The sequence below is a fragment of the Rhizobium mongolense USDA 1844 genome (assembly GCF_000419765.1).
Lineage (GTDB): Bacteria > Pseudomonadota > Alphaproteobacteria > Rhizobiales > Rhizobiaceae > Rhizobium > Rhizobium mongolense.
This window is the reverse complement of the sequence record NZ_ATTQ01000020.1, coordinates 1-57671: the sequence shown is the minus strand read 5'-3', so window position 1 is coordinate 57671 and position 57671 is coordinate 1. Positions and strand designations below refer to the sequence as shown.

The 57671-nt window shown below is 56.3% G+C and carries 44 protein-coding genes and 2 pseudogenes (1 of these 46 running past the window's edge); 23 read left to right on the top strand and 23 right to left on the bottom strand.

The genetic code is table 11. The features are described from left to right. Together A3C3_RS39515 and A3C3_RS0128760 are read right to left on the bottom strand one after the other, a co-directional pair. Positions 1–568, bottom strand: partial view of a GntR family transcriptional regulator gene (locus tag A3C3_RS39515; protein ID WP_233450666.1) — the 5' portion only. Its footprint begins 437 nt before the window's first position; 568 of the gene's 1005 nt are visible here — the first part of the coding sequence; its start codon is at positions 566–568; its stop codon lies off the left edge, out of view. A gap of 27 nt (positions 569–595) precedes the next feature. After that, the gene (locus A3C3_RS0128760; protein WP_022718036.1) at positions 596–1339 is read right to left on the bottom strand and encodes a transporter substrate-binding domain-containing protein; all 744 of its coding nucleotides are present in this window, start codon (positions 1337–1339) and stop codon (positions 596–598) included. A gap of 91 nt (positions 1340–1430) precedes the next feature. On the opposite strand from A3C3_RS0128760, the gene tam reads away from it, so the two are divergent. From tam to A3C3_RS0128715, 10 genes and pseudogenes are all read left to right on the top strand, one after another. Beyond that, entirely contained in the window at positions 1431–2204 is a 774-nt protein-coding gene (gene tam / locus A3C3_RS0128755) for a trans-aconitate 2-methyltransferase (protein ID WP_022718035.1), read from the top strand. A 118-nt stretch (positions 2205–2322) separates the two neighbouring features. Continuing rightward, a complete protein-coding gene (gene acnA, locus A3C3_RS0128750; RefSeq protein WP_022718034.1) occupies positions 2323–4929 on the top strand; it encodes an aconitate hydratase AcnA in 2607 nt (868 codons plus the stop codon). A 142-nt stretch (positions 4930–5071) separates the two neighbouring features. Further along, entirely contained in the window at positions 5072–6385 is a 1314-nt protein-coding gene (gene dctA, locus A3C3_RS39510; protein WP_022718033.1) for a C4-dicarboxylate transporter DctA, read from the top strand. Next, on the top strand, positions 6382–7434 hold the full coding sequence (locus A3C3_RS0128740; RefSeq protein WP_022718032.1) for a lactonase family protein: 1053 nt from the start codon (positions 6382–6384) through the stop codon (positions 7432–7434). The genes dctA and A3C3_RS0128740 overlap by 4 nt, the downstream gene beginning before the upstream one ends. A gap of 295 nt (positions 7435–7729) precedes the next feature. Beyond that, the gene (locus tag A3C3_RS0128735; RefSeq protein ID WP_145611957.1) at positions 7730–8209 is read left to right on the top strand and encodes a hypothetical protein; all 480 of its coding nucleotides are present in this window, start codon (positions 7730–7732) and stop codon (positions 8207–8209) included. Between the two features lie 993 nt (positions 8210–9202). Continuing rightward, positions 9203–10891: an RNA-directed DNA polymerase gene (locus tag A3C3_RS39505; RefSeq protein WP_022718030.1), complete on the top strand. Its 1689-nt coding sequence runs from the start codon at positions 9203–9205 to the stop codon at positions 10889–10891. Positions 10892–10900: 9 nt separating this feature from the next. Beyond that, positions 10901–11572: an SLATT domain-containing protein gene (locus A3C3_RS0128725; RefSeq protein ID WP_022718029.1), complete on the top strand. Its 672-nt coding sequence runs from the start codon at positions 10901–10903 to the stop codon at positions 11570–11572. Between the two features lie 29 nt (positions 11573–11601). Then, positions 11602–11857: pseudogene (locus A3C3_RS45545) on the top strand (IS66 family transposase); the annotation flags it as partial. 213 nt (positions 11858–12070) lie between these two features. Continuing rightward, entirely contained in the window at positions 12071–13858 is a 1788-nt protein-coding gene (locus A3C3_RS0128720) for an ATP-dependent nuclease (RefSeq protein ID WP_028740087.1), read from the top strand. After that, positions 13855–15618, top strand: a complete 1764-nt coding sequence (locus A3C3_RS0128715) for an ATP-dependent helicase (protein ID WP_022718027.1) — start codon at positions 13855–13857, stop codon at positions 15616–15618. Before A3C3_RS0128720 ends, A3C3_RS0128715 begins: the two co-directional genes overlap by 4 nt. A 254-nt stretch (positions 15619–15872) precedes the next feature. On the opposite strand, the gene A3C3_RS0128710 is transcribed toward A3C3_RS0128715, so the two are convergent. The 3 genes from A3C3_RS0128710 to A3C3_RS0128700 are packed head-to-tail and all read right to left on the bottom strand — an operon-like array spanning position 15873 to position 19371. Then, positions 15873–17837, bottom strand: a complete 1965-nt coding sequence (locus A3C3_RS0128710; protein WP_022718026.1) for a DUF3732 domain-containing protein — start codon at positions 17835–17837, stop codon at positions 15873–15875. 2 nt (positions 17838–17839) lie between these two features. Further along, entirely contained in the window at positions 17840–18328 is a 489-nt protein-coding gene (locus tag A3C3_RS39500; protein WP_022718025.1) for a three component ABC system middle component, read from the bottom strand. Next, positions 18325–19371 (bottom strand): ABC-three component system protein, encoded by a 1047-nt coding sequence (locus tag A3C3_RS0128700; protein ID WP_145611955.1) that lies wholly within the window; start codon positions 19369–19371, stop codon positions 18325–18327. The genes A3C3_RS39500 and A3C3_RS0128700 overlap by 4 nt, the downstream gene beginning before the upstream one ends. 378 nt (positions 19372–19749) lie before the next feature. Between A3C3_RS0128700 and A3C3_RS42760 the strand changes: the two genes are divergently transcribed. Further along, positions 19750–20670, top strand: a complete 921-nt coding sequence (locus A3C3_RS42760) for a HEPN domain-containing protein (RefSeq protein ID WP_156890800.1) — start codon at positions 19750–19752, stop codon at positions 20668–20670. 45 nt (positions 20671–20715) lie between these two features. Here A3C3_RS42760 and A3C3_RS0128690 read toward each other — a convergent pair whose 3' ends face one another. Together A3C3_RS0128690 and A3C3_RS0128685 are read right to left on the bottom strand one after the other, a co-directional pair. Further along, positions 20716–21372 (bottom strand): hypothetical protein, encoded by a 657-nt coding sequence (locus A3C3_RS0128690; protein ID WP_022718022.1) that lies wholly within the window; start codon positions 21370–21372, stop codon positions 20716–20718. 43 nt (positions 21373–21415) lie between these two features. Beyond that, positions 21416–22135, bottom strand: a complete 720-nt coding sequence (locus A3C3_RS0128685; RefSeq protein ID WP_022718021.1) for an HNH endonuclease — start codon at positions 22133–22135, stop codon at positions 21416–21418. A 364-nt stretch (positions 22136–22499) separates the two neighbouring features. On the opposite strand from A3C3_RS0128685, the gene A3C3_RS0128680 reads away from it, so the two are divergent. Continuing rightward, the gene (locus tag A3C3_RS0128680; RefSeq protein ID WP_022718020.1) at positions 22500–23390 is read left to right on the top strand and encodes a bacteriophage abortive infection AbiH family protein; all 891 of its coding nucleotides are present in this window, start codon (positions 22500–22502) and stop codon (positions 23388–23390) included. 28 nt (positions 23391–23418) lie between these two features. Here A3C3_RS0128680 and A3C3_RS48985 read toward each other — a convergent pair whose 3' ends face one another. The 3 genes from A3C3_RS48985 to A3C3_RS39485 all read right to left on the bottom strand — a co-directional run bounded on the left by A3C3_RS48985 (position 23419) and on the right by A3C3_RS39485 (position 24713). Next, positions 23419–23673: a nucleotidyltransferase-like protein gene (locus tag A3C3_RS48985; protein ID WP_483414373.1), complete on the bottom strand. Its 255-nt coding sequence runs from the start codon at positions 23671–23673 to the stop codon at positions 23419–23421. After that, complete coding sequence (locus A3C3_RS48980) at positions 23573–23812, bottom strand: nucleotidyltransferase-like protein (RefSeq protein WP_483414372.1); 240 nt, start codon at positions 23810–23812, stop codon at positions 23573–23575. Before A3C3_RS48980 ends, A3C3_RS48985 begins: the two co-directional genes overlap by 101 nt. Positions 23813–24320: 508 nt before the next feature. Then, positions 24321–24713 (bottom strand): patatin-like phospholipase domain-containing protein, encoded by a 393-nt coding sequence (locus A3C3_RS39485; protein ID WP_022718017.1) that lies wholly within the window; start codon positions 24711–24713, stop codon positions 24321–24323. Between the two features lie 153 nt (positions 24714–24866). On the opposite strand from A3C3_RS39485, the gene A3C3_RS0128660 reads away from it, so the two are divergent. Together A3C3_RS0128660 and A3C3_RS0128655 are read left to right on the top strand one after the other, a co-directional pair. Beyond that, positions 24867–25550 (top strand): ParA family protein, encoded by a 684-nt coding sequence (locus tag A3C3_RS0128660; protein ID WP_022718016.1) that lies wholly within the window; start codon positions 24867–24869, stop codon positions 25548–25550. Beyond that, positions 25550–25852 (top strand): hypothetical protein, encoded by a 303-nt coding sequence (locus A3C3_RS0128655; RefSeq protein ID WP_022718015.1) that lies wholly within the window; start codon positions 25550–25552, stop codon positions 25850–25852. Before A3C3_RS0128660 ends, A3C3_RS0128655 begins: the two co-directional genes overlap by 1 nt. 70 nt (positions 25853–25922) lie before the next feature. Here A3C3_RS0128655 and A3C3_RS45540 read toward each other — a convergent pair. Beyond that, positions 25923–26047, bottom strand: a pseudogene (locus A3C3_RS45540) (ATP dependent DNA ligase); the annotation flags it as partial. A 139-nt stretch (positions 26048–26186) separates the two neighbouring features. Between A3C3_RS45540 and A3C3_RS0128645 the strand changes: the two are divergent. Beyond that, the gene (locus A3C3_RS0128645; protein WP_022718013.1) at positions 26187–27053 is read left to right on the top strand and encodes a hypothetical protein; all 867 of its coding nucleotides are present in this window, start codon (positions 26187–26189) and stop codon (positions 27051–27053) included. Between the two features lie 123 nt (positions 27054–27176). On the opposite strand, the gene A3C3_RS39480 is transcribed toward A3C3_RS0128645, so the two are convergent. Together A3C3_RS39480 and A3C3_RS0128635 are read right to left on the bottom strand one after the other, a co-directional pair. Then, positions 27177–29030, bottom strand: a complete 1854-nt coding sequence (locus tag A3C3_RS39480) for an AAA family ATPase (protein WP_167521954.1) — start codon at positions 29028–29030, stop codon at positions 27177–27179. Positions 29031–29124: 94 nt separating this feature from the next. Beyond that, a complete protein-coding gene (locus A3C3_RS0128635; protein WP_312866216.1) occupies positions 29125–29910 on the bottom strand; it encodes a metallophosphoesterase in 786 nt (261 codons plus the stop codon). A gap of 147 nt (positions 29911–30057) precedes the next feature. On the opposite strand from A3C3_RS0128635, the gene A3C3_RS45535 reads away from it, so the two are divergent. From A3C3_RS45535 to A3C3_RS0128610, 4 genes are all read left to right on the top strand, one after another. Beyond that, entirely contained in the window at positions 30058–30528 is a 471-nt protein-coding gene (locus A3C3_RS45535; RefSeq protein WP_145611948.1) for a hypothetical protein, read from the top strand. 1264 nt (positions 30529–31792) lie between these two features. Continuing rightward, positions 31793–33187: a hypothetical protein gene (locus A3C3_RS0128620; RefSeq protein WP_156890799.1), complete on the top strand. Its 1395-nt coding sequence runs from the start codon at positions 31793–31795 to the stop codon at positions 33185–33187. Beyond that, a complete protein-coding gene (locus A3C3_RS0128615; protein WP_022718007.1) occupies positions 33178–36123 on the top strand; it encodes a VPA1269 family protein in 2946 nt (981 codons plus the stop codon). Before A3C3_RS0128620 ends, A3C3_RS0128615 begins: the two co-directional genes overlap by 10 nt. Continuing rightward, positions 36116–36799, top strand: coding sequence for a hypothetical protein (locus A3C3_RS0128610; RefSeq protein ID WP_022718006.1), 684 nt, complete (start codon positions 36116–36118; stop codon positions 36797–36799). Before A3C3_RS0128615 ends, A3C3_RS0128610 begins: the two co-directional genes overlap by 8 nt. 487 nt (positions 36800–37286) lie before the next feature. Here A3C3_RS0128610 and A3C3_RS0128605 read toward each other — a convergent pair whose 3' ends face one another. The 6 genes from A3C3_RS0128605 to A3C3_RS0128575 form a co-directional block, all read right to left on the bottom strand. After that, positions 37287–38837: a SpoVR family protein gene (locus tag A3C3_RS0128605; RefSeq protein ID WP_022718005.1), complete on the bottom strand. Its 1551-nt coding sequence runs from the start codon at positions 38835–38837 to the stop codon at positions 37287–37289. After that, a complete protein-coding gene (locus tag A3C3_RS0128600; protein WP_022718004.1) occupies positions 38834–40105 on the bottom strand; it encodes a YeaH/YhbH family protein in 1272 nt (423 codons plus the stop codon). Before A3C3_RS0128600 ends, A3C3_RS0128605 begins: the two co-directional genes overlap by 4 nt. Before the next feature lie 19 nt (positions 40106–40124). After that, on the bottom strand, positions 40125–42068 hold the full coding sequence (locus tag A3C3_RS0128595; RefSeq protein ID WP_022718003.1) for a PrkA family serine protein kinase: 1944 nt from the start codon (positions 42066–42068) through the stop codon (positions 40125–40127). 482 nt (positions 42069–42550) lie between these two features. Further along, positions 42551–43066, bottom strand: a complete 516-nt coding sequence (locus A3C3_RS39475; RefSeq protein ID WP_033419860.1) for a DUF992 domain-containing protein — start codon at positions 43064–43066, stop codon at positions 42551–42553. Positions 43067–43657: 591 nt separating this feature from the next. Then, entirely contained in the window at positions 43658–43924 is a 267-nt protein-coding gene (locus A3C3_RS0128585) for a BON domain-containing protein (protein ID WP_022718001.1), read from the bottom strand. A gap of 75 nt (positions 43925–43999) precedes the next feature. Further along, positions 44000–44647, bottom strand: a complete 648-nt coding sequence (locus A3C3_RS0128575; RefSeq protein WP_051154530.1) for a hypothetical protein — start codon at positions 44645–44647, stop codon at positions 44000–44002. Positions 44648–44958: 311 nt separating this feature from the next. Between A3C3_RS0128575 and dxr the strand changes: the two genes are divergently transcribed. Next, positions 44959–46152 carry a 1-deoxy-D-xylulose-5-phosphate reductoisomerase gene (dxr, locus tag A3C3_RS0128570; RefSeq protein ID WP_022717998.1) on the top strand — a complete coding sequence of 398 codons (1194 nt, stop codon included), beginning with the start codon at positions 44959–44961 and terminating at the stop codon, positions 46150–46152. A gap of 376 nt (positions 46153–46528) precedes the next feature. Here the strand turns inward: dxr and hemA are convergent, their stop codons facing one another. The 4 genes from hemA to A3C3_RS0128545 all read right to left on the bottom strand — a co-directional run bounded on the left by hemA (position 46529) and on the right by A3C3_RS0128545 (position 51673). Further along, positions 46529–47743, bottom strand: coding sequence for a 5-aminolevulinate synthase (gene hemA / locus A3C3_RS0128560; RefSeq protein WP_022717996.1), 1215 nt, complete (start codon positions 47741–47743; stop codon positions 46529–46531). A gap of 198 nt (positions 47744–47941) precedes the next feature. Next, complete coding sequence (locus A3C3_RS0128555) at positions 47942–48739, bottom strand: FAD binding domain-containing protein (protein WP_022717995.1); 798 nt, start codon at positions 48737–48739, stop codon at positions 47942–47944. Positions 48740–48751: 12 nt separating this feature from the next. Continuing rightward, positions 48752–51097: a xanthine dehydrogenase family protein molybdopterin-binding subunit gene (locus tag A3C3_RS0128550; protein WP_022717994.1), complete on the bottom strand. Its 2346-nt coding sequence runs from the start codon at positions 51095–51097 to the stop codon at positions 48752–48754. Between the two features lie 84 nt (positions 51098–51181). Beyond that, entirely contained in the window at positions 51182–51673 is a 492-nt protein-coding gene (locus A3C3_RS0128545; protein ID WP_022717993.1) for a (2Fe-2S)-binding protein, read from the bottom strand. Between the two features lie 271 nt (positions 51674–51944). Here A3C3_RS0128545 and A3C3_RS0128540 point away from each other — a divergent pair, with 271 nt between their 5' ends. The 3 genes from A3C3_RS0128540 to A3C3_RS0128530 form a co-directional block, all read left to right on the top strand. Beyond that, positions 51945–52199, top strand: coding sequence for a glycine zipper domain-containing protein (locus A3C3_RS0128540; RefSeq protein ID WP_022717992.1), 255 nt, complete (start codon positions 51945–51947; stop codon positions 52197–52199). Between the two features lie 157 nt (positions 52200–52356). Beyond that, on the top strand, positions 52357–54279 hold the full coding sequence (locus tag A3C3_RS0128535) for an autotransporter assembly complex protein TamA (protein ID WP_028740086.1): 1923 nt from the start codon (positions 52357–52359) through the stop codon (positions 54277–54279). Positions 54280–54340: 61 nt separating this feature from the next. Beyond that, positions 54341–57671: filamentous hemagglutinin adherence factor (locus tag A3C3_RS0128530; protein ID WP_022717990.1), on the top strand; the 3331-nt coding region annotated here is incomplete at its 3' end.

Here is a 57671-nt window from a genome sequence, read left to right as displayed (position 1 = left end):
GCTCAATCAGCATGCGGAAGCGATAGACCTGTTCGAAAGCCTCGGCGGTTTTCGCGACCGGCAGAAAGCGCCAGCCGTAACCTTGCTTTCGTTCTGCCCACCCCTCTCTGGCAGCACGCATCAGGATGTCGCTCACCTGGGCTTTGGTAAAGCCGTAGCGGTCTCGGAGCATCTGTTCGGTCACATCGGCAGGAATGCGGTCAGTAAGCCAATCTTCCGAAAGACGATGATAATCGCTCATCGTCTCTTGCAATTGGTCGCTCGGAGCCTCGACCGGCTCATCGACGACCTTTGTCGATACAAAGAACCCGCGGTTCGGCTTTTGCTCAAGCAAGCCCTGCTCGAAGAGGACCTGCATGGCCTCGCGCACGGGCGAACGCGAGACGCCAAATTTGTCGGCCAGACCCTGAGTGCTCAGATGATCGTCTGGTTTTAGATCGCCGGATCGGATCAGTTGGCTGATCTCTTTCGCAATGTTTGCGGTCAACTGACTACTGTTTCGCATCCTGGCGCACTCTGTCTCTGAATCGTCTTTATCTAAGTTAAGGCCTGATTGAGCGGAACGCAAAGGTGACGCCATTCGCCCCGGCGAGAATCACGGGGCCACATCAGCGTGGCTCATCTGGTTTTGGTCGTATGCGGCTCGCATGGAACCATTTGACTTCATTTCATCCATTATGCGAACGGCAGCTTGCAGGGCTTGGACATTCTTTTGTGGCACCACAATCGCCGTACCGGCCTCGTGGAAATGACCGTCGACGGCATGGCAACCTTCCAGCCCGGGAAGCATGCTGATAATCGACTCTTTGCCTAGAGCAATCGCGTCCAATTCGCCGCTACGGAACTTTGCCATGGCCTCGTCGAGTGACCCGTATCCGTCGATGCTGGTATTCTTGAGCGTTCTTTCGGCGCTTCGCAGCGTTGCCGTTCCTGCAACCCCCGCAACCCGTACACCTGCCTGATCGACGTCCTGTAGTGTTTTGAATGCCTCTTTTCGAGCGAGATAGGTGCTCACCCCGAGATAGTAGTTAGGACCCACGCCCAGCACCTGACGGCGTTGATCGTCTACCGGGACAAAGGAAAGGGTCCATAATCCGCTGTCTGCATTGGAAACAATGTCGCCCGAGCTGGAAAACTCGACGAGTTCCAGTGGGAGACCCGTACGCAGCGCAATCTCTTTCGCAAGGGTTATCGTGACCCCGCGTGCTTCACCAGACGCCTCGTCGCGAACACACCACACCGCCGACGCAGCGGGTCCAACCGCCACCGCGGCTTTGATTACGCCCGCTGGAGCGAGTTCAGCTTTCTCGTCTGCCGAGAGTTCAAATGCATTAGGCATCGGATCATACCATCAGGTGTTTCTGCGGCCCTTAGTATTGCATTTTTACGATTGAAAATGCAAATATGAACTGCAATTAAAGGAGCCGCTTATGTCCGCAACTTGGTCCCCATCTCAGTATCTGAAGTTCGAAGATCATCGGACGCGCCCGGCGATTGACCTTTTGGCCCGGGTCGTGGCCGATACCGTGGAAGCTGCGACCGATATCGGCTGCGGGCCGGGCAATTCCACCGAGCTGCTCGCGGATCGTTTCGGATCGACCGCGGTTTCAGGCATGGACTCTTCTCCCAAGATGGTCGAGGCTGCCAGGAAGCGCCTGCCTGACTGTAAGTTCGAGTTGGGCGATATCGCTCACTGGCAGCCTGACGCCAAACAAGACCTGCTTTTTGCAAATGCTGTCCTGCAATGGGTTCCGAACCACGATGAGCTTTTCCCGAAACTGCTTTCATTCCTGAAGCCTGGCGGAACGCTGGCGATGCAGATGCCGGACAACCTCGACCAACCGACACATATTGGTATGCGAACGATGGCGAAGGATGAGCGTTGGTCTGACGCACTGAAGGATGCCGATGCCGAGCGAACGTCGATCCTGTCGCCTTCGGACTACTGGTCTATCTTGAAACCGCATGCGTCGAACATTGACATATGGCGGACGACCTACAACCACCCGCTCAAGGGATTGAGCGGTATCGTCGAGTGGTTCAAGGGGACAGGCCTGCTGCCCTACCTCAGCCGGCTGAGCGAAGCGCAACAAGCAGAATACCTTACGACATATGAAGAGCTGCTTTCGCAGCAATATTCCGTGATGGACGACGGCACTGTTTTGCTGCCGTTCCCACGTCTTTTCATTGTTGCTCGACGCTGATTGGACCGATGTTCGCGACGTTGAGCGCCCCAGCGCTCGACAAACAGCAACCCGTCAAAATCCTAATTGCATTTTATTATCATAAAATGGAATACAGTGCACCACTGGAGTTTAAGCCATGTCTGATGCTCTCGCGCCTTCGATCGAAGTAGACGGGGCGACTCTCCCGATAATCGATCTCGTTATCGAAGCTGAGGGGCAACTGCAGCGTCTTCCTCAAATTCATCGAATTCTGCTTGAGAACGTATTGCGCACCGCGGGCGAAGATGCCGGGCGAGCGAAGGCTGCGATCTTGAATTGGTTGGATACGGGATCGAGCGAAGAAGAAATCCCGTTTCTGCCAAACAGGGTTCTCATGCACGATACGACGTGCGGTCCCGCGCTCGTAGATATCGCTGGCATGCGATCCGCGCTCGCGGAAGCGGGCGGCGATCCGGCCGCCCTGAACCCGGTTGTTCGCGTCGACGTTTCGACAGACCACTCGCTCGGCGTGGACTTCTACGCCCAACAAGGTGCTTTTGGTCTGAATATCGCCCGTGAATACGACAGAAACGCCGAACGCTACCAGTTCATGAAGTGGGCGACGAACACCCTCTCTGGTTTTCGCGTGCATCCGCCCGGAACCGGAATCATGCATACGCTGAACCTTGAACGACTTGCGACGGTAGTCACCACGGTGGAAGTCGATGGCAAGGTTTGGGCCGTTCCGGACACGATGATCGGTACCGACAGCCACACGCCGATGATCAATGGAATTGGTGTGCTTGGTTGGGGTGTCGGGGGCCTGGAGGCCGAAAGCGTGATGTTCGGCATGCCGGTCACACTCCGGGTTCCAGACGTTGTGGGCGTAAAACTGGTTGGGAAGCTGCCATCCGGTGTACTTGCCACCGATCTCGCACTTACCGTCACCGAGAGGCTGCGCCGGCTCGACCTGCAGGACAAATTCGTCGAGTTCTACGGTCCAGGCGTTTCCACCCTGACGGCAGGTGACCGCGCCGTTATCGCAAATATGACGCCCGAGTTTGGCGGGAACAGCGGCTATTTCCCTATCGATGAGCAGACCATCCTCTATCTCCGGCAAACTGGCCGTAGCGACAGCCAGGTCAGTCTTGTGGAAGCATACGCTCACCGCACAGGACTGTGGTTCGATCCCGAGAGTGATCCAACCTACACATCCACAATTGAAATCAACCTGACGGGCATCGAGGTCAGCCTCGCGGGCCCGACCCGGCCACAAGATCGCATCTCGGCCGGAAATACGCGCTCGGCTCTTCAAAAGCTAAAGGCATCTCTCGTGCCGTCTCACGAGAACAAGCCTGCCGACGGCGCTGTCGCGATCGCTGCGATCACTAGCTGCACGAATACCTCCGATCCTCGCTTGGTCGTGGCGGCCGGACTGTTGGCGCGTAAGGCAAGGCATTTCGGCCTGCAGCCACCATACTGGGTCAAGACATCGCTGGCTCCGGGGTCACCGACCGCCGAACGCTATCTGCGCCGGACAAACTTGCTTGAGGACCTTGAGGCCATCGGCTTCGGCATTGTTGGCTATGGCTGCACGACCTGCATCGGGAATTCCGGACCACTTCCTCAGACAATCGTCGAAGCGATGGAAGAAAGGTCCATTCTCCCGGTGGCAGTGCTGTCCGGCAATCGTAACTTCCCTGGCCGGGTCCATCCACAGCTCGAGGCAGGCTTTCTTGCGTCCCCTCCAATGGTGATTGCGTTTGCGCTCGCGGGAACGGTTGATATCGACATTCTGAACGATCCACTTGGATTCGACGCGAACGGGAAACCGGTGAAGCTTGCTGACCTATGGCCCGACGGTGCCGAGATAGACGCCGCCTTGGCGCTTTCGGCAGACCGCTCGGACGTTGATCACGCATATGAAATTGCCGAAGCAAGCGAGGCATGGTCGAAACTCGATGCCCCAACCAGTGTCCTTTTCCCCTGGAACGACACTTCGACTTATATCCGCAGGCCACCGTTTGCACGGCTCTCTGATCGCGAAAGGCAACAAGCGTTCGAGGCAACGCCCCTTCTGGTGCTCGGTGACGATATCACGACCGACCACATCTCACCGGCCGGCGCTATACCGAAGAAGAGCGTCGCGGGGGGCTATCTCGCTGCTCGGGGTGAGGACCCTAACGATCTGAACGTCTACGCATCCCGGCGAGGGAACTGGGAAGCAATGGTCCGGGGCCTGTTCACTAACAAGACCGTGCGAAATAAACTGGCCCCCGATCTGCCGCCTGGATCGACTCTCCATGTTCCTTCGGCGACGGTGATGCCATTGTGGGACGCTGCTCAGGCATACCGAAACGCAGGCGAAAACGTCGTTATCATCGCAGGGGAGTGTTACGGGATGGGATCGTCCCGTGATTGGGCTGCGAAGGGGGCCGCGCTCTTGGGCGCGAAGGCCGTTCTTGCTGTCAGTTTCGAGCGGATACATCGGTCGAACCTGATCGGCATGGGCATTCTCCCGCTTAGGATCAACCAAGACGGCCGCGGTCTGAACGTCTGTCCCGGAGACAAAGTCTTTGTCGATCTCGACAAATCCACACTCGAACCGCGGTCCGCGATCCGGGTGGAACTTCGCCGAGCGACCGGCGAAGTTGAAGTTCTGGAAGCGCGGGCCGCACTTGAAACCGAGGCCGAGGTCGAGACCCTCCGTCATGGAGGCATTTTGCCAATGATATTGGACGGATGCATCCGCGGGCGTGACTAATCAGACGGCCACGCCCAATGCTCGCTTGCAGCCGACGGCGACGAAAAACCAATTACTTTTTGTCGCATTAACAGTTAAAGGCTTCACAACTGCATTTTAATATCCTAAAAGCCAATCTACGACAAAGTCTGGGAGGCTCGTCATGGCTTCTGCCCGTTACCTAAAACCCCTTTATGTTCAAGTTATCATCGGCGCTGTGCTCGGCATTCTTGTCGGTCACTACTTTCCATCTCTCGGTGTGGACTTCAAACCGCTCGGTGACGGCTTTATCAAGCTACTGAAAATGGTAGTCGCGCCGGTGATCTTCACGATCATCGTTATCGGCATTGCCAGAATGTCCGATATGAAGGCGTTGGGACGTGTCGGTCTCACGACCGTCGTCTATTTTGAAGTCCTGACAACCGCTGCGTTGTTCATCGGCCTAATCGTCGCGCACATCATTGCGCCCGGCAAGGGGATGAACATCGATCCCTCATCGCTCAATGCCGATGCTGTTGCGGGATTCGCGAAGACTGCGGAATCCCAGCACCTCGTAGACTTTTTCCTCAAGATCATTCCTGACACCTTCGTGTCCGCGTTCGTAAATGGCGAAATTCTGCCTGTCGTGTTCATCGCGGTGCTGACCGGATGCGCCTTGGCTCGCGCCGGTCGTGCCAGCGACGAGCTTACCCGGGTTATCGAACAGGTGTCCGATCTTTTCTTCAAGATTGTCGGCTTCCTGATGTATCTGGCACCCCTTGGTGCTTTCGGCGCGATGGCTTTCACCATCGGCAAGTTCGGCGCAGGAAGCCTGTTGCCGTATCTAAAGCTGATGATCGCCTTCTATATCACCTGCGGGATATTCATTTTTGTCGTCCTCGGGGCAGTCTCCCGTTACGCTGGGGTCAGCATTTGGCGTCTGGTCGTGTTCCTCAAAGACGAGATTGTCATCGTCCTTGGCGCGGGCAGTGCCGAACCAGCTCTGCCTCGTCTTCTGCAGAAGCTCGAACAGATGGGTTGTGACAAGACGATCGTCGGGCTCGTCGCCCCGACAGGCTATGCCTTTAATATAGACGGGGTCTGCATCTACCTGACCATGGCGGTCGTCTTCCTGTCGCAGGCTCTCAACATCGAGCTGACGCCCACCCAACAAATCGTCATCCTTTTGATCGGCTCGTTCACCTCGAAGGGGATGAGCGGTGTGCCGGGTGGCGGCTTCGTGGCCTTAGCTGCGACACTTGCCAGCGTGGGCACCATCCCGCTTCCCGCTATCGGTCTTCTGATCGGCGTTGACCGCTTCATGGGCGAAGCTCGGGCAGTCACCTCGTTCATCGGCAATGCCGTCGCAACCGTCTTCGTTGCTCAGTGGGAAGGCAAGCTGGACCGCGAGAGAGCGCGCGCCGTGCTCGCGGGCGAGATACAGATCACCATCGAGGGTCCGGTCCTTCCTGAAACATCGAGCACGAGGACGGCATGACCCTCTTTGCCTACGTCGGCTGCAGAACGACCCGTGAGCGCAACGCTCGCGGGGAAGGCATTAGCGTCTACAAGGTCGATAGTTCGACTGGAAGCTGGTCTCTCCTTCAGGTTCTGCCGACGGAAGAAAACCCATCGTTTCTTGCCCTCCACCCAACGTTGGACGTTCTTTATTCCGTTCATGGCGACCTCGATCTTGTAACGTCCTATGCCATTTCGCCGGACGGCCGGATCGAGGCCACCGGAAAGCAGTCGACGCGCGGGCGAAATCCAGTCCATCTCGCTCTGAACCATACCAATCGCTGGCTTGTCGTTCCGAACTACAAGACCGACAGCCTGGTAAGTTTACCTGTCAGTGAAGACGGAAGCCTCTCTGCAATCGCTGACCTCTGCGAATTAAAGGGCACTCTCGGCCCCCATAAGCTCGAACAAGACTACGGCCGCCCGCACCACTCGCCCTTTTCGCCCTCTGGCAAATGGATCGTTGTGCCGGAGAAGGGAAATGATCAGGTCACGGTTTTGAAGCTCGATGAGGCTTCCGGTCATCTTAGCATCGTCCATCGCGAACCGGCCCGCGAGAACGCCGGGCCAAGACACATCGCATTTCATCCGACATTGCCCAAAGCGTATGTGTTGAACGAACTGGACTCCACCGTCACCACTTATGACTTTGACGACCGACAGGGTGTGCTGACCAGCGTAGACGTGTTGTCCGCTCTTCCACGAAACTTTTGCGGTAACAGCCGAGCCTCAGAGATTGAGATCAGCGCAGACGGCCGGCACCTATACACTTCGAACCGAGGCCATGATTCAATCACGACGTTCTCCGTTGCTTTCAACGGACAGCTGACAGCAAGCCACTGGACATGCTCAGAAGGCCAGACACCGCGCTTCTTCGCCATGGACCCTGATCAATGCTGGCTCTACGTCGCGAATGAGGACAGCGATATGATTGTGCCCTTCCGGCGGAACGAAGATGGATCATTAGCAAGAGGGGGGCAAGAAGTCAGGGTTGGCAGTCCGACGTCGATTGTTTTCCGAGAAGCCTAGTTTCTGGCATGACGAGAGTGTCGTAACGGCTAAATCATCTACCGGTCGAATGAAACCCATTTGCATTATGGGTTTCGGTGACTGCTAGCATTCCCGGTTCGCTCAGGAAGCTCGCTGCGACGGTATCTGTTGACACCGACGACTTCGTCCGGCCTTTTCCTATTGCTGGCTAGCTCTTGGCAAAGAGGGGAAAAGTATGCTCGCGGTAGCGGATCAGATTCATCATGATGTCTCATTGAGACGCCCACTTTCAATCCTGCGCAGCTATGTGGGCTCTTTCGGAAGAGAGAGCCAGTTGGACAGCTTCCTTGAACTCTGGGACAGGGCCATCGCGGAATCGGATTTCCAACCGGTCGCGAACGCCTATCCGCCGTTCATCACAAAGACGCTGCTAGACCTTTCCGACGATGAGCTTGCTCGCAATGGAATCCAATCTTGGGCAATGCATGAGGATGGGCATCAGGCTATGCAGCTTCTCCGGCGCGCGATAGCCGGACCCGGCCACCAGATGACGCTGAACGCAATAGATAGCGACTATCTCGAGGACACCTGTGCGGACCTTGGCGGAATTTTGGAGGCCATGGAAAACTTCAGGGACCCGAGAACATACTTGCGGGAGCGGAGACCTCGTTCCTGGATGAACGAACATCTCGACGCCGACGAAGTCGATGGCAGCGACCCAATTTTGCTTTCGGACTTCTTGTTCGACGTGGAGGCATTGGTCACGAACTTCGTCACCGCGAAACGAAATTGGTCGCGTTGGCTTAGTCGATAAATGTCGGCCGGCTTTTTTTGGTAACTTACAAAGGCGGTTAAGTCCCCTAGCGCAGTGATGATCTTGGTGTTGATATTCCTGGCCGCATCGGGTACGAACCTCCAGGAAATGATCGGTTTGTCCACGTAGCTCAGTAGGATAGAGCACAGGATTCCTAGTTGTAAATTGGGGGCTGCACATCGAAAGGGTGTAGTCGATCTGCTCAAAGTCGGGGAACGCTTCGCTGAACTCTCAGCATGCCAATCCCGAGCCAAGCTCCAGGGAAACCTGGTGAAGGTGTAGAGACTGGATGGGCAGCACCTAAAAGTCGAAAGGCTCACGGTGAAGGGACAGTCCAGACCACGAACGTCCTAGGACGGCGGCTAAAGCCGAAGTGGTATGAATCCTGGGGTCGGAGGTTCGAATCCTCTCGTGGACACCATTCTGATCTCTCAGGTCGGGCACCCGCCAGCTGACCGGTGTTGGGATGGCTACATCACCGAGCGGCTTACCTGGAAAGCAACGAATGCCGAATGACCCGATGCTTTCGGCCTTGAATACTATTCGCCCTAATTGACGCGACGAAATCGCCAAAACAAAGCCGCCGTGCCGATTGGCAATCATCTCGAACAAGACGAGTAGTTGTGACGAGCATCGCCCGTGTGGAACAGTCGTTCCTTGCTGCGGCTTCGGCTTCCGTTCTCAGTTAAACGAGCGCGGCGATAGCAATCAGTGAGGTTTCCAAAAAAAATGGCCTCACTGCCGAGAACGGCGGCGATCAGATGCGGGCTTTGCTCATGATTTCCTCAAGGGCCTTACCATAGGAGAGCCCGATCTCGTTACAACATGTGTGGCGTGAGCTGGCATTGTTGAACCGACTGCGGGCCGGGCTGCGGACGACTCAGCAGATTTGGAGTGTCTGGCTAAGAAGTTATTCTCATCGGCTCATCGCCCTCTTGCCAAATCAACCAGCAGTGGCTTTAGAGATACCATACTGGGTTGAGGGAGATCGCCGTGGCAAAAATCAGGTCGGAGGCTGAGCGGTTCCGAAGGTTGTTGGATTACGGGTACTTCGCACCCGAATTGCCTCCGTGCTTCTCGGCTCGGGGCTTTGGCGCTAAGGGAGCTTCACTGCTCAAACAAATAAGACAGCTGCCAAAAATCAAGGGGAGACCTGCCTATCAGAGGTTTGTGTCCGAGAAGGCCACATTTTATTACCCGCGCTTCAACAACACAGATCGCCTTCACTCGGTGATAAATCCGATTTCTCACCTCTTTACGTCTGCTTTGATTGCCAAGCACTATAGTGCGCTCCAAGCAGTGGAGCACCAATCAAACTATTCTCTGTCGGAATCGATTTTCGATTGGGGCGGACAGCGAGCACTACGCCGCCCCGTCTTCGCTCGGCGCGACGAGTTTACATCTCAGTTGTCACCGCGGTTCGAATATACTGTCACCACCGACGTACGTGCTTTCTACCACTCGGTGTACACAGGATCGATACCGTGGGCTGTGCACGGTAAGACAACAGATACCACGAGCAGGCCGACTCTATTCGGCAACCAACTCGGGTTGCTGGTTCGGAATGCACAAGGCGGGCAGACCACGGGCCTACCCGTCGGTCCCGACACTTCAAGAATCCTCGCCGAGGTAGTCGCATCGCGCATCGACAAGACAATTGACGACGCCTTGGCAATGAAGAAGGGCGACGCCTCACGGTTCGTCGACGATTTCACTTTCGGTTGCAACTCAATCGAAGAGGGGCATCGAATAATCGCGGAAGTCCGGCGCGCTGCAGCCGAATTCGAACTCGATATTGGCAAGGAGAAAACCTCAATCGAGCCGACGAACCATCTCGCATATGTGGGCTGGCAGGATTTCATGCGGGCTCACCTGCCTCCCAGGAAGCCGGATAAAGCCTCGTTCGAGCGTTTTTTCTACATTGTTCACGATATGAGCAAGCGACACGGCAATTTGAACGTCGAGAAATTCGCCATGTCGAGTTGCCGGACCGCTTTCGTGCAAAGTAATGATTGGGACTTCCTCCAAGATCACATCGTTTCATCGTATCGGAAAAACACCACTCTGGTGGATACTCTTGTTGAAGCGTTCCTGCTCCGTCATGACGCGCGCGGCGATTTGAACCTGGCTGCCCTGTCCGACTTCATCGCTTCTCGCCTGCCGATGCTGGGGGCGCACCAGAGAACGGGCGAAATTCTCTGGCTCCTTTATCTGGCATGTCGCCTCAATATTAAGATTAAGGCCGAGGCGCTTACGAAGTGCCTTCGCATGCCGAATCCGATGCTTGCCATCCTAGTTACGCACGCAGAGAACGAAGGATTGATCGATGGCGCGATCGACACGTCATACTGGAAGTCTTACGCAAACGCCGACGGCCTCCGCTCGAACATGTTTCTTTACGGCTACGAGGCGGCAAAGAGCCAGTGGACAGACGATCGTTATGGGGAGAACGACCAGTTCTACAGGCTTTTCCTGAATGAGCAGCTTTCGTTCTTTGACATGACGAACGAGCGAAGGGACTTGTCGCAGGTGCTGACCGAGCGCGAGAGAGAGAACCGCCTGTCGCGTTTGATCTTGGCTCGCACAGCTCACAACGAGTTCACCTCGGACCCCGAAAACGAGTTGGACGTGTCGGATTTCGACGACATCGAAATCCGACACGTCGATCCCGACATATATTGAGGCCAGCGAATGACCACGACCCCAACCAGCATGCCGACGACTTCTCCGAATACCCCCCCGAAGACACTCGAATACTATCAATACCTAACGGATCGCGTCATCGCCGGTACCAGGGGCGCTCGGTTCACGGCGGCGAGGCTCCTGGTACTCAAAGAGCGAGCCAGCCTCTTCATCCAGTCGGTTCTCGCTGTTGTTCTAATCTGGGTCTCGGTCATCTTCTTGGCTTACCCCAACATCGACGAAACAATTACGCGCAAGCTGGGTATCGTATCGACCATGTCATCCGTCGCTATCCTAGCGATCACCCTATTTGAGTACGCTCTCGGCCGCGGTTTATTGGCTGCAAAGCTTCACGACAGCGCCCTCAGAGCCACCGCGCTCATGCGAAAGCTAGAACGGGAACTGGCCAGCCCACAGCCATCGTTGGACATTTTGGCCAACGCCGCCGAGGAGTACGAACAGGAGAACATCCTGACCAACGTCAACCATTCCGCGGTAGATTTCACGCTCAATACGTGGTCGCGGGCTAAGTCCAAATGTAGGATTGTGAATTTCTTTTATAGCGTCAGAAGCTTTGTCGCGCAGGCAACAGTCATAGCGCTCGCGGTATCTCCCGGCCTGACGACCCTCGCGGTCATCATCTATCAGGCTTGGGACCTTCCTTATCTGGGAATGAAATAGGTTAGATCACCAGCCTTCTGGCAGGATAAGTCATCGTCACCCGTCGTCCAAAAAAATGCCTGCCGTGCCTCCACCGACGGCGTGGCCCAGGCTCCAGAGCTTGCACGATTGATCCGGGCCGGGTAGCCGACAGAGGCGACAATCGCTCATGTGCTGGTGTCCTAATACGCCGATCACCTACCACTCTATCGGCAGACCCAGATCATGAGCCGACAGGGCGTCAATCTTGACCGCTCTACACTCGCAGACTGGCTCGTCAGGGCACCATTCGAACTACGTCCGGTCTTGGACGCTCATTATCGCCGATCTGAGGCGATCGATGTCACTACCGATGACGGGATTTCCGTCGAAGCCCTTGGGGTGCTCCGAGCGACGGACAAGCCTGCAACTGTGGTTCGACGACCGCCTGATAACGCGATTGAGTCGGTACAACACCTCGAAGATGGAAAGCTGCACAAGGTCGAAAATTGTGATAGCTCTACAACTGGAGGCTTCAACATGCACCTGAGTCGCATTGTAGTTAAGGGGTATCGGGCGCTAGACTTTGTCGATGTAGCGATCGCTGAGAAAGCTACCTGTATCATCGGAGAAAACAGTTCCGGCAAGTCGGCGCTCATACAGGCACTGCGCCTGTGCCTTGACGTCGATCTGTCGTCATCGTTTCGGTCGTTGCAAAAGGATGACGTCCATTGTGACATCGACCAATCGAATCCTTTCCAGGTCCTGATTGGTGTCGAGTTCACCGGATATGAAGCTAACGACAACGAAGTCGCCATGCTCCACGGAACACAATTGGGCGACGGGCGCGCCAGAATTTTCTACAGGTTCAGACCGCGAGCGACAGTACGAGAGGACCTCCTCACTGGCGCGAGAGTACTTGGCTCTCTGGTTTTGGACGACTTCAGCTGGGAACTTTTTGGTGGCGGAGACCCAGGCGTCGATTTGACCGCCATTGAGTGGAACGTCGAAAACGACGATATCGGAGCGCGCTCGGTCGGACTTCAATACCTCCAAGCCTATCGCGTCGTATTTCTGCACGCGCTACGCGATGTGGAGCACGACCTCGCCGACATGCGCAAGTCTCCCTTGATCAGACTGATCGCGGCAAGCAAGGTACCGCCAGCCGAACAGGCTGCTCTCATCGCAGCGATAAAAGCAGCCAACGACGGGATTGAGAAGTCACCGGTTGTCACGGACGTGGCCGGGGCGATCGACGCCGCATTGAAGGACGTGACGGGAGAGGCGTTCAGCCTAGACGTCAACCTCGGCCTCAGTTCACCGACATTCCAGTCGATTCTGAGAAACATCCGGCTTTTGCTGAGCGGCCCTGCGATGATGTCGTTTGAGCCCCGGCGCAATAGCCTGGGGATGAACAACGTTCTGTATATGGCCATTCTGATAGAGCAGTTTCGCAGGCGTGCTGCCGAGGGCAAGGCGGCCGGGGAGCTGATACTCATCGAAGAGCCGGAAGCTCACCTGCACCCACAACTACAGATGGTCTTGTTAGATGCTTTGCGGGTGCTGCCGTTTCAGTCAATCGTCACCACGCACAGTACACAGGTGGCATCAAAAGCGCCGTTGAATTCGTTTGTATTGCTTACAAACGTCGGGAAATCCGCACCGCAGGCATCAACCGTAGCGGCAAACGATGACCTTACGGCCGGAGATGTCGCGGACCTTGAAAGATATCTCGACGCCACGAAATCGAATCTGCTCTTCGCGCGACGTGTCATGCTGGTCGAGGGTGCCGCAGAGGCTTTCCTTCTCCCACCATTGATCAAGTCAGCTATGGGAATTGACCTCGATCGCGTCGGCATTTCCGTCGTGGCGATCCATGGCGTTCATTTCGGTGCATTTTCGAGACTGTTTTCCGAAAAGGGGATTCACAAAAAATGCGCGATCGTGGCCGACGCGGATCAAGAGCCGCCCGTCGATGGCAATGAAGATGGTGAAGAGCTGGACCTGCCTGAAAAGGAAGATGTCACGAAGCTCTCCGGCGATTACGTAAAGGTGTTCCTTGGAAAGACCACGTTCGAGAGAGAGATAACGCTCACGCCAAACCTTGGCATGCTGGCGGACGCCGCCGGAAAAGTTGGTGCCCCGATTGTATCTAAAAAGCTACGGAACGCGACGACCGGTGCAACGGAGGCACTAGCGAAAAGCGTTCTCAACACTGCGAAAAGGTTCGGCAAGGCTCGGTTTGCTCAAGCGGCAGCGGAGAACGTTCCGAAAAATGCAGTTGTTCCGGATTACGTCGAGGCTGCCGTGAAGTGGCTCCTCGAATGAGATTGACGCCGCAGCAACGGGAAGCTGTCGAACACTCTGGAAATCTTCTCCTGAAGGCATGCCCCGGGAGTGGAAAAACCAGGACGATAGTCGCGCGGCTCATTCAGGAAGTCGACGCACTTCGAGGCACTCCGTTCTCAGCAGCCTGTATCACGTATACAAACGCCGCCGTTAGCGAGATAGACATCCGTGCTGCAGCCTATCTTTCTCCCGATGACAGCAGAAACTACACCGTTTCCACCATACACGCTTTTTGCCTACACCAGGTATTGCGCCCATTCGCCTCTCGAGTAGCAGGCTTCCGCGGCTCGATGAAGGTGCTCACCTCAGACAATCCCGTCTTCACGGAAATTGCGGAAAAGTCCGCCGAGAAGGTAGGGCGGTATGATCTAACCTTCCAAGAATACGAGCGGTTTGGTCAAATCGGTCTCAATGCGGCGGGTCAGTTTATCGGCTCCGCCCTTGAAGACGACATGATAGCCAAGGCCGCCCCGCACTTCGTGAGCTATTGCCAAGCCGCCGGCTACATCGATTTTGCGTCGATCCTCTACAGGACATATTGCCTGCTGAGAGACGACGCATCTATTGCGAACTCCGTTGCAACTAAATTTCGATCGTTCTTGATTGACGAGTTCCAGGATACGACCGAAATACAGGTCGAAATCCTCCGACTTCTCCATGCTCAGAGCAAATCGACGTTCTTTCTGGTTGGCGACCCGTCGCAATCGATTTTCGGATTCGCTGGGGCAAGGCCGGAGCTGATAGACCCGTTTGCAGACGAAATAGGCGCAAGACGCGACCTGTCGCTGTCGTGGAATTTTCGGTCCAGCCCCGCCATTGTGGTGCATGGAGAGCGCCTTTTCCCACGCGTGCCTGCAATGACCAGCGAAGGCGAAAGCAGACACTGCGCCGAACCGGTTCACCTCGTATCGGGGAAAAAGAGCTTCGACGCTATCGTTGAGGACTTCATCCCCGCCATCAACAGGATGAAGCTAAGACTTGGTCGATCAGCCGTCCTGGCCAAGAGTTGGAATGCGCTCTATCCGATATCCAGGGCCTTGCGCGAATACGGCATTCCGATCGTAGGACCCGGCGCACGACCGTATCGCCGGTCGCGTTTATTCGCTACAGTTGCTGAGCAACTCGGCGGCGCAGTCATCGACGGTCCCAAGTTCAACGTCAGGCAGATCGAGCGCGCTGTTTTCCACGCACTGCAGGAAATCACAGGTGAAAGCAGGTTTGATGTCTTCAGTTATGAGGGGCGTCGAACGATTTCAGCTCTCGTTCGGACAGCGAATGATCTTGCCACGGAACTCGATGGAGTGGTTTGGCTCCGAGAAATGTCCGCTGCTGCTGGCACTCTTCTAGCGAGAGATTCATGGATCGGTCCGCGCGATGTCAATCGGTTCGCATCGTCTGTGGACGAGATGATTGCGGATATGCGCCACAATAAGATCGATGTCGACAACATCTCGATCGAAGACCTCGGAATGTTTGCCAGCCCCGAGAAAGCGCTACGGCTCATGACGATACACGAGTCCAAGGGCCGTGAATTCGAAGCTGTGGCGGTTATTGGAGTTCGCGAGGGAACAATGCCATTCTATAAAGCGAAGACCGCAAGTGAAATCGAGGCTGAGAAGCGCCAATTCTACGTCTCGGTTACAAGGGCAGAGAAGCTACTGATGTACATGTACGAACCAGACTATTTCGGAAACCCGCCAAGCCGGTTTTTGGGCGAGAGTGGTGTACAAATTCTGTAGCGTACCGACTGCGAGACGACATTGCTCACATCCAATGTACTTTCCATAGAGAAACTCCTGTTGTTCGTCCATGGAAAGTCGATCACAGATTAGGTCGAGGAGGCCTACGTTGGAGTGGAACACCTGTTACAGTTGACGTGAGCTGGAAGACGATCATCGTCCACGGCATCGGCGATCGAGCCAAGCCCCAGAGAAAATCTGAGAAGGCTAACGAAAATAACAAAATCAAATGAGTTTTAGCCTGGGGCTTGGGTTTAGCTCGGAGGAACCAACCATGAATCTGGGACGAGGGCGTCACCATCTCGCCAGTCGGCGATAGGCACCACCCCAACCAGCTCACCCCAGACGTCAGCGCCCGCATGGTCCAAAACAATGGCCTGCAGCTGGCCCTTTGCTAACACGATCTCGTCGGCTATGGCCGCGAATACTCCTCGCACTGCGGCAATATCCTGATCGCGTGTCCGACCAGGCGCTTCCCGCCCCGGTTTGTCAAAGCCCGATGGAAAGTAGACTTGGCTCGGTTGGTCGTAAATCAGGAAGCCCGGGACACAATGATCCGGAAGCTCACGGAAGAAACGCTGGAGCGATAGGGTCACCGCGATGTGGTAGGCAAGCCAGTTCGCGCCACTACCGATCTCCCAAAGGTAGTCCTTGCGGTCGGGATGTACGACGCGGACAGTCAGGTCATCGATCAAAACCTCAATCGGCGCGTTCGGCCATTCGCCGTCAAGCCTGGGGAGGATCGAGGCGGCAATTTTCGCGACGTACAGGAGCGCGTTGTCCGTACGCTGGTAGACCTGCCGTTCAGAATAAATGGCTTTCTGCTCGTCGATTAAGTCCGCCAGCCGGCCGATCTCTTCGGCCTGCGCGCCACCGTCCTCGGCGCGCTCGAACGTCTCAAGCGCCTGTTCCAGACGGCCGAGGAAGCGCTCGACCCGATCCCTTCGGTACGTTGCCTCCCTGACCTCGCCCGATCGACGTTCGAGGATCGTGATCTCTTGGCGAACGGAGGCCAAGGCTTTCGTTGCATCATCGAGGTCCTTCCTGATCCGCAGACGTTCCTTGTCGAACGTGTCGGACAGGCTCGGTTGCGTGCGTAACTGGATTTCGATCCCCGCCAGCGCTTGCACCAGCGCGTCAATCTTCTCGCGACCATCACCCAACGCGGCTATCGGATCATCCGCGACTTCCGTTCTGGACTTGAGCCAAGCCGCGATGTCCAGTCGGTCCTTCTGGATGCGGATTGCGCCGCCATACTTTCTACTGCTGTCTACGAGGCGTTCCACCTCTGCGAGGTGTTGCCGGAGGACGGAGAGCTTCGCTGCGGTTTCCGATTCCCGGTTTTGCAAGACCTCTAGCTGACGCAGCGATGAATCGATGGAGTCCACGGTTGCGAATGACGTTCGGGTGTCGGCGCGGGTCGCCTCGCGCAGGAGGTCAATCGTTTGGTTCGGATCATCCTCGGGAATTTTCGTCGCCTTTGGCAGAAGGCCAAGCTCGAGCGCCTGTCTAAGCCATCCGCTGGTTTCTGCTTGCCAGGCACGCACGGCTTTCTTGACAGTGGCAAGAGCGGATTCGGCCTGCCGAAGAAGTCGCTGAAGTCGGTCAATCTCCCATCGCGCCGCTACCATTTCTGGAGTCAGAGCACCGAGAACGTAGGGGAAGATGGCCTTCAACTTCTCTCGGTGTTCGGTCGTGTCAGCCCCGAAATAGAGGGCAAGCGGGTTGGCGACAATGTACTGAGGCTGAAAATTGAAGGCCATGAGATCGCGAAAGCTTACGCGGCTTTGGTAGGCCGCCTCCACGTTGGGATTTATTCGGAGACGCGAAAGGCCGGACAGCTCACCGAGTTTCCGTTTAACGATGTCCGCCGTGGTGTTCTTTTCCACGATCCGATAGGGAATTTCGATATCGTCGCCTTCGAGGAGATACATATCTCCAGTCTGCTTCGCTTCGCCAGGCTCCCGTCGGGCCAACAGCTTCTTGCCTTCCAGCGTATCAACTACAATCCCGAACCATTCGCACGTCTTCCGTATCGTCCCGACCGGGATGCTGCATTTACCTGACGCCAGGCAGTAGTCGATGATCGGGATTACCGCTGACTTACCAGTCTTGGACGCGCCCGTTATCACGTTCACCATCCCACGTTCGAAATTCAGGACACGGGGCTGATGATCGGCCTTAGGCCACAGGATCAAACTTAGAATCTGGAAATGCATGGCTAGGGTTCCACCCACAAAAGTGCGAAGGCCTGATCGAGCGACAGCCTACCGAACCACCGACCGAGCTTGTCTGCTCCGGCAACGTGGTGCTTCAGCCGTTCGGGCGGTCTCGGGGGACGTGCTTCGTTACTCCGAAGCCTTCCCGTGTCGTAGGAAAGGGTCATCAATCCACTGGAGATTGCCGCTCCTATCGAGGAGAGCGTCAGTTCGCGCATCTTCAGGCTACGCTCCTGCACCGAGATAAGAAGCTCGCGCTCCTCGCTCAGTTTTTTTGTGAACTGCGAGAGACCGGACGACTCGTAGGTCGAGCGGATGCGGTTCAGCGTGGGTGCATGGTACAGTAGTGGGAGCACTACGAAGAACGCCTGCAACTGAGCAGGTTCGACCAACCGCTCTTCCTGATAGGATTTTCCGAACCGCCAAAGCAGCAGCGCTCCCAGCGCTGGATTTTGGACCAGCGCCACCGTCGATAGAGGGGCATTCATCATGGTGCCCCCTTGGGGAACAACGTCTGATGATCTGGGTGCCAGCCGACTCTACGATCGTCGGCCAGGCAATTGTATTCTCCAGCAACGAAGTAGCTGGGAAGGGTCTGGCCCTCCAATGGCATCTTTAGATCAGCGCACCGGCGATAAAGTTGCCTGCCCCGCTGCGGAGGATCGAGATGTCCGTGAGTATCCGAAAGCTCGTCGGAAGTCATAGCGTGATGACGGATGAGCGACTGGTCGAGTTCATCGAGACTGCTGTCGACAATACTACCATTGTCCGCCCAAGCGACTTTGTCCGCCATCGCCCGAAGAAAATCGCTAACTGCCATCGTCATGAGGTTCTCCGAAGCCTCCACCGCAGCAAGTTGGCGCACGAAGGTCGGCTGGCGGCTGAGGAGATCGGCAATCTGGTTTTGCGCGGGCTCGTCCGCTGCTGGGACGAGAAGCTTGGAGAAATCATGTTTTCTGATGAACGCTCTTAGCTTCCGTCGAAACGCCACGGCGTCTAGGATCGGTGCCTTCTTTTTCCGGATGAGACTTTCGACGTCGGTCTTTGCCATGCCGATGGCTGCAGCACAGAACTGTTCCAGACTTTCTTCCGGAAGGGTCACAAGCAGCTTTTCCCGGATCGCGTCGATCGGGTCTTCCTCACTTTGCAACTCAAAGAGCCGTATTACCTTGAGGCAGGCCTCTTCGCCGGCGTCTAGAAATTTGCTTATCAGTGGTTCGACGCCGATACCCTTCTTGCCTCTGAAAGACTTTGTTTTCAACTTCTTCAGCAGCGCCACAGCCTTTGCAGGGTCGTTGGCGTCATGCAATGCGTGGACGAGGTCACCGAGTTTCAGCGGAGTGACGTAGAACCGGAACGCGGTAGTAGCGTCAAAAAGCGAGCTTGGAAGTGAGGCCCAATTCGCGAGTGTCTTCCAGAGTTCCGCCGATTTGTCGGAGGCGGGATTGCCAGATAACGCGCTTTTCGATTGCTCCAAGATCAGCCCGCCGGACGCATCATGAATGGCAATGTCATCAAGCTGCTCGAGCGACACCCGACAGCCGTTAGCAACACTCATCAGATAGTAGCAAAGGCGAACCGGCTGAAGGCCATATCCGAGATATTGACCCGGTACGGACGTCTTGAGTTTCGGATATTCGTCTAGCGACATTGCACCCCGGCCAGAATCGTTGCCGAAACACGCTAACTAAGATCAGTGGTTGCACAAGATGCACTTGTAAATACTAACATGTTTTCGAATAGTGGTAGTGAATTTGCGAACAAACACCGTCGCTTGCCGGCGAAGGGAGACATTCGTGCCGCGACTCTGCAAGAACAGCCTAACGTTCCTTGCTGTACACTTTCGGATTGAGCCAGAACCTTGCGCTTGAAAACAACGTTCCTATGCGGCCTAGACCAGATCGAGTTGCCGATGATCTCGGGCCGTGGGGAGCGGTTTGCAGATGACTATTACATCACGAGGGACAGATCGCGCATCACCGCGCTGCTCGAGCGGTTCGGGAACGCCCTGGGAAGTGTGGAGGCCAGGTATCTGGCGGATCGAGCGAAAGCTGTGGTCTATCGATCCAGTGACACGGAGGGCGATGAAGTTGATCTCGGCACATTCCTAGAGAAAGCGCTAATCAAGGACATGCTTCGACTGAAAAGCTTGGAACTTGGTCTTTGGCTTGTGAAGGATAATGCCAGCCTGTTTGATCGAACGTGGATTGCAGCTCCGCCCGACCGAGGCATCATGGTCCACACCAATACTTGGGCGTCGCGCAACTCCTCCGCAGACGGGTCATTCCGAGCAGTCCCGTTTTCTATTGAGGAATTGCGGATCGCTCGTAGCATCCAAACGCCGCAGCTGCCACTCTACATAAGACAAAATGACTCGCCTACCTCGCTCCAGAAGGGTTCTGAGCGCTTCAGCCGATTCCAGTATTTCATTGGCGCGGCTCGAAGCATTCCTGACGTCGCTTTGAAGATCGCACAATATTGCTCGGGCCTTGAGGCGCTAGTGTCGACGTCGCAGCAGGAACTCAGCCATCAAGTGTCCGAGCGCGTAGCAGCGGTACTTCATCCGCCGGGAGACGACCGCATCACTACCTATAAGCTTGTAAAGCAGGCATATGGCTTCCGCTCCAAGGCGGTTCATGGAGCAACCTTCAAGCCAAACGAGGTGGCTCAACTCAAGCAGATTTCCAAGGGCATCGACCGGGTCTGTCGTGCCGTGTTTGAGGCTTACATCGAGGATACAAGCCCGTTCCGTGAGGCACTTGAAACCTCGGATGAGGACCTCAACGGGTTCTTGATTCAGATACTTCTAGGAAGTGCGGCGTCGACACTCTAGAACGGCAGCCCACCAAGCCCAGAACCGCATCCGTCCTATGCCGCGCTACGTCAACGCTTTCCGCAGCTCGTCGATACTGCTTGATGCCAAAAGAAGAGATGCCGTTCCGACAGTCTCGAGAAAGACCGCGGAAAGGCCCGTTCCGTTCACCCGCAAAGAATGACCTACCTGCGTTAACCGCATCTCTATTTCCTCAAAATCGGCAGCATTGTCGTGATGGTGCGCGCCGCCACATTTATTCGCCACGTAACGGATGACACTATGACGCGTAACCGGCAGCCCAAGCATGGCTAGACAAGTCTGCTCCTCAAACGCCTTGAGTTTTACATCCGCGAATGAATGCACGCTCGGAGAGTTCGCCATCAACCTCTCGAATTGCTGGCGATGAGGACTTGTGTGCCCTGGCTCTCGGTAGGCGTAATGCGGCTTTACGACTCCAAGGCCCAAGTCGTATCCGCCACAGGCAAACAGCAACGCCTCCCCAACTGGGATGTTTTGTACGATCGGCGCTCTGATCGTAATCTTGTATCCCAACTCGTGCGCGACTTGGCCAAGCGCTCGATCAAACAGAAATCGAAGCGATATACTCGCGCGGATGGCTTCGGAGATTCCCGGCGTCGGGTTGGCTAAGAGCTGTTCGAGAGCGTCCAGGTGCACCTTGACGACCTGAGCACGACGGACGAGCACTTCGGAAGTATTCATTTAAAGCACCGTGTCGGTAGCTGCAGGGTTCGCCAGTCACTCGCTAGCGATCATTCCATCGCGAACGCTTGGTTATAACGTCGTGAATGATCATTACGTCGTCTCGGGCTTGCACCAGTATACGCAACTGACCTGGGAGCCGGAATTGGATCAAACGCATACCATCGACAACAACGACGCGTGCATCTTCGTGACGGCGCACGATCCGTTTTGCCAAATCCGATACCGCAATCCGTTCTTGGCGGAGCGCGATCGATGCCCTGCTCGTAATCAGGATTTCGGGGCGCGGAGGTTTGGAGGAGTCTATCAACTCCGGAAGGGCGGGCAGCTCATATATACGCGAGCGTTCGCGTTGGGCGCGCGATCGCGCAACAACGTCATCCAACGAGAAATTCCCAGATTCTTCGGCCTTGAATATTTCGCGGCAGATGCGTTCCATATTCCAATGGTTGCGGGATTTATCCAGTTCCAGCCGCGCCTTGTTTGCCGCTCGTGCGATCCTTGGCATCCTTATAGCGACATAGTCGGGGTCGAGGCTTAGGTCGCCCTTATCACGGTTGTGCGGGGGGCATGCGGGAACAAGATTCTCGAGAGATTCGAGATTAAAGTCCGTCTTGATCGCACCTTCGGCAACCAGTTCGGCAAATTCCTCGGCAGACATAGATCGCTTAATGAAATGATCGATTTCCACCTCTTCGAACTGGATAGGGCGCTTGCAGTAGAAGCAAGCTTGATTGTGCGCGAGCCAAATCGCTTCACGCATCCACTTATTCTCGTTCCACTCTGACACCGGTCGCCCCATTGATCGAACGTAGAGTACGCTTGCTCGTCATCTCTACCAGCAGCGGTATCTATCGACACAAGGGTAAATGTTCGGTTGCTCGGCGAACACCGCAGGACTGTCATCGATTGCCCATCAACGATCTTCGGCAATCTGACACCATTGTCTTGCTAGGTTGACGCCGAAACTGGTATCGACGTTGCATCTGATCAACAGCAAGGAGAACATCGAAAAGCCTGTCCTAGACCCGCCTTTTTATCTGTTAGTTGGCATCACGATGCGATTCTGTGTCCTTTGACCTCCTTACGCCCGCAGAGGTAGGCTGTGCCGATATGGCGGAGGGCAAATGGGACGACGATTGTTCATAATCGGGAATGGCTTCGACCTGGCGCACGGCATTCCCTCAAGCTACTCCGATTTCGGCCGGTATCTCGAAGTCGTCGATCCCACCGTCAGCCGCTTTATCCGTGAATACCTCTATGTTGACGAGGATTTCTGGAGTTGCTTCGAGGAGCGGCTGGGGTCGTTCGATTCCGAAAACGTGATCGAATATGCAATGAATTTTCTGGCCTCTTATGGTGACGACGACTGGAGCGACTCAGGGCACCACGACTTCGAATACGAGATCGAGCAGATCGTTGAAGGTCTGTCTAGCAGGTTACGATCCCGGTTTGCCGAATGGATTCGATTGTTGCCGATGCCGCTGCCGGGCAGTTTCGTGCCCGTTCGATGCATCGACCCGAGCGCTCGTTTCTTGTCATTCAACTACACCCCGACGCTCCAGAGCCTCTATCGAGTGCCCGATGCGAACATCATTCACATCCATGGCCGGTCTTCCGAGGCCAACTCACAGATTATCCTGGGCCACGGTTGGCAGCTGCAGGCTACTGAACTGTTGGCGACCCAGATCGACGAGGATACGGACGTGAGGATTGCAGGAGGTTATAGACTGATAGACGACTACTTCGCCGAGACATTCAAGCCTACAGATCGGATTATCGATCAGTATCAGGCGTTCTTCAACGACTTGGCCGAGGTATCCGAGATCAGCGTGCTTGGACATTCACTGGCGGAGGTCGATGCGCCTTATCTTTTTGAAATCCTCGAATATATCAATCCGCACACGACGCGTTGGACCGTAAGCTACTACATTGACGCTGCCAATGAGCGGAGGAACTTTGCCCAGTTCGGAGTCCCGCCTCACCTCGTACAATTCGCAAGGTTACGTGACCTGTAACCGCGAGGTAGTGGTGATTTCGAAACGACTACGACCACCCTTGCCATAGCTTCTTCACGGCAGCCAGGTATGCTTGGCAATTTGCCGCGCGCCAGGTTACCGGGGAGTCACCGATCAGCGGGTGTATGCCATTCGCGCACTTGAATTGCGATCGGTCAGCCTCGGCAAGGAAATTGAAGGTCTCAACGATCGTGTCTTGGAAGTTCGTTCCGAACATGTCGTTGGGTGCGTTGTAGAGCATACCTTCGATGAAATACGACGGAGCCATCCCCTCCTGAAGCAGGCCCGTCGATCATGTAATTTCGCATGTTCTTGTAGCAACGCACCGTGTGCTTGAACCATGTCTTGGTTTGCTGGTGCTTGACTGTGCAGTTCTCTGAATGCTGCTTTGGAAAGTTTACGATCTGGGTTCCGTCGGGCATGAAGAAGCATATGCCGCTTGCGTAGGACTGATCTGTGATAGTGCCGAAGCGATAATAGTAGCGGTACTCCATCGCGGGCAGTACATCGCAGTCCCGCCTGTTTTTTCCAGCCGGGATGAAGATCGCCTTCTTCCCGGGCACTACTCCCGGCCCGTAGTTTGCGACCAGCCAAGCGGTCACATCGGCCTTATAGTGTTGATAGGTGTAGCCCGCCGCTCCACCGTAAGTGCGGCCGAATGCAGCGTATTGGTCCGGTGGAAGGGTGCTGGCGTCGTGGTAGAAAGACGCGGGGTCGTTAGCGAGACAACGTCAACATCGCTGTCGTTGGCGACATTGGTGTCGTTTCCGTAGGAATCCTGCAGGAAGATATCCCGGCGCTTACAGGCGAAGGGCGACGCGCGATCGTCCAGAACCTCCCTTACCGCCCCGTACGTGTCCCGTGATGGACCGGACGAGGGCTGACTTGACCATGTATCTAGTTGACGCTCCGGAATCGCCATCTTGTCCCTCATAAGAACGCTTTCAGATCAGTTTCGTATTCGAGCTTATCGAGGTCTGACTCGAAGAGGTCGGCAGCCATATCCGGCTCGCTGTACGTTTTGCTGGTTCTGACGGTTGGGACGTCCTTGAACAGCACATTCCGAAGTTGATGCATCGACTTGGTATTGATCTCCAAGACCTTCTGCAGCAGACGGACGGTGAAGAGGTATCCCACCCAATGGGCAAGGCTGGTGTAGCGTCCGGGTGCGGGGTACTCTCCGACGCCGACGCTGACGACGCGGATGTCTGACCGAGCAACGCCGAAGGCTTCAGTAGCGTCCGCGATCGCGTAGAGCGTGGGATTGTTCGCACAGAACTCGCCGTCCGCAGCGAGGATTTTCTGGCCGTTACATCCAAGCAATCATGCTGCTATCAGCTTGCAATCATGTCAGATTGCAATATGCGATAAGCTTGCTAGCAGCAAGCATTTCCATAGCATTCAGCTAGCTTGTAGATTGCATTTGGCATGCTTTCTGATAGCGGTAATAGGAGCTTCAACGGAAAGGGTTTCTCGATGCCAGTTGTTTGTGCTGCAAATCCAAAGGGCGGCGCTGGGAAGTCCACTACGATACTCACGCTGGCGACGACCCTTTCTGAGCAGGGTGCGTCCGTGACGATCATTGATGCCGATCCCAACAAACCGATCTCGGATTGGCGGTCGGGCAATAGTCGCCTTCCGATCAAGGTAATCAGCGATGTCACCGAGACGACCATCAGGGACAAGATCAACGCCGCTGCGTCAGAAGCTCAGTTCGTGTTCGTGGACCTTGAGGGCACGGCAAGTCGTCTAGCGTCTCGTGCGATCATCAGGAGCGATCTGACCCTCATTCCATTGGCAGGGACAGCGCTGGACGCTAAGCAGGCGGCGCGCGCGGTTGGCCTAATCAAGGAAAACGAGGAAGACACCGGCAAGAAGTTCAATTTCTCGCTGGTCTTCAACCGGACCAATCCACCGCCATTTACCCGCCGAATTGAACGCGAGATCGCAGACCAGTTACGGAACAATCGCGTTCCCGTCTTGCAGGCCCACCTCTATCGGCGGGAAGCGTACAACGCCATGTTCATGGAGAGGGTCAGTCTCTACGAACTCAACCCGTCGTCGGTGAATGGACTGTCGGGAGCTATCGAAAACGCAATCCATATCACGGCCGAGGTTCTTGAGCTTCTCCGGCAGTCAATGGCCAAGGAGGCGGCGTAATGGCGAACAAAGACCTAGGCTTCGGTAAAACGAAACTCGATTTATCAGGGTTCGAGCCGCGACCCACAGCAGTCGAGGATGAACCTCCAATCTCAGCCGATTCCATCGCTGAAAAGGCTGGTTTCGTCAGCCGCGAACCCGTGGAGCGTCTGTCCCGAGTACGTAAGCTGGCTGAACCTACGGACACCGCATATATCCGGGCACCTATATCCGTAATCAATCGCCTCAAAATCTACTGCAATGAGAATGGCCTGTCGTATGGCCAAGCCCTTGAGGAGATGATGCGGAAGGCGGGAATCTAGCATCGCGTAAAAAGGGTCGAGCCGACAATTAGTCGCGCTCCTATTTCACCTGAAAGACTGCCGCGTTGTCCTAAAGGTCGCGAAGACCTTTGTAGGAGGCGTGCCGAAGCTTTTCATCGTGCGTCCAAGCGCGGCGTTCGATTTCCGCGATTAGCGTTGGCTGTACCCAGACAAATTCTTTCGTCTGCCGTCGTAGGCAGCGCTCCTGCGAAACGTTGATTTGGTTTCGCACGCCGCCGCCGCAATAATCGATTGGCATTTGACGTTGTCGCCTTACTTCACTTTAACGGCCATCTGTCATTGACGCGTGTTAAGGCAAACTCGCGAGACGCAGATGAATTATTCGGAAGGCCTAGTCGCTGATTGGCTCACACGTCAAAGGTGTCATTGGATTTACGTCGACCAAGAAAACTATCACCACGCTGATGGTGTTAAACGTTCTGATCCAGGTCGCCCCCTGCATCGACCAGACCTGCTCGCTTTCCTGGATGGATTCGGTTCGATTGCGATAGACGTCAAAGACTACGAGCTGAAGCACCGCGTGGCGAAATTTGATGTATTACTTCCAAACGACGAAGAATATTCATTTGAAGATAAGTTTTCGTGGATTGATATCTCATGGAGCGAGATAATACATCTGCAAAATTTCCAGAATGTTTCAAATATACCGACGTGGATTTGCATAATAAACACAAAAAATTCGACTAAAGGGGAAACATACTGGTTCCGCGTCGATAAGATATTCAACTCATACGGTCGCCTCTTCTTTCCATCCACGATGGCCGCGTACGAGTTGGCGGACATACCCGAAGTCAGATACTTTGACGATTGGCCGTCGATTAAGTTGCAGTCAAAATCATACGGCTCAACCTCCGACGATTATTTCCCGCTTTTGGTCTCGGATGACGACTCCACAGACGGTCTGCTGACGGAGTATGCCGAGGAGCTGTATGTGAGGCCATCGGTGCTCAATATACAAAAGAAGACTTCTCTGAAAGATTTGATCCAAATCCGGAATGCAGAACTGCCGAACGAAGTAGAGCCCACTCGGGATCAGTTCAGGTACGCATACGATATTGCGAAGGCTCTCAACCTCGATCTTCCCGCCGAAAGGACCAAGACCGCTTTTCGCGACTTCATCAAAGCTAACGAGGCAACGTTTCAGATGAAAAAGCGGGGGACTAAGCCATCGTGGAAATGATCCGAACCCGGATCAGGGCTCTTGCGAGCGCTCATTTGCATGCTGCCCACTTCAGTGCGCTTCCAGAACTTTCGCTTCTCTTCAGCTCGGGGATGCTTCCGGTGGACCGCGAAAGTGGGATGATCACAGATGGCTCGGCATCCCATCCGTAACGAGGGTGGCTACTTCATCCCCCGAAAGCTCGCCCTTCGCGAGGAGAGCCTCGACCATCGCGTCCAGTGCTGCCCGGTTCTCCAACACGATAACTTCGCCACGTTTCAATTGCTGCGTGAGAATGTCGTCGATCTCCTTGAGCAGATATGGTTTTTGATTTCTCATGCCGGGATAGTTTCCGAATGCGGCTACCGGATCGACAATTAGGCTACTTCCCATGCCATGGCTGGCCACCAGGGAAGTTGCGATGTCGGTCGCTTCAGCGAGATCAGAGCTTGGCGTGCCGCCTGAACCGTCGGCATGATCGCCGTACACGACACGTTCGGCTGCCATACCTCCAAGGAGCGTGGCGATGTTGCCGAGGTGGAAATCGCGAGTTCTTCGCTCCAGCGCTGAAAACTCGTAGCTGGTGACCCCGAGGCTTGCGCTTCCTCCCGCCGGCATATGTTTGCGGACTGAAACCGATTTTACTTTTGCACAGCCCAAAACCGCAGCGACCAGAGCATGACCGGCTTCGTGCACCGCGACGCAACGGCGATATGCCTCGCTGAGGACAACTATCGGGGGAAAGCAAGATAACACCGTCCTCACCGTGAAGCGGGTGCTGGAGATGCGCGCTTTCCGCCTTGCCTTGCGAACCACCTCCTCGATATCAGCGCCCGTCATTCCATCAGTGAGATCGGAGAAGACCACCTCCTCATCGATTGTCGGCACTATGTCCGCGATCTGTATCAGAATCGCGATCCGATCCTCCGCACTTGGCAGGGGTATCTCCAACCTTCGCCCTAAGCGCCCCGATCGGACGATCGCCGGATCAAGCGCATCCCATTCGTTGGTTGCCCCGATGACGACCACGCCCTCCCTTCTCCGGGGATCGAGGCATTCCAGAAGTCCGTTGATCGCGATGCGCATGTATCGGGCGTTGTCGGATTCACGCTTGCTACGAGACCCGAAGGAGTCGATCTCATCTATGAACAGAATGGAGGGAGCCTTTTCTGCCGCTTCCGCGAAGGCGTCACGCATAGCTTTGAGCAAATCGTTCAGGTATCCCATGGACTGCCATTGCGCAGCGCTAGTTTCAACGAGATGAACTTCCGCCTCGAGAGCTAATGCCCGCACGAAGGTCGTCTTGCCAGTCCCGGGCAGTCCAGAAATCGTCGCACCACTCTCGATGTCTGACCATCCAACTCTGCCAGCCCCGAAGTCTTTCAGATCGCGGGCCAGCTCGAGTCCCCAAGTCTTTGCGGCACCGTAGCCCTGCAAGTCGGCAAGCTTTGCGACACCGCTCTTGTGGTCTTTCGCCGCCGCTGATGGCGCTGCTACCGATCCGATTTCGCTCGCGAAACGCCTAAGCTTGTCAATGGCAAGGTGGTAGCTGCGACCAGGTCTGAAAACCCGGTCGAGTAGGTCCCAGGGGGTTTGGGCCACAAGGGCAAGCTCGTATTCGCCCGGCTCGATCCCGTAGAGCGCCCTGATGGCGCTTCGGTAGTGACTTTGGGTCGGAATCAAAATTCTCTGGAAAAAGTCCCCGACCACATGGATTTCCGGGAACGAAGTAAGCATTTCATCAGAGTGGATGAAGAGAAAATCTCTGGTGGGAAAGTCGCTTAGGTGAGCAAGCGCATTTTTGGTGTTCTCCGACTTCTCCAAAACGCAGAACCCGTAACGCGACTTGCTGTCGTTAGAAAAGAAGGACCTCGCCGCACGGACGAAGACGTCCATCTGTGCAGCGGGAACGATGAGAACAGTAACGCGCTGGCTTGAGGTGCGTTTGAGAGGCCGCATCGCCCGAGCCACCGCAAAGAAGGCGACCAGCAATGGCAAGGAGAATGTTTCCGTCGTCAGTTCTGTCGCAGGTAGGAAGTACTCATCACGGGTAAGGGATCGAAATCTCGCGAGCCTGAATGGCCGATAAGTCCTAGACATCGATGACAAGCCCCGGGTCGAAGTGGCTGACGCCGTTTTCCTGCGGATACCCACGCGGATTACAAACAACGCGGGTGCCGCCGATCATGTAGTCAGCGCGGGCATGAATGTGCCCGTGAACCCAAAGTTCAGGACGCAATTCGTGGATCAATGCCTCCAAGTCGGACGCGAAGTGCGGCGTCGCGGGATCGTTGCGATAGACCGCAGGGATCGACTTCATTGACGGAGCGTGGTGGCTTACGACGACCGTCTTGTCCCAGTCGGAATTCTTTGTCGTCTTTAGATAGGCGATGGCGTCGCGATGCATTCTGAAGGCGTCGATCGGACGGAATCGTTTATACGGGAACTTCCGATATTTGATCCGTTTGAAGTCCGTCATCGTGTCTTCGGCATGTGCCATCGACGGCTGGGGCGACCCGAGGAGGCGGTAATCAGTCCATAGGGTTGTTCCGAGAAAGCGCACGCCTTGAATAGCTACCGCGGAATTTTCTTGGAAGTAGACGTTCTGCCAAGGTCGCTCGCCGAGCTGTCGTCTTGCGCTCTCAAGGTCTTCCTGGACGCTTGAATAGTAGAACTCGTGGTTTCCCGCCACAAAGACCACAGGCATCCGTTTGCCTATGTGGGAGAGCCAGTCGATAGACGGCAAGATTCCATCGGTTGAGATATCACCAGCGCAAATCGCTACGTCCGCCTCCGGAATAGGAAGTGGTGTAGGATCGAATTCGAGGTGAAGATCAGAGAATATCCAAAGCTTCATTCGCCCTCCGACGGCCGCCAACGAGTCGCCTGGTGATTCGCAAAACACATCATAGCGGAATTAACGTGTGTCTCTTTTGATTCGCTTATACAAACTAAAAGTGACAAATTCTAGATATAGATTGAGGAAGATTGACAGCAAGCGTCAGGACCCATTTCGGTGCAAGAAATGGGTCCGCTTATTCCGAAACGTATCTTCGTCGCCGGCCGTATTCTTGCTGGTTTGAACCAGCGAGAAATGGCATCGCTCGCGGGATTAACGCGCCATGCAATCCTTCAGGCAGAAAAAGGTCAGGCCTCTCATTCCGTCCTAAATGCACTCGTTAGTGCCCTACATCGCAACGGGGTCGGAATACGCTATCCTGACGGCGCGCTTGGTTTCGGGGTCTATTTTCTGAAACCGAGCGAACGGCTGCCTTCCCAAGTCCTGGTGGCAGGACGAGAACTGGCAGGCTTGACCCAGCAACAGCTTGCCGCGGAATCGCGGCATAACCGACGTACTGTCGTGCGCGCCGAGGGGGGCAATGCATCGCCACCTACCATGGCTGATTTAGTTGAGGCCCTGGAGAGATCGGGCGTACGTCTTGTTTACCCAGATGAACGCAATGGCTATGGCGTTTGCGAACTGCTCGATGCTTAAATAACCGTGCAGCTCTTCCATTATGCGGTCCCGCTGCAATTCCTTCAGACGCAAAACCGTTGCGACGAGCGCGCCAGGGGCGGTCGTTACCTGCTTCCGCGATGTTATCGATTGATACGCAGCACGATTGGTTATCCTGCCTATAGGTGATCTGGTTCGAATGATATTCCCGGCTTCGCTGTATGCAAGGATGACCATCTCCCCGGTTCAGCTTTCCGGGATGCGAGTAAGACGTCAAACCGGTCGTTCCGCGCCGGGACCCCGAAAGAACTCATCTCGCATTTGACCGAGTAAGCAAATCGTCAAATAAAGACGCCAATTCATTAAATCGCACCTTTATCGGGCAGAATAGAAGACTCCATTTTGAATCAAAGACTCCAAAAAAAGAATTCGAGACACCAAATAACTCAACCGAACAAGGAGCGCAGTCACCCGCGGGGCTTTGGACGGGATTTAATCCAGTATCCATCGCCCTCATTCACAAGCTCCTTCGTCCGCCACAGCACTCTCGTGAGAAACTTCGCTGGCTCTTTTTTGTCAATTTGCAGACCTCGCTCGAGAATCCGATTGAGAAGTTCGTTTCTGTCTAACGGACGATCGGCGGTCAATAGTTCCGAAATAGCTAAATTTCTCAGTTTCTTAGATAAGGTTCCGTCTTTACTGGAATTTGCTTTGTCTACCGCTGCCGCTTCGGGTGAACGATCGGAGAGGGACTCGAGCGCTGATATCGCTCTGTCGAGGCGAGTTAGCTCACTCCTCCACTCTCGATTCCGCCTTCGCATTTCTTCTTCGAGCGCGCGTCGCCGTTCGCGCAGTCCATCGAGTGTGTCTGAAAACGCCTTCTCTGCGTCAGAGTTACTGCCGAATACCATATCTGTTTTTCACTATTGGAATCCAATATCGAATCAGGTATCCCAGAAATGGGTCGCTGATCGGATATACCAGTCGATGCGACCCTATAGGAACAATCCGCAACGGTCCACGCTGGACCTTGCGCCGAAGACTTGAGGGAGACGGGCGGCTATCCGTGGGCATTCGATGAGCTGCCTCAGTTGATGGGAATATTGACTTGGGATTTCAATCGCTGGCTGGGCATCAAGCTCGTGGCAGATTTCATTGGATTGCGTGGGAGCGTCACCCCGCACATCCGGACGTTCAGCTTCCCTTCCTTCATCTGCGGTCGTCCGAGAACCGCCCACTTGGTCCTTACTATCCGATCACAGATTTTGGGCTGACAAAGTCTGCCTCCTCTGGGCCAACCCTCATGAAAGCCCCAACCATAATGGGCCTGATCTGGGACTATCTCCTGGTGGCCAACATTGAGCCTGAACGACTGAGGTGGCAAAATGAGGTAGCACTGTTCTTCACCAGTTTTTGCCGGCACCTTCTATATGGCATCGATATCAATGCCCCAGGCAATCGAGATGCCTCACGTCTCGGTTGGCTGCCCCGGACACATTTGGTTGTTAACGGGCTCGCACAAGCTTTCGATGCGTTTGCCTTGGTCATGTCGCCAAGAGCACCCTGGGCAATGGATCAATTTGTGCAGAAGTGCCCTGGAATCTTTGCGGCTTCGATAAAGTTGGCTTTGAAATCGTCGCACACCCCCGACGTGAGTCGGGTCGCTTACGCTGGCGAGGGCGGCCGGAGCGGAAGGTGGCAGAGCAACGAGAGGGTTATTGAGCCCAATCCAATACTCGAGGGATTGATTCCCAGAAATACCAAAGCAAGGCCTCGCTCTCTGTCTCCAACAAAGCGAATGCCTCAAGATTTGCTTTTTCCGATATTGACCAAGGCATTTGTTGTTCATCGTAAGAAGGATGGCACCGAACGGCACGACCGAACGGGGGAATTTGCTGCTACTCTGTTGCTGGGGGCGTTACGGAGCGCTGAGGTCTTTCACTTATGGGTGAATGACCTCCAGATTTCGAAGGCCGGGAAGCTCTATGGGTTTCTTAGGCATCCGGGTCTCTACATCGAACCGGGAGAGGGATCGCGCCGTGATCTCCTATCGCGTCGATATTATGGGTTGCGTCCTCGCAATGAGGCCAGGGGAACAACGATGTTTGCCGGCTTTAAATCGGTCGCACTCAATGCGGATCACTGGTCGACCATCGAGTGGATACCAAACACTGAGGACTTCGTTCGGTTATCCTTCAAGCATTACATTCTCGAGGTCAGGGGGCCGGCGATGGAGGAACGGCGTAAGCTGGGCCATCCACCTCATCCATTCCTGCTCGTTTTTCAGCGATCGATCCCACATCTTGGCATCAGAATTGGAGACCCTTACACGTTGAGCGCATTCAGAGCTTCATGGGGGAGGGCAATAGGCCGGCTAGAAACGATCGTCGGGCGTTCAGTGATCCTTGCGAAATACGCAGGAACCACGCCCCACGCTGTGAGACACTTTGGTGGTAAGGCGTGGGCAACCCAGACTAGCATTGAGAATGTGCGAAAACTCATGCGTCACGTAAGCATTTTAAGCTCGCTAGTTTACACGGCGCTCGACGATGAAGAGATTCACATTATCGCCGAGGAAGTTTCCGAGAGAGCTAGGAATGACGACTGGGTGGAAGATTTCCGTTATTTCAGCTCTGTCGAAGAGGAGCTGAAAAGATATGCGAACTCGGCGTTCGCAGGCGGCGCGAGATGGCGGTAGTTCTCAATGCCGGGGGAGAAACCTATGTAAAACACTCCCGAGACGCTGACGCTATGAACGCCATTATCAGCGAACTTGTCGATGTTCCCACAAGCTATCGGAAGAGGCTAGAGCGCCACGATAGCGAAGCTACAGCGCGATCCAACGAGATGAAAATGCTCGCTGACGTTCTTCTCGGAATGAATAACTCGGGCGATCTTCGAATGTGCCCGGGCCAATTCGATCCCCAAGGCCTTCATGTCCCGTTTGATATCGCAGAATACCTCGTGGAGCGAAGCGCTCTCGGGAAAGACATTTCGCGTGTTTTCGAAGAGCTAGGAATTCCTGAGAACATCTATGGGGACATGAAAACGAAGGACAACGTCGCGAGGTACAAGAAGCACTACGCGCTGTACATTGCCAGTCTGACAATGTGCGTCAGCGGCGCGACAGAATTTTCCGACTTGGGAGGAGATGTCATACTCAGCTGGCTTAGCCAGTACTATGACCACGACAAGCGCACTTTCTATCGTTGCGGCCCCAATGGTTCCTATACCGATGTGAAGATACTCAAAGAGATCGCCAAAGGTATCGGTGGGCTCTTGAACAGTCAGAGCATAGTCGATCTCGGAATGACCAAACGCACGTCGTTACGACACGTACCAGGGGTTGACGCAGTGCTCGCCAATCCTCCCGAGCACTTGTTACCTTGGATTGCGCTCTGGGAAAAATGGCGTCAATCTTTACCGCCCCGATCTAAGAAACCTAAAGGCGCGCTTCAATATTTAATCGGATATTTGAATCAGTACCCGGACGTATCCGGCAATCCTCTTCAGTTCTTGTTGAAGAAGCGGCAGAACAGTCTCCTCACCTTCTACCGCAACGTTCGCCTGGGAAGTGGCCGAACGGAGTTTTCCGGAGGCCACGAGTTCAGCCAGTTAAGGGCGTTCTCTCAATTTTCCGCGAAGGAACTGCAGCCGCAAGCATACCCGCACCGCATCCAACCTCTCGTTCCAGACAACGATGCGCTGACTTATAGGAACGCGCTTGCAAAGATTGGAAAAGGCAAGAAGCACTTTGAAAGCGTGAGCCTGCCACTACCACCACGTTATTATAAGATCGCCCGAGAAATCCTGCTGGAGGGCGAAGACGGATGGCCCGGACAGCATCCGCTCTGCCGAGCAAAACTCAAAGGGGCTTGGCGATATGTAGCGGTACTTCCAGTGCTTTATCTCTGCACCTTCGAAATACCTGCCCGAGTGGTGCAATATCGGCGAATGGACAGCGGAGAGGGGGACCGGCAAACATTTAATGGCCGCGAGTTGAGATGGATGGCCAGCACGAGTGAGCACAAAAATTATTGGGCGACTCACGATAGCAGACAGCCGGACCGGGGATACGCCGCACGAACCAACAGTCCGAGCATCGTCGGGTTCTTTTTCAATACCAACAAACATTCTGCGCCGTATATTGTCCCGTGGCAGAATGCGGCGCTACACCAAATGCTGTTTGATCTGCGGATATGGCAGGAGACATGGAACCCTGTGACAGGTCCCGTGCAGCTGGAATATGACGGCGACCCCGAAGAAGGCGCAAACGACGCTCTTCCGATTGTTTTCCCTCTCTTCAGGATGCCGGCTGGAAGACATACCCATAAAAGCGCGCCAGTAAAGCACACTCAATGTCATCGTTTCTGGCTCGATTTGATGCTGGAGGTTCAGAAACGCTGGAACGCTACCTGTTTGCCTGAAGACACAGACATATTTGTTGAAATGAGTAAAACCGGCAAGCAGGTTCAAAGCTCGCGATACAAATCGCACGGCATGCGGACCGCAGGAATTACCAATCTTCTGCAAGCGGGAATGCCGTTACAGATAGTCAGCAGGCTTTTCGCTGGGCACGCCACCGTGCTCCAGTCGTTGTACTATGCGAGGTTCCGCGCGGATTATCTCAGTAAGAACTTTGACGCGATCAGGGGCCGGGCCCGCGATCAAGAGGCAGTTGAGTTTTTTGCCGAAATGAAGGGCCTCAGTATTGAGGAAGCACGGAAACGGCGCTCCCTCAGCGGAACTGAAACACTGTCAAGTGCCTTTATAGCCAAGGGTTCATGGCAGCGTCGGGACCTTGGTGTGTGCCCTTATAACGGCCAACGCTGCGATGACGGCAATCGAGAAACGAAAAAAACGCTCGTCGAGGGCGGCAAGGGAAATTGCCTCTTGTGCCGTCACCTTTTGTCCGGTCCAGAATTCCGTAACGCTATCTGGGCGGAAGAGATGTACCTCTTCTACAAACTGCGGCGGATGAATGAGCGCATCATCGAACTCAACGACGAGGTCGATGAACTTGAACTAGAGCTGGTGCAACTTACCCAAGATGATGAAAGTTACCGCGAGCAGCATGACCAGGCTGAGCGCAACAGAGTAATTATCGACGAGATCATCCAAGAGCAGGAAGCCTTGTCGAAAACCCTTGCGGAAGCTCATAGCAGGTTAATCCAGTATGACGAGATCGAAAGGCTGATCCCCGCCTCGTCAGAAGCGCGCTCACTTCTGATTGCCGATGCGGCATCATCTGATGACTGGGTCGAAGTTTCGGACATCGAACTAGCATTTATCCTTCACAAAAACGCTCAAATTTATAAAAGCACGTACGACCCCGAAGTTCCCTTGGCGATACAGCGCTTCGCCGATGAAGCTATGATGCAATGCGGTTATCGGCCACTATCGATCCAGTTGAGGTCAAAGGAACAAATCGCCCAAGCAGCGGAATCCACAGTGCGTCGCCTTCTGACGGAGATTAGCTCCGAGAGCCTGATCGCCGTTGAAGAGGGGGCAACTACAATAGATCAACTCCTGACCCACGAGCAACAAGAAGACATATTTGTAGCAGGGCTCCAACTCTCGCCCATCCCGCTCAAACGGGACCTTCAAAAAAGATTGGCCCGAGCTAATGGCTAAGCGAATTACCACAACGCACGAAGATCGACATCAGACAATTCTCAGGGACGCGATAATAGAGTCTGAACAAATTATCAAAGCGCTGCCCGACAAGCAGAAGATCAAGCGTGAAAACTATCGGCGCATACACGATATATCGACAAAACTACTCTCTGATAAGGAGACTTTTATACGGCCCGACGCTGAGAATTTAGCCAAATATGCGCAAATCGGTGGGGTGGCGTTTATAACGCCACGAACCTTAATTAATTGGTATCGCGACATGATCGCCGTCTGGGTGAGCGCCCACAAGGATATGGTCGCTATTCGAATGGCGAATATCCTCGCGGGGAAAGCCACGCGAAGATACAACGATCTACAAATCAACGCTGAGATTCAATGCCTCGAAGATATGAACCGGGTTCTTTACCAGGAGAACTGTGAGCTACGCGCGCGACTGTCGAGCAAGCAGCCGGACATTACGCCCGAATCGAATCCTGGCGACTTCCATGAACGTAGCACAACCGCTGGAGTAGAGTTTGCTGATATCCGACCGCTTCGGAAGTGGGTGAACTCTTTGACTCGTGAGGCCAGCTTTCTGGAAATAACCGAGACTGGACTGAAAATCAGCAGAAAGGCCAGGTTCGGCGTAACCGTCATGAGCCGTGAGGTCTACGAGTTGCTCAAGTCCCTGTGAGCGAACAAGGTCAGGGGAGTTGCCAGACTGCCCCCAACGCCCTGAATTATAGATCACGTGGCGGTGGTTTTCATTCTTTCGGAGCAGCGCGTCCTTTCCCTTACATTTGCACTTCAGAGGTCGGAATAAGCTGCCTGCGGCATACGGCACTCGCTTCTAACTAACGAGAACGAACTGGTTACGATCCTATTGAGCAAGCTAAAGCCAAGGGTCTCGCAAGCTCGACAAATTGACGGGCCATAGGCCCGACTTCTTCTGTATCCGTGCCGATCGGGGCCTGCCAGACTGAGGGTCGCTGGCCCCGACGGCTCGTATACCAAGACGGAATCCGCCTAGTCGGCGGATGCTTTTATTGTTGGGCCTTTCAAACCGGTATGAACTGGTATGCCCCAAAAAGAGCATCAGATTCCTAATCTGGGGGTCGCGCGTTCGAATCGCGCCGGGATCACCAAAACATTCCGAGGAAGCCCTCAACGCGGACAGTCCCTCACTGAATGGGCTTGCGAGGGCTGGCTGTGTGTTCCTTCACCACTTCATTTGAACTATCGATTTCCTGAAGCAGAACCTCGTAGCCCCAAAGATTGGCGAGGTGCTGCAGGACGAGCTTCGTATCGGCCTCCTGGAGAAACCAATCGTTCGTGACGTTGTGGCGCAAGAGAAGGCGGCGGTCACCGGCAAGATCGACATCGACGATGTCTATTCCCGGGTCGATCCAGCCGATGTCGTATTCGCGGGAAAGCTGACGGCGGATGCGCCGATAGCCGCGTTCGTCGTGGATTGCCGAAACCAGAATTCCTTCTTCCTGCTCCGGGTCGTCGTAAAGATGGAAAAGGCGCAATTGGCGGATCAGGTTCGGGCTCAGGAACTGATTGATGAAACTCTCGTCCCGATAATCGGCCCAGATGTTACGCAGCACGGACATTGCATCGCCTTGTCCGGCAATGTCCGGGAACCACACCCTGTCCTCCTCAGTCGGTGCCGTCACGATCCGCTCGATATCCTGCATCATTGCAAAACCCAGCGCATAGGGATTGAAGCCCGAGAAACGACGATCGTCGTAGTTGGGCTGGAACACGACATTGGCATGTGATTTCAGGAATTCGAGGAAGTTTCCGTCGCTGATCTGCCCGCGCTCGTGAAGCCTGTTCATGATGCGATAGTGGACGTAGGTGGCCGTCCCCTCATTCATCACCTTGGTCTGGCGCTGCGGGTGAAAATACTGCGCGACATGGCGGACGATGCGCAAAATCTCACGCTGCCATGGCTGCAGCAATGGCGCTGATTTTTCGAGGAAGTAGAGGATGTTGTCCTGAGGAAGGCCAAGGGCGAGGCGCCGCTTCTCCAGGCCGACATCGGCTGCCGTGCGCTTCTTGCCGGTGGGAACAGTCCGCCAAAGATCGTTGAACACCTGCTCTTCGTGGACGCGGCGCTCCTGCTCACGCCGCTCCTCGTCACGAAGGTCGACCTTGGTCTTGCCGGCGTGCCGATGCACGCCATGCGACATCAGCGCGTGCGCGGCATCGAGCGTACGCTCGACCTCGACTTCACCGTAGCGCTCCTCGCAGCGGGCGATGTAGCTCTTGGCGAAATTGAGGTAGTCGAGGATGCCATCGGCATCCGTCCAGAGCTGGAAGAGATAGTTGTTCTTGAAGAAGTGATTATGTCCGAAAGCGGCGTGCGCGATGACCAAGGTCTGCATCGTCGCCGAGTTTTCCTCCATCAGATAGGAGATGCAAGGCGAACTGTTGATGACGATTTCATAGGCAAGGTCGCGCATGCCGCGGCGGTAGAAAGCCTCGTGATGCGCGAAATGCTTGCCGAAGGACCAATGGCGATAGAAGAGCGGCATGCCGGTCGATGAGTAGGCATCCAGCATCTGTTCCGATGTGATGACCTCGATCTGATTTGGGTAGACGTCCAGGCCGAGTTCGCCGAGCGCGATCTCCTCGCAGGCATCATGAACGCGCTGGAGCGTTGGAAAATCCCAGTCGGCGCCGTTAAACAGCAACCGCTCCTTTGACACCGCCGTGGTCGTCATGGCGCCACCTGTGCATCGCGTTTCTGGAAGAGATCGTGGAAGACCGGGAATATTTCGTTACGCCGGCACACCTTGCGCATGGACAGGGGCACCTGTTCGGCACGGATCCCTTCGTAAAGCGTCCAGAGCGGTGAGCGGGACACGGAGGAGTCGCTGTCTTCCTCGCCGACTTCGATATAGGCGAAATACTGGCATAGCGGCAAAATCTCATGACGCAGCAGTTGCCCTGTCATGGTGCCGTCCGAATAGGAGTTGTCACCATCGGAAGCCTGGGCGGCATAGATGTTCCACTCTGCCGGATCGAATCGCGCCGCGACAATCGTGCGCATCGCCGCAAGTGCGCTTGATACCAGCGTACCGCCCGTCGCCGGACCATAGAAGAAGGTTTCCTCGTCGACTTCTTCGGCTTTGTCCGTATGGCGGATGAAGACGATCTCGACCTTCTTGTAGCGCTGTGACAGGAAAAGGTAGAGCAGCAGGTAGAACCGCTTCGCAAGATCCTTCATATGCTCCGACATAGAGCCGGAGACGTCCATCAGGCAGAACATGACGGCCTTCGCCACCGGTTTCGGCTCGCTTTCGAAGCGTCGATAGCGCACATCGAGCGGATCGATATAAGGAATGCGCCGGCTTTTTTCCGTCAACGCTTTGAGCTTAGCCTCAAGAGCCTGGCGCTTCTCGTCGTCTTCGCATTCCCCAATCTCGCGCCGAAGTGCCTCTACCTCCTGGATGCGCGGGCGACGAAGCGCAATCCGTCGCATCATCGCCATCCGCGTCGTGCGACCGACAGCAATGTTGGACGGTGAACCGGATACCGAATAACCGGCCCGCACAGGGCTTTCTTCTTCGGTTTCCGTCAGCCGCCGCTTGGCGAGATCGGGAAGTTCCAGATCATCAAGAAAGACGTCGAGGAACTCCTCGCGCGTCAGCACGAAGCGGAAACCATCCTCGCCGTCGCCTTCACCTGCCTCCTTCGGCCTGCCACCGCTCCTGCCAGGCGGCCGTGGGATGATATCCCCTTCAACGAAGGCTCTGTTTCCCGGCAGAATTTGATCGCTGATACCGCCCTCGCCCCGGCGGAAACCCGGCTCTGTCAGGCCGTCAATCGGCAGGGTGATTTCGCCACCGTCGAGCACGTCCCGAATGTTACGGCTTTGCAGAGAGCGTTTCACCGCCTGCTGCACGGCGCTTTTCGCGCGCCGAAGAAACCGTTGACGATTTTCCAAGCTTTTACCGCGCGGATTCAGCCGGCGGTCGACAATGTGCATGATAGCTCCCGCGTGAGCGTTAACTTGCCTGCTTAACGCGCATGTACCATTCCACTAGGCGCCGAACCTGTCTTTCGGTGTAGCCGCGCGTGGTCATGCGCGAAACGAATTCACTGTGTTTCTTCTCGGCTTCGCCGTCCTTCTTCGTGCCGAACGAAATAACTGGCAGCAGGTCCTCGACTTGTGAGAACATGCGTTTCTCGATCACCTCCCTGATCTTTTCATAGCTCGTCCAAGACGGGTTTTTCCCGCTGTTGTTTGCCCTCGACCGCAAGCAGAACTTGACGATTTCGTTGCGGAAGTCCTTCGGGTTGGCGATACCCGCCGGCTTTTCAATCTTCGTCAGCTCCTGATTGAGCAGTTCCCGGTCGAGAAGCTGGCCGGTATCCGGATCCTTGAAGTCCACATCCTCGATCCAGGCATCGGCATAGTCCACGTAGCGATCGAAAAGATTCTGTCCGTAATCGGCATAGGATTCGAGATAGGCTTTCTGAATCTCGTTGCCGATGAACTCCGCATAGCGCGGAGCGAGCTCGGCCTTGATGAACTCCATGTAGCGTTTCTCGGTCTCGTCAGGAAACTGCTCGCGGCGGATCGCCTGTTCCAGAACGTACATCAGATGAACCGGATCGGCCCCCACTTCGCTCGTGTGATGATTAAAGGTCGAAGCGAGCACTTTGAAGGCGAAACGTGTCGATATTCCGTCCATTCCCTCGTCAACGCCGCCCGCATCCCGATATTCCTGGACACTGCGGGCGCGCGGATCGGTTTCCTTGAGGCTTTCGCCGTCATAGGTGCGCATCTTGGAAAAATATGTCGAGTTTTCGTGCTTTCGCAAGCGCGAAAGCACCGAAAAGCGCGCCAGCATTTTAAGCGTTCCGGGTGCACAAGGAGCATCCGCGAGTTCCGATCCTTCGATCAGTTTCTCGTAGATCTTCTGCTCCTCGGTGACCCGGAGGCAATACGGCACCTTGATGACGCAGATGCGGTCGATGAAAGCTTCATTGTTCTTGTTCGCCTTGAAACTCTGCCATTCGGCCTCGTTGGAGTGCGCAAGAACAATGCCCGAAAAAGGAATGGCGCCAATATTTTCGGTACCAATGTAATTTCCCTCCTGCGTCGCTGTCAGCAGGGGATGCAGCATCTTGATCGGCGCCTTGAACATCTCGACGAATTCCAGCAGGCCCTGGTTGGCGCGGTTGAGCGCGCCGGAATAGCTGTAGGCGTCCGGATCATTCTGGGAGTAGGTCTCAAGCTTGCGGATATCGACCTTGCCCGCCAGCGAAGAAATATCCTGATTGTTCTCGTCGCCCGGCTCGGTCTTGGCGATCGCGATCTGGCGCAACCGCGAAGGCTGCATTCTGACGACGCGGAATTGGGAAATATCGCCACCGAACTCGTCAAGCCGCTTCAGGCACCAAGGGCTCATCAACCCGGTCAACCGCCGCGTCGGAATACCGTATTCCTCAAGGAGCAGCGACCCCATCGTGGCTGGATCAAAGAGGCTGAGCGGACTTTCAAAGACCGGACTGATCTCCTCGCCCGCCTTCAGCACAAAAATCGGATGAACTTCCATCAACTGCTTTAACCGTTCAGCTAGCGACGACTTGCCGCCACCGACCGGACCGAGCAGATAAAGAATCTGCTTACGCTCCTCGAGCCCCTGCGCGGCATGTGTGAAGAACGAAACGATACGCTCGATCGTCTCCTCCATGCCGTAAAAGCCAGCGAAGGCCGGGTAGGTCCGGATCGTCCTGTTCATGAAGACCCGGCCGAGGCGCAGATCCTTGGCGGTGTCCAATACCTCCGGTTCGCCTATCGCCGCAAGGAGACGCTCCGTCGCGTTGGCATAGGCGAGCGGCTCCTGCTTGCAGAGCGACAAGTATTCTGCGATGGACATCTCAGTTTCGCGTCGCGTTTCATAGTTACGCGTAAACGCATCGAACACGGATTCATTCAGCATGGGCCCTCCATTCAAGGTTTATGCCACAGGCTCCCGAAATAGCCGTACCACCGCAATGGAAACAACATTTCGTTGAGAATCAATATGTTTCGTGAATTGATTGGACACCTGTCGGCCGTCTATAGCAATGCACAAAAATGTGCATCCACCGGTCGTTTTGGCCCCAATCAAACTAACTATACTATATCCTAATTCGTAAGGCGCTAGTGCGATATCAGCACATTTCAGGACGTGACATGAGGCCGCAAAGGGCTTCTAATGCCGCTGCTGCTGATTCCCGCGCACGGAAAATCGAAAGATTCCCCGCTTGATCAGTTGCGCTTACGATTTTAATTTTGCCGCGAGCCGGCATAAACAGCGCGGGACCGCGAACCTCACAGGCTCCAGCGGACGCTTTTGCTATATTTGCCGAACCAAACATCAAACTCCTCATCCGAGCTTGCGCCCCTTCCGACATGACGAAAGGGGCGTAATGCAACGTGTCAGGCCGGGGTGAGCGTCATCGACGCCCCGGCCGCTGCAATATTGAGACCGAGCTGGCCTGTTACGCTGAGAGGTTGGAGATGGATCGATCCTGCAGTACCACCGACCAAGACATTCGCACCGACACCGGCGCCAAGCGTGGCTTCAGCCACGGCGCCGACATAAAGGCCACCGAGCGAGCCGCGATGATAGCCGGCCGTCGGCGCGAAGACGGCCCAAATGAGGCGGCTGCGCGTCGTGAAGCCGAGATCCACACCGAGTTTCCTGATATCGCCGGTATAGTGATCGGAAATCTCTTGACCAACACTCGAAGAAAAAACGCAGTCGGCCTCTTTCGCCGAACCCAGCACGTAGCCGAGGCCTCCACCGACATCGCATGTCAGGAGGCCAATCTTAACCCCACCGCGTACGTCCGGCTCTTGGTAGCGCCGGATCGTGTCTGCTGCGTTTGCAGCCGTCACGCAGGCTTGAGCCAGTGATGCTGCGGCAACTATCATCGCAATGGACTTTTTCATCATGGTCTCCTTACTGAAATTATGGCGACGGCATTGGGTTCAACCGGCGAAGAACAAACTCTGAAACACATAACGTGCGTCATCGAAGAATGATCCAAACCGTCTCCACCTATCTGCATGTCATGGCGCCGTGCCTTGGTTGCATGTTGCGGACAGCTACCACTGCTCACATCGCAAACGGACATTTCGAAGGCGCAGCCTAAATCGGCCCGGGTCGGCGTCCTTTTCTCCCAACACGTGGCGGAAAAGCGACAGCGAGCAACCTGGCTCCCGATATCGTCACGGGGAACTTTGGAATAGGGCTAGCGTTGAAGGCGAAACAGGGAGTGTTTCGTCATACGTACAAAGATCACCATCCTTGCGATTGCTTACATCGCGATCAGTGGCCTGCTGCTTGCAATTGCCCATCAGTCGTCCGGCCCAGTCACCACCGAAAAGACCGACCGCGCCGGTGGCGCCGACAGCGGCTCGGTATTCCTTAGCGAGCGCTTTGCCGGCTGAATCAGCTAAAAGCAATGTTGGCCCCGCTTTCCAGCATCCAACTGCGAAGCGCCAATCTTTTTGGTTTGGTTTGTGGTGCTGCGTGTGCATTCAACCAAGCAGGATCCGGTTTCGAACAGAACCTACACCTTGAACGCCTCGCGCGACGGCCGTCGCGCGTTCGATTTCATCGGCAGTACCAACCGTGCCGGTGAGTACGATGTCGTCGCCTTCAGCCGTTACCTCGACGTCCGAAGCGTCGATGCCTCCAGCTGTCGCAAGCGCGCCAGCCACTGCCCTTTCAAGCGATGCATGATCGACCGACACCGCTTCGATTCCAGGCTGCTTCCCGTGGAATGTAGCCTTCTTGAAAACCATGATCGTTCCTCCTTTTGGATTGCGGAGAAACGCAAAGGCAACCGGCTTTGTTGCAGCCGTCGATCTCGTGATCACCTACCAGCTTACCCGGTAGTTGACATTGACGCTGGCTGAGCGCCCCGACGAAAGCGGATCGGTGACCGAAGCATTGAGATTGAGGTTCGGAAGAACAGTCTGGCTGACGCCGACTGAACTCGAAAATTCCTTGCCGAAATTCGTCACGCTGCTTCCTGCCGAAATTGACGTTCCGGTCCACGGATAGATCAGTTTCAGCGCCTGGGTTGCCGTCACCGACGTCTGACGTGTTTCGACGGCAGCGTAGCCGACGCTGACAGCCCGGCTTGTCTGCAGGTCGAGCGAGTCTGAGAGAATAAAACTGCGCGAGCGGCTCAGCATCAGCGACCCACTGCCGCGCAATGTATCGATCCGGAGGCTTGCATCCTGTTGCGCTTTGCCTGCCGGCGTGACGCGCGCCTTTGTGATCTTTCCCCAAAACGTCGCCTGTTCGGAGCCGGGCTGGATGGCCTCGCCATCGGTCGAGGCGAGCGCCAGGTCGGCGCCGGCGCTCGTTTCCCAATCGAAAGGAAGGCGAAAACCCATCGTCGCCTTGTAGGACTGCTCGGAAACCCGCACTGGCGCCCAGATCAAAAGGTTGTCCGCCTTGGCCGGAAGAGCCCCCAGAAGGCATACGCCCGACAATAGTATTTGCTTCAACGTCGTCATCAAATCCAATCGCACTCAGCCCGCACCGCGCAAAAAAACGCGGATGCGCTTCCACGCATCCTTTTCAACTCCTCCCGATTTGTGAACTTGCCCGGCACCTGATGCCGTTTGCCATGCAGCGCGGCATCAGTCGTGGGCAACTGCAGAACAACTGCGGAGTTAAATCCCGCAGGCATTGTTATAAGGATCACATCCGAAGTTCATTGTGTAAACCACTCAACGGTAGAAAAGTGCTGCACTGCACACTTGCCGCCCATTTCAAAGCCTTGTAGAGCCAGAGGCTAATGGGAAATTTTCGGCAAAAAACCCGCATGACGACCGGCACAAACGCGCCGCGGCGCCTCAGCATCTTTGGTTCAACGGGCTCGATTGGACAAAATACGCTCGATGTCATCCAGCAGTTGGGCGGCCGTGAGAGCTACGAAATTTCCGTGGTGACCGGAAATGAAAATGTTGAGCTACTTGCGCAACAGGCAAGATCGACCGGCGCCCGGCTAGCAGTCACAGCGAGCGACAGCAAATACAGATCGCTGAAGGCCGAGCTCTCGGGCAGCGGCATCGCGGTCGCAGCCGGTGCTCAAGGACTGGCGGAAGCCGCCGACATCGAAGCGGACTGGGTCATGGCCGCCATCGTCGGGACGGCGGGGCTGGTGCCGACACTGGCGGCGGCGCGCAAGGGTGCGGCGATCGCGCTGGCAAACAAGGAGTGCCTTGTTTCAGCAGGCGATCTCTTTGTCGAAGCGGTACTGAAGGGCGGCGGGCTATTGATCCCGGTCGATAGCGAGCACAGCGCCATTTTCCAGTCGCTTGACGAAAATCAGCGGCACGCCGTCGAACGGATCATCCTGACGGCATCGGGCGGCCCTTTCCGCACATGGTCGCGCGCCGAGATGGCGAATGTGACTGCGGCAACCGCACGCGCCCATCCGAATTGGTCGATGGGCTTGAAAATCTCCATCGGCAGCGCCTCGATGTTCAACAAGGCACTGGAGATGATCGAGGCCAAGCACCTCTTCAGCGTGCGACCGGACCAGATCGAGGTGGTCGTGCATCCGCAATCCATCGTCCATTCCATGGTCGGTTATACCGATGGATCCATCATCGCCCAACTCGGCAGCCCGGATATGCGAACGGCGATCGGCTATGCGTTGGAGTATCCGCGCCGGCCGAAGCTGAATGTCGAGCGCCTGGATTTCGCAAAGCTCTCTCGTCTGGACTTTGAAGCGCCGGACGAAAAGCGTTTCCCCGCTCTCAGGCTTGCGCGCACGGCATTGGAGCGAGGCGGCTTGCAAGGGGCAATCATGAATGCTGCTGAGGAAGTGGCCTTTCATGCCTTCGTCGACGAACGGATCGGCTTCCTGCAAATGGCCGATATTGTCGAAGCCGTTATGGACAGGATGGCCGGCACGGGCGGCGCGCACACGATGGACGACGTCTTTGCGGCCGACACCGAAGCCCGCAGGCTTGCTGCCGAACTGGTTGCGCTCAACGAGAAGGCCGCCTGACGGCGGACCGCCGATTGGCGGTCCTTTCTTCCCGATTAGCGCGACCGCAGGTCCACAATCGCAAAGACGAGCGCAGCGACCAACGGCACCATGTCGGAAGCGCTGCCGGCCGAAAACCGCGGTCGATACGTACGCCGATGGCGATGAGTAAAGAAGAGATCCAGACGACCGCGGTCATCCGCTATCTGTATCTCCGGAACAGCAAGGCCAGAAAGGCGAAACGGAGGGCGCAAGGAGCGGCCTGTTGCGGTCGGCGTCCCTATCGCACGGCCGGACGGCGACCTAGTGTTGTTCTTCCCGATGACCACGAAGCAACCAGAGGCCCGGCGCTTTTCCGTCGAGATCCCCGCGATTTCAACTACGAAGCCAATCGACTTTACGCGACCTGCCTTGCGAGCGCGCAGCGCGACCAGAGGGAATGGAGTGCTGCAACCAGCTGTTCGATGTCGGCATCGGAATGCAGCGGCGTCGGGGTGATGCGCAGCCGTTCGGTCTTCTTCGGCACCGTCGGATAGTTGATCGGCTGGACATAAACGCCGAAATTGTCGAGCAGCAGATCCGAGATCCATTTGCACTTCGCCGCATCGCCGACCAAGACCGGCACGATATGGCTCGGGTTCGGCATATGTGGGATGCCGCGCTGGTCAAGCAGTGATCTCAGCTTGCGCACCCGGTCCTGATGGCGGGCGCGCTCGAACTGGCTGACCTTCAGGTGCTGGATCGAGGCCACCGCACCGGCAGCAAGCGCTGGCGGCAGCGCCGTCGTGAAGATGAAGCCGGAGGCAAAAGAGCGGATGAAATCGCACAGTGCCGTTGAGGCAGCGATATAGCCGCCCATGACGCCGAAGGCCTTGCCGAGCGTGCCTTCGATGATGGTCAGCCGGTCCATCAGCCCCTCGCGCTCGGCAATGCCGCCGCCGCGCGGACCATACATGCCGACGGCATGCACTTCGTCGAGATAGGTCATCGCGCCATATTTGTCGGCGAGATCGCAGATCTCCTTGATCGGCGCGATATCGCCATCCATCGAATAGACGGATTCGAAGGCGATCAGCTTCGGCGCCTTCGGATCGGCGGCCGCAAGCTTGGCTTCGAGATCGGCGACGTCGTTGTGCTTCCAGATCACCTTGCCGCATTTCGCATGGCGGATGCCTTCGATCATCGAGGCATGGTTCAGCGCGTCGGAGAAGATGATCAGCCCGGGGATCCTGGCGCCGAGCGTGCCGAGGGAGGCCCAGTTGGAGACATAGCCGGAGGTAAAGATCAGCGCTGCTTCCTTGCCGTGCAGGTCGGCCAGCTCGCGCTCGAGCAGCACGTGGTAGTGGTTGGTGCCAGAGATATTCCGGGTGCCTCCCGCACCCGCGCCACAGTGGTCGATGGCGTTCTTCATCGCCGCGATCACCTTCGGGTTCTGGCCCATGCCGAGATAGTCGTTGGAACACCAGACGGTGACGTCCTTCTGACCGTCCGCCGTGTGGCGCGTGGCGCGCGGAAAGCTGCCGCGATGACGCTCGAGATCGGCGAAAACCCGATAGCGGCCTTCCTTGTGAAGCCCGTCCAGCTCGCTCCTAAAAAATCCGTCGAAATCCATTCATATGCTCCAGTATCGCGCGACGGTTTTGCTGAGCGGACGATCGCGCGTCAACCCTTACATCACGCTTTAGCATCAACTGCGGCAAATGGCCCATATTTTTGAATGATTCCAGCTAAAAAATTGCGCGACTCTCCCTGATCCGGAGCGCATTCTTGCACAATTGATGGAGCCGGAAAGCCGGCTCCGTTCGATATGCTAGCCCGCTGCGGCAACGGCGCGCTTCGCCATCACCTTCACCAGATTGGCGCGATATTCCGCGCTGGCATGCAGGTCCGACATCAACCCGGCCGGATCGACATTGACGCTCGTGACCGCATCCGGCGACCAGTTGGCGCCCAGCGCCTGCTCCATCGCAGATTGGCGAAAGACACCGCCGGAGCCCGCCCCGGTGACGGCGACGCGCACACCGCCGGAGCCCTTCGAAACGAAGACGCCGGTCATGGCATAGCGGGAAGCCGGATTCGGAAACTTGGCGTAGCCGGCCCTCTCCGGCGCCTCGAAGCTGATTGCTGCGATCAGTTCACCCTCCTCAAGTGCCGTTTCGAAAAGACCGGCGAAGAAATCGTCGGCTGCGATCTCGCGTTTGTTCGTGACGATACGGGCATTCAGCGCCAGCATCGCAGCCGGATAATCGGCAGCAGGATCGTTATTGGCGATTGAACCGCCGATGGTTCCCATATGCCGCACATGCGGATCGCCGATCCGTCCGGCGAGTTCGCACAAGGCGGGGCAGATTGCGCCGATTGCGGCAGAAGTCGCCACTTCAGCATGTGTCACTGCCGCGCCGATCCGCACCTTGCGACCTTCGACCTGGATACCTTTCATCGACTCAATGTGGCGTAGATCCACCAGGTCGCTTGGCGCGGCAAGCCGTTGCTTCATCGTTGCGATCAAAGTCATGCCCCCGGCGACATATTTGCCCTCCGATGCGCCCGTGAACATGCTGACGGCCTCATCGACTGTCGAGGCGCGGTGATAATTCGTCTGATACATTGCCGTTCCTCCTCAGTGGGTTGCTTGCGCAGCCATCCACACCTTCTGCGGCGTGGCGGGCATCGTCAGCATGTTGTTGCCGATCGCATCCGTGATCGCGTTCATCAGCGCCGGCGGCGAGCCGATCGCGCCCGCCTCGCCGCAACCCTTGACGCCCAGCGGGTTGCTCGGACACGGGGTGTTTTGATGCGACAGATCGAAGGATGGGAGGTCGTCGGCACGTGGCATGGCGTAATCCATGTAGCTCGCGGTCAAAAGCTGGCCGCTCTCGTCGTAATGAACGCCTTCAAGCAGCGCCTGGCCGATGCCTTGGGCAAGGCCACCATGGACCTGGCCCTCGACAATCATCGGGTTGATGATATTGCCAAAGTCGTCGGCAGCGACGAACTGCACGATTTTCGTCGTGCCCGTTTCGGGATCGACTTCGACCTCGCAGATGTAGCAGCCTGCCGGGAACGTGAAGTTCGACGGATCATAGAAGGCCGTCTCCTTCAGCCCCGGCTCCATCCCGGTAGGCAGATTGTGGGCGGTGTAGGCGGCAAGCGCTACCTGGAACCATGGCAGCGTCTTGTCCGTGCCCGCCACCTTCAGTTCGCCGTTTTCGATCACAATATCGCTCTCATCCGCCTCCATGAGGTGCGCGGCAATCTTTTTCGCCTTGGCCTCGACCTTATCGAGCGCCTTGGCGACGGCCGACATGCCAACGGCACCAGAGCGCGAACCATAGGTACCCATGCCCATCTGCACCTTGTCGGTATCGCCGTGAACGATGGAAATGCTATCGATCGGCACGCCGAGCCGGCCCGCAACGAGCTGTGCGAACGTCGTTTCATGTCCCTGCCCGTGGCTGTGCGACCCGGTCAGGACCTCCACGGTACCGACGGCATTGACCCGCACCTCGGCGGACTCCCAAAGGCCGACACCGGCGCCGAGGGAGCCGACCGCCTGCGACGGGGCAAGCCCGCACGCCTCTATATAGCAACTCATGCCGATGCCGCGCTTCATGCCACGCCGGCTAGCCTCCTCCTTGCGCGCGGCAAAGCCGTTCCAATCGGCCGCCTGCATCGCCGCGTCGAGCGAAGCTTCATAATCACCTGCGTCGTAGTTCAAAATGACCGGCGTCTGGTGGGGGAACGAGCGGATGAAATTCTTCCGCCTGAGTTCAGCAGGCGAGATGCCGAGCTCGCGCGCCGCCGTTTCCATGGTCCTCTCGAGGAGATAGGTCGCCTCCGGCCGCCCCGCGCCGCGATAGGCGTCGACAGGCGCGGTGTTGGTATAGACCGTACGCACATTGGCGTGGATTGTCGGGATATCATACTGGCCGGAAAGCAGCGTCGCGTAGAGGTAGGTCGGCACGCAGGACGAGAACAGCGACATGTAGGCGCCGAGATTGGCGATCGTATCGACCTTCAGTGCCGTGATGCGATTGTCTGCATCGAAGGCCATCCTGACCTTGGAGACATGATCGCGGCCGTGCGCATCCGTGAGAAAGGCCTCCGTGCGGTCCGCAGTCCATTTTACCGGCACGCCGGCCTTCTTGGATGCCCAGAGACAGACGATCTCCTCTGGATAGATGTAGATCTTGGAGCCGAAGCCGCCGCCGACATCCGGCGCGATCACCCGCAGCTTGTTTTCCGGCGCCACGTTGTAGAAAGCGCTCATGACCAGCCGCGCCAGATGCGGATTCTGGCTGGTGGTATAGCAGGTATAATGGTCGTCGCCCGCATCGTAGATGCCGAGCGTGGCGCGCGGCTCCATCGCATTGGGGGAGAGTCGGTTATTGACGATATCGACCTCAATCACATGGGCTGCTTGCGCAATCGCCTGGTCGGCAGCGGCAGCGTCGCCGATCTCCCAGTCGAAAATCAGATTATTGGCCGCTTCCGGATGGATTTGCGGCGCACCGGGTTTCAGCGCATCGACCGCCTCGATCACAGCCGGCAGTTCCTCGTAGTCGACAACGACCGCTTCTGCCGCGTCGCGCGCTTCGTCGAGCGAGTCCGCTATGACGATCGCAACAGCATCGCCCACATAGCGCACCGTCTCCACCGCCAACGGGCGCCACGCGCCCATTTTCATCGCAGACCCGTCCTTCGAATGGATCATCCAGCCGCAGATGAGATTGCCGATGCCGTCAGCGAGCAATTGCTTGCCGTCCAGCGCGTCGATGACGCCAGGCATGGCTTTCGCAGCGGAAATATCGATGCTCTTGATTTTGGCATGCGCATGCGGGCTGCGAACGAAATAGCCGTATTTCATGCCGGGCACGACCATATCGTCCGTATAGCGGCCCTTGCCGGTTAAGAACCGCTTGTCTTCCTTGCGTGCGACGCGTGCACCAACTCCTTCGACACCCATGATGTCCTCCCAATGGGGTTTTGGCCCGGCACTCCGCCAAAGAGGATCGTATTCGGCAGTCAGCCAGACATTTCCGGAAAGATGTTACTCGGCAGCCTGCTTGGCGCCGCCATGCATCTCCGCATTGGCGGAAAGCACGGCCTTGACGATGTTGTGATAACCGGTGCAGCGACAGATGTTGCCTTCGAGCTCCTTGCGAACCGTCTGTTCATCCAGTTGCCCGCCATGACGGCTGATCATGTCGACCGCGGTCATCACCATGCCGGGCGTGCAGAATCCGCACTGGAGCCCGTGATGTTCCTTGAAGGCGGCCTGAACCGGATGAAGTTCACCATTTGCGGCCAGGCCTTCGATCGTCGTGACCGACGAGCCCGATGCCTGAACGGCGAGGATCGTGCAGCTCTTGACCGACTTGCCGTCCATATGGACGACGCAGGTGCCGCACTGTGTGGTATCGCAGCCGACATGCGTTCCCGTCAGGCCCAGTTTTTCGCGAATGAAATGGACGAGAAGCGTGCGCTCTTCACAGTCGCCGCTCACCGCCCGGCCGTTCACCGTCAGTTTCACCTTCGCCATGATTTTCTCCTCGTGCCTCCTCCAGGCACAGGAACATCATTTGACTTTTTCGCTTAGGGATCAACCGCTACTTTGGGGAGTTCTGCCAAATTTGCTCTACGGACGACTGCATGACTCCGCATGACATCTGAATCGGATTGAAAACAACCGTGATCAGAAAAATTTCAGGTGCAAACTGGACGCCAACCTGTTGCGACATAGTTCTAATCATCAAAAAGACACCCGTGAGGGACAGCGGCTGCCAAGCGGCAGTCAACCTTGGAGAGAAGAAATGAAGAAAGCAATCGCATTTGCTCTGATCGGCCTCTCGATCGCGAGCTGCACGGCGACGGAGCAGGGTGCCGGGATCGGGGCGGCATCTGGCGCGGTAATCGGCGGGGTCGCCACAGGCAATGTTCGCGGAGCCGCAGTCGGCGCTGCAATCGGCGGCGTCACAGGTGCCGTCATTGGCAGAGTCGCCGAACAGCCCGGGCAATGCTACTATCGCGACCGCTACGGTCGCCGCTACATCGACGATTGTCCCTGAGACGTAGTTGCGCAAGGTCCGAAAATCCCGGCTACAAACCGGGATTTTTCATCTTTCGTGCTAAATTAGCTCGAAAATAGCTTAAATCGGTACACCTCGTGCATTTTTGCCGCTAAGCTGTTAATGGCTGGGCAACGCATGTAATTAAAAGCGGCGGATGCATATCAGAGGGAAGACACCGAAATCGAGTTTTGCGTATCGGCGGGCAGGCACCATGATGGTGATCGCGGCGACGGCTGCGTTTTCACCGGTTCTGACTGGCGAGGCCTATGCATTCAAGCTTTTCGGCATTACCATTTTTGGCGAAGACGACAATGACAGCGAGCAGGTCCCTGATCCTCTGCGCTACGACGCCAATCTTGCAACGAATACCGCCGATCCTGATCTCAAAGAGGCTTTGGAGAACAGTTCGCGTCTGATCGGCGACGAGGATCGCCCGGTTTCCGGCGATCTCGGCATTGTCGTCAAGGCACGCGACGACCGCGACCGCCTGATCGCGGCGCTCTATGAAAAAGCGCGCTACGGCGGCGTCGTGACGATCACGATCGATGGAAAGAACATCGACGACCTGCCTCCCAACCCGACCTTCGACCGGTCCAGGCCCGTTCCCGTCCAAGTCGCCATCGAGCCGGGACCGGTCTTCCGGGTCAAGGAAGTGCAGTTCGGCGGCGATGCTGCAAGCCGCAATCCTGCCGATTACGACCTGGCGCCTGGCGAAGTGGCGGGATCGCTGACGATCATCAAGGCCGGGGACAAGATCGTCGAACAGCTGAAGAGCGAGGGCCGACCGCTTGCGAAGCTGACCACACGGCAAGTGGTGGCCGATCACCGCACCAAGACGGTCGATATCGTCATCGCGACGGAAGGTGGTCCGGTAGCCCCGATCGGCAATGTCGGCGTCACCGGGCAGAAAGCCGTCAGACCGGCTTTCATCCAGCGTTATTCACGCCTTGAAAAAGGGGGAGCCTATTCTCCCGAGGCGCTCAAGAAGGCTGGCGAGCGATTGCGCGCGCTCGGCGTTTTTTCGAGCGTTACCATTCACGAAGCCGATAGCCTCGCCGCCGATGGTACGTTGCCGATGACGATCGAAGTCTCGGAAGGCAAGCAGCGCTATTTCGGTGTCGGCGCCAATTATTCGACGATAGACGGCATGGGGGTCCAAGGTTATTGGGGACACCGCAACCTTTTCGGCGAAGCGGAATCCCTTCGAATCGAGGGCACCGTTGGCCGCCTCGGCGAAAACGACATCGGAAATCTCGACTACTCGACAGGTATTCTCTTCACCAAACCCGGCGCCTTTTTCCCTGCTGCAACGCTAAAGGCCGGCATTCTCGCAAAGACCGAAAATCCGGATGCCTACAACGCATCCCTGATTACCGCGTCTCTCGGCCTGTCTTACGAGCTGACGGATCAGGATACCGCTTCGGCGAGCGCTGAAATCAGCTATGAAAAGGACGATGACGCGTTCGGCGACAATGAATATCTGACTTTCGCCTTGCCGCTTACCTACGAGCGCGATGCGCGCGACAACAAACTCAACCCCACGGAAGGGTACCGGGCAACGCTTGCAGCGACGCCGAGCTATGAGATGTTCGGCAGCACGATCTTCTCGTCCTTCGAGGGTTCGATAACCGGCTACCAGTCGATCGGCACGGAAGACAATGTTGTCTTCGCTGGCAAGGTGGCGGCCGGCCTGCTGATTGGCGGAGAATTGCCGGACATTCCCGCAACGAGACGTTTTTTTGCCGGCGGTGGCGGCTCGGTTCGGGGATATGGCTACCAGGAGATTTCCCCCTACAACGCTGAGGATGATGCGACGGGCGGCAAATCCTATGTCACCGCCTCGCTGGAAGCGCGCGTCAGGATCACCGAGACCATCGGCATCGTTCCTTTCATCGACGTCGGAACAGTGGGGAGCGAGGAGTTTCCCGATTTTTCCGACATCCGGGCCGGTGCCGGCATCGGAATACGTTACGCCACGCCTTTTGGCCCCCTGCGGCTTGATTTTGCCGTACCGTTGAACAAGTACGAGAATGGCACGAGTTACGGCATCTATGCCGGGATCGGCCAGTCATTCTAGAATGCGATATTCGCGGATTTCAAACCCGCGAACAATGACGAGACAGGGTAGTTCCGCCTTCATGCAAGCGCTGACGAAATTCGTGAGTTGGACCATCCGTGTGATCGGCTTTGCGACCGGTGTCGCACTGATCCTTGCCGCGATAGCCATTGCGATCTTCGGCTTCACCTCGTTCGGCTCGCGCATTGTCACGGCGGAAGTCGCCGAAGCCCTTTCGAACCGCGACATGAAGATTGCGGTCCGCGAGCCAAGCGGCCTGCTGACCGGCGGATTACGCGCTGCGGAGATAACGGTCTCAGATACGCGCGGCGTATTCGCGCAGATAACCGGTCTCTCGATTGACTGGAACCCGCTTGCGCTGCTCCGCGGCGCATTCCACGCAAGCGAACTCTCCCTCGGCTCGGTCAATATTATCCGAAAGCCGGTGCGTACCATTCCTTCAACACCAGCAAGCGGTGAGGACGAGGGATTCAGCCTACCGATCAAGATCGATGTCGACAGGATCGCCATCTCGGATATCAATCTAAGCGAGAAGTTCGCGGGGCGTGCGTTCACTTTAACGGCGGGCGGCAATCTAAAGGCCGACCAGAATGGCGGGAATGCCGTAATCAATATCAGCCGTCACGATGTGCCGGACGCCAAGCTCTCGGCCGATTTGGCGTTCATGCCCGATCAGAACCAGTTGCGGCTGAAGGCGCAGCTGTCTGAACCGAAGGGGGGGCTGCTTGCAGCTTTCCTATCGCTGCCGGGCGACCCTTCAGTCGATATCGTCGTCGATGGCGAAGGGCCGGTTTCAGATTGGAACGGCAGGCTTCAAGCCGCCCTGGACGGTCAGCAACGCGCTTCGATCAAAGGACATCATGCGCTCACACAGGATGGTCTGCACCATCTTGACCTCAAGGGCGGCGGCGATCTGAGCACCCTTCTGCCGCCGGCCTTCCGGCCATTGTTTTCCGGCCAGACGAACATCGATGTCTCCGCCACCTTCAACAATAGGGGCAAACTCGATATCCAGACCGGCAACATAGCAACCGGCAGCGTCGTCATTGCGGCATCCGGCACCCTGGATCGGGCGGGCAACAACAGCCTGAACGTCAACGTGCTCGGCACGTCAGGCCCGGTCGATTTTCGTTGGCCGCTTGCCGATGGCGAAGCCCGTTTCATGGTGACCGGTCTAAACCTCGCCCTCACGGGCGATGCCCAGTCGGCACGGCTGAACGCCAGTGCTTCGCTCGATGCCGCAACATTGCCCCAGGCGACGATCGGCAACGTAAAGCTGACGGCAAAGAGCGACGCTTTCAACCTGGCCAAGCGTTCCGGTGCCGTTCAATTGCGCATGGTTGCCGGTGATACGACGTTCCTCAACCCAGATATCAATCGGGCAGTACAAGGTCCTGTGACGCTTGCCGCGCCGCTCCAAATCGCCGCCGATGCCGTAGGTTTCAACGGGACGACATTTGAAAGCGCCAATGCAAGCGGCACCGTCAACGGCACCTACAAGCTCACCGACAACACGCTGACGGGAAATGCGAAGCTTACAGTTCAACCCGCGGCACTGCCGCCTGCTATCGCGCCGCGCTTTGATACGCCGATCTCGATCGATACACAGATCGCCGGAACCATTCCGTCCAAGATCAACCTCTCGGATCTCGTCGTCAAATCCGGAACGATCGAAACTGCCGGCTCCGTGATGCTTGACGGCGAAAGCCTCATCGCCAGCCTTTCCGGGCGCCTGCCGGATGTAAGGAAGCTTCTGGAAACCGCCGAAGGCGAGGCGAGCTATACGGTCAATGCCAGCGGCCCGCTGACAGCACTGGCGATAAAGGCAAATCTGAAGGCCGCAACCCTTCGCACCGCTGGCCGCACGCTTGGTGACCTCGACGTCAACATTTCCGGCGCGGCTGATCCCGACGCACCGCAAGGTACCATCAATGCCAAGGGCACGATCGACGGCCAACCGATTTCCATCATTGCCGACGCACAGTCCAAAGGCGGCGTCATCAGCGTTCCATCGCTCAGTGCGGACGTCGGCGGCAACCGGCTGCGAGGCAATATCCAACTGTCCTCACGCTTCGAGCCGACCGGGGCGCTCACCTTCGATTTTCCGGATATCGGCCTGCTAGCCGCACTTGGCGGGCAGAGAGCTCAGGGAGATCTCAAGGGTGCGCTCGACATCGCCAACGACAATGGCAAGATCGCGCTAAAGGTGACGGCCGCAGGAAATGGCTTGCAGCGCGACACATTTTCGATCGTCAGACCGGACATCGCTATCACCGTCACCGATCTCAAAGCCCTTTCCGCCCACGGCATCGTCAAGGCCGGGGAGATGTCAGCAGGCGCCAACAAGCTCGCTCAACCGGTGCTGAAGTTCGTGCAGCAACAGAACCGCACGAAGTTCGATCTTAACGCTGCCTACGACGATAATCCGGTGCTTGCCGAAGGCGATCTTGAAACAAAAGCAGGCGCGACGACGATCCGGCTCGATCGATTTTCAGGCAAACCACGCAACATTTTGGTTGAGCTCTCCCAACCCGCCGAAATCGCGATTGCGAACGGCCAGGCCGCGCTGAGCGGTCTCACAGTCAAGACCGGAAGCGGTTCCGTGGCGGTAACCGGCTCGGCGGGCGAGACGCTCGACATCAATGCAGTCATCACCGACCTGCCCGCAAGCCTCGCCAACGGTTTCGTTCCCAAACTGAATGCCGAAGGTGCCATCTCCGGCACGGTATCGGTCAAGGGAACGCCGGCGACGCCGATGGCGGATTTCAAGCTTGACTGGAAGAATGCCGCAACTAGCCACACCAAGAGCGCGCATCTTGCGCCGTTCGGCGTCGCCGCGACCGGAAAATTCGCCGATAACAAGCTCGACTTCGACGCAAGCGTCGATGGTTCCGAGGGTGGCCTGTCCTTGAAATCCCGCGGAAATGTTGTTGTTGCCGGAACGGACGGACAAAGCCTGAAAATCGATGCCGATGTCGTCAATCTTCCGGCGAGCATCGCCAACGGTTTCGTTCCGGATCTTGCCGCCGAAGGCGCGATAACCGGCACCGTTTCCGCTTCTGGAAGGCTCTCCACACCGGCCGTTGATTTCGATCTTGATTGGAAGGACGCAGCCACAAGCCAGACCAAGAGTGCCGGATTGAAGGCGCTCGGGCTGAGCGCCACTGGCAAATTTGCCGACAACAAGCTCGACTTCGATGCCGGCCTATCGGGCCCAGCCGAAATGGGGCTCAAGGCAAATGGCAATGTCGTGATTGCCGGCACGGCGGTCCAAAACCTCGACGTAAATGCCAATCTCAACAATGTCCCGGCAAACATTGCAAACAGCTTCGCGCCCGGACTTGCCGCCGAAGGAACGATCTCTGGAACTGCCACGGCATCGGGAACACTTG

Bases quoted from the DNA above. Each gene is read 5' to 3' on its own strand.
- A3C3_RS45535 (WP_145611948.1), top strand. From the start codon at position 30,058: ATGGGTCCGCTTATTCCGAAACGTATCTTCGTCGCCGGCCGTATTCTT.
- hemA (WP_022717996.1), bottom strand. From the start codon at position 47,743: ATGGATTTCGACGGATTTTTTAGGAGCGAGCTGGACGGGCTTCACAAG.
- acnA (WP_022718034.1), top strand. From the start codon at position 2,323: ATGTCTGATGCTCTCGCGCCTTCGATCGAAGTAGACGGGGCGACTCTC.
- A3C3_RS42760 (WP_156890800.1), top strand. From the start codon at position 19,750: ATGATCTCGGGCCGTGGGGAGCGGTTTGCAGATGACTATTACATCACG.
- A3C3_RS0128725 (WP_022718029.1), top strand. From the start codon at position 10,901: ATGACCACGACCCCAACCAGCATGCCGACGACTTCTCCGAATACCCCC.
- A3C3_RS0128655 (WP_022718015.1), top strand. From the start codon at position 25,550: ATGGCGAACAAAGACCTAGGCTTCGGTAAAACGAAACTCGATTTATCA.
- A3C3_RS0128555 (WP_022717995.1), bottom strand. From the start codon at position 48,739: ATGTATCAGACGAATTATCACCGCGCCTCGACAGTCGATGAGGCCGTC.
- A3C3_RS0128535 (WP_028740086.1), top strand. From the start codon at position 52,357: ATGCATATCAGAGGGAAGACACCGAAATCGAGTTTTGCGTATCGGCGG.
- A3C3_RS0128740 (WP_022718032.1), top strand. From the start codon at position 6,382: ATGACCCTCTTTGCCTACGTCGGCTGCAGAACGACCCGTGAGCGCAAC.
- A3C3_RS0128575 (WP_051154530.1), bottom strand. From the start codon at position 44,647: ATGACGACGTTGAAGCAAATACTATTGTCGGGCGTATGCCTTCTGGGG.
- A3C3_RS0128615 (WP_022718007.1), top strand. From the start codon at position 33,178: ATGGCGGTAGTTCTCAATGCCGGGGGAGAAACCTATGTAAAACACTCC.
- A3C3_RS0128710 (WP_022718026.1), bottom strand. From the start codon at position 17,837: ATGCATTTCCAGATTCTAAGTTTGATCCTGTGGCCTAAGGCCGATCAT.
- A3C3_RS0128610 (WP_022718006.1), top strand. From the start codon at position 36,116: ATGGCTAAGCGAATTACCACAACGCACGAAGATCGACATCAGACAATT.
- A3C3_RS0128720 (WP_028740087.1), top strand. From the start codon at position 12,071: ATGCACCTGAGTCGCATTGTAGTTAAGGGGTATCGGGCGCTAGACTTT.
- tam (WP_022718035.1), top strand. From the start codon at position 1,431: ATGTCCGCAACTTGGTCCCCATCTCAGTATCTGAAGTTCGAAGATCAT.
- A3C3_RS0128660 (WP_022718016.1), top strand. From the start codon at position 24,867: ATGCCAGTTGTTTGTGCTGCAAATCCAAAGGGCGGCGCTGGGAAGTCC.
- dxr (WP_022717998.1), top strand. From the start codon at position 44,959: ATGACGACCGGCACAAACGCGCCGCGGCGCCTCAGCATCTTTGGTTCA.
- A3C3_RS39475 (WP_033419860.1), bottom strand. From the start codon at position 43,066: ATGAAAAAGTCCATTGCGATGATAGTTGCCGCAGCATCACTGGCTCAA.
- A3C3_RS0128715 (WP_022718027.1), top strand. From the start codon at position 13,855: ATGAGATTGACGCCGCAGCAACGGGAAGCTGTCGAACACTCTGGAAAT.
- A3C3_RS48980 (WP_483414372.1), bottom strand. From the start codon at position 23,812: ATGCCCGACGGAACCCAGATCGTAAACTTTCCAAAGCAGCATTCAGAG.
- A3C3_RS0128605 (WP_022718005.1), bottom strand. From the start codon at position 38,837: ATGACGACCACGGCGGTGTCAAAGGAGCGGTTGCTGTTTAACGGCGCC.
- A3C3_RS0128585 (WP_022718001.1), bottom strand. From the start codon at position 43,924: ATGGTTTTCAAGAAGGCTACATTCCACGGGAAGCAGCCTGGAATCGAA.
- A3C3_RS39500 (WP_022718025.1), bottom strand. From the start codon at position 18,328: ATGATGAATGCCCCTCTATCGACGGTGGCGCTGGTCCAAAATCCAGCG.
- A3C3_RS0128545 (WP_022717993.1), bottom strand. From the start codon at position 51,673: ATGGCGAAGGTGAAACTGACGGTGAACGGCCGGGCGGTGAGCGGCGAC.
- A3C3_RS0128680 (WP_022718020.1), top strand. From the start codon at position 22,500: ATGGGACGACGATTGTTCATAATCGGGAATGGCTTCGACCTGGCGCAC.
- A3C3_RS0128690 (WP_022718022.1), bottom strand. From the start codon at position 21,372: ATGAATACTTCCGAAGTGCTCGTCCGTCGTGCTCAGGTCGTCAAGGTG.
- A3C3_RS0128620 (WP_156890799.1), top strand. From the start codon at position 31,793: ATGAAAGCCCCAACCATAATGGGCCTGATCTGGGACTATCTCCTGGTG.
- A3C3_RS0128685 (WP_022718021.1), bottom strand. From the start codon at position 22,135: ATGCGTGAAGCGATTTGGCTCGCGCACAATCAAGCTTGCTTCTACTGC.
- A3C3_RS0128645 (WP_022718013.1), top strand. From the start codon at position 26,187: ATGAATTATTCGGAAGGCCTAGTCGCTGATTGGCTCACACGTCAAAGG.
- A3C3_RS0128600 (WP_022718004.1), bottom strand. From the start codon at position 40,105: ATGCACATTGTCGACCGCCGGCTGAATCCGCGCGGTAAAAGCTTGGAA.
- A3C3_RS0128760 (WP_022718036.1), bottom strand. From the start codon at position 1,339: ATGCCTAATGCATTTGAACTCTCGGCAGACGAGAAAGCTGAACTCGCT.
- A3C3_RS0128550 (WP_022717994.1), bottom strand. From the start codon at position 51,097: ATGGGTGTCGAAGGAGTTGGTGCACGCGTCGCACGCAAGGAAGACAAG.
- A3C3_RS0128595 (WP_022718003.1), bottom strand. From the start codon at position 42,068: ATGCTGAATGAATCCGTGTTCGATGCGTTTACGCGTAACTATGAAACG.
- A3C3_RS0128540 (WP_022717992.1), top strand. From the start codon at position 51,945: ATGAAGAAAGCAATCGCATTTGCTCTGATCGGCCTCTCGATCGCGAGC.
- dctA (WP_022718033.1), top strand. From the start codon at position 5,072: ATGGCTTCTGCCCGTTACCTAAAACCCCTTTATGTTCAAGTTATCATC.